General features: G+C 43.8%; 51 protein-coding genes and 1 tRNA gene (2 of these 52 cut by a window edge). 20 read left to right on the top strand and 32 right to left on the bottom strand.

Going from position 1 to position 57,671, the window contains the following annotated elements:
- The 12 genes from cimA to WC958_03025 all read right to left on the bottom strand — a co-directional run.
- Nucleotides 1–798 carry the 5' portion of a citramalate synthase gene (gene cimA / locus WC958_03080; protein ID MFA5629226.1) on the bottom strand. The gene continues 780 nt to the left of window position 1, outside the view, so 798 of the gene's 1,578 nt are visible here — the first part of the coding sequence; its start codon is at nt 796–798; the stop codon falls past the left edge of the window.
- Nucleotides 799–809: 11 nt separating this feature from the next.
- Nucleotides 810–1,898: a 3-isopropylmalate dehydrogenase gene (gene leuB / locus WC958_03075; protein ID MFA5629225.1), complete on the bottom strand. Its 1,089-nt coding sequence runs from the start codon at nt 1,896–1,898 to the stop codon at nt 810–812.
- Nucleotides 1,899–2,393, bottom strand: coding sequence for a 3-isopropylmalate dehydratase small subunit (gene leuD, locus WC958_03070; GenBank protein MFA5629224.1), 495 nt, complete (start codon nt 2,391–2,393; stop codon nt 1,899–1,901).
- 65 nt (nt 2,394–2,458) lie between these two features.
- Complete coding sequence (locus WC958_03065) at nt 2,459–3,055, bottom strand: class I SAM-dependent methyltransferase (protein ID MFA5629223.1); 597 nt, start codon at nt 3,053–3,055, stop codon at nt 2,459–2,461.
- A 2-nt stretch (nt 3,056–3,057) separates the two neighbouring features.
- Complete coding sequence (gene leuC / locus WC958_03060) at nt 3,058–4,311, bottom strand: 3-isopropylmalate dehydratase large subunit (protein ID MFA5629222.1); 1,254 nt, start codon at nt 4,309–4,311, stop codon at nt 3,058–3,060.
- A 159-nt stretch (nt 4,312–4,470) separates the two neighbouring features.
- Entirely contained in the window at nt 4,471–5,985 is a 1,515-nt protein-coding gene (locus WC958_03055; protein ID MFA5629221.1) for a 2-isopropylmalate synthase, read from the bottom strand.
- Nucleotides 5,986–6,132: 147 nt separating this feature from the next.
- A complete protein-coding gene (gene ilvC, locus WC958_03050) occupies nt 6,133–7,134 on the bottom strand; it encodes a ketol-acid reductoisomerase (protein ID MFA5629220.1) in 1,002 nt (333 codons plus the stop codon).
- A 43-nt stretch (nt 7,135–7,177) separates the two neighbouring features.
- Complete coding sequence (gene ilvN / locus WC958_03045; protein MFA5629219.1) at nt 7,178–7,708, bottom strand: acetolactate synthase small subunit; 531 nt, start codon at nt 7,706–7,708, stop codon at nt 7,178–7,180.
- A gap of 1 nt (nt 7,709) precedes the next feature.
- On the bottom strand, nt 7,710–9,404 hold the full coding sequence (gene ilvB / locus WC958_03040) for a biosynthetic-type acetolactate synthase large subunit (GenBank protein ID MFA5629218.1): 1,695 nt from the start codon (nt 9,402–9,404) through the stop codon (nt 7,710–7,712).
- 12 nt (nt 9,405–9,416) lie between these two features.
- Nucleotides 9,417–11,084, bottom strand: coding sequence for a dihydroxy-acid dehydratase (gene ilvD / locus WC958_03035; protein ID MFA5629217.1), 1,668 nt, complete (start codon nt 11,082–11,084; stop codon nt 9,417–9,419).
- Nucleotides 11,085–11,232: 148 nt separating this feature from the next.
- Entirely contained in the window at nt 11,233–11,697 is a 465-nt protein-coding gene (rpiB, locus tag WC958_03030; protein MFA5629216.1) for a ribose 5-phosphate isomerase B, read from the bottom strand.
- Nucleotides 11,697–12,326, bottom strand: coding sequence for an L-threonylcarbamoyladenylate synthase (locus tag WC958_03025; protein ID MFA5629215.1), 630 nt, complete (start codon nt 12,324–12,326; stop codon nt 11,697–11,699). Before WC958_03025 ends, rpiB begins: the two co-directional genes overlap by 1 nt.
- 88 nt (nt 12,327–12,414) lie before the next feature.
- On the opposite strand from WC958_03025, the gene guaA reads away from it, so the two are divergent.
- The 3 genes from guaA to WC958_03010 all read left to right on the top strand — a co-directional run bounded on the left by guaA (nt 12,415) and on the right by WC958_03010 (nt 16,798).
- A complete protein-coding gene (gene guaA, locus WC958_03020) occupies nt 12,415–14,079 on the top strand; it encodes a glutamine-hydrolyzing GMP synthase (GenBank protein MFA5629214.1) in 1,665 nt (554 codons plus the stop codon).
- A gap of 390 nt (nt 14,080–14,469) precedes the next feature.
- Nucleotides 14,470–16,512, top strand: a complete 2,043-nt coding sequence (locus tag WC958_03015; protein ID MFA5629213.1) for a hypothetical protein — start codon at nt 14,470–14,472, stop codon at nt 16,510–16,512.
- Nucleotides 16,493–16,798: a hypothetical protein gene (locus tag WC958_03010; protein ID MFA5629212.1), complete on the top strand. Its 306-nt coding sequence runs from the start codon at nt 16,493–16,495 to the stop codon at nt 16,796–16,798. The genes WC958_03015 and WC958_03010 overlap by 20 nt, the downstream gene beginning before the upstream one ends.
- Nucleotides 16,799–17,019: 221 nt before the next feature.
- On the opposite strand, the gene WC958_03005 is transcribed toward WC958_03010, so the two are convergent.
- Together WC958_03005 and WC958_03000 are read right to left on the bottom strand one after the other, a co-directional pair.
- Complete coding sequence (locus tag WC958_03005; protein ID MFA5629211.1) at nt 17,020–17,286, bottom strand: type II toxin-antitoxin system RelE/ParE family toxin; 267 nt, start codon at nt 17,284–17,286, stop codon at nt 17,020–17,022.
- 1 nt (nt 17,287) lies between these two features.
- Entirely contained in the window at nt 17,288–17,512 is a 225-nt protein-coding gene (locus WC958_03000) for a DUF6290 family protein (GenBank protein MFA5629210.1), read from the bottom strand.
- A 263-nt stretch (nt 17,513–17,775) separates the two neighbouring features.
- Here WC958_03000 and WC958_02995 point away from each other — a divergent pair, with 263 nt between their 5' ends.
- The 6 genes from WC958_02995 to WC958_02970 are packed head-to-tail and all read left to right on the top strand — an operon-like array spanning nt 17,776 to nt 22,774.
- Nucleotides 17,776–18,315 (top strand): hypothetical protein, encoded by a 540-nt coding sequence (locus WC958_02995; GenBank protein MFA5629209.1) that lies wholly within the window; start codon nt 17,776–17,778, stop codon nt 18,313–18,315.
- A gap of 16 nt (nt 18,316–18,331) precedes the next feature.
- Nucleotides 18,332–18,745 carry a hypothetical protein gene (locus WC958_02990; protein ID MFA5629208.1) on the top strand — a complete coding sequence of 138 codons (414 nt, stop codon included), beginning with the start codon at nt 18,332–18,334 and terminating at the stop codon, nt 18,743–18,745.
- Nucleotides 18,742–20,016, top strand: a complete 1,275-nt coding sequence (gene purD, locus WC958_02985; GenBank protein MFA5629207.1) for a phosphoribosylamine--glycine ligase — start codon at nt 18,742–18,744, stop codon at nt 20,014–20,016. Before WC958_02990 ends, purD begins: the two co-directional genes overlap by 4 nt.
- 12 nt (nt 20,017–20,028) lie before the next feature.
- Nucleotides 20,029–20,505 (top strand): 5-(carboxyamino)imidazole ribonucleotide mutase, encoded by a 477-nt coding sequence (gene purE, locus WC958_02980; protein MFA5629206.1) that lies wholly within the window; start codon nt 20,029–20,031, stop codon nt 20,503–20,505.
- The gene (gene purB, locus WC958_02975) at nt 20,502–21,857 is read left to right on the top strand and encodes an adenylosuccinate lyase (protein ID MFA5629205.1); all 1,356 of its coding nucleotides are present in this window, start codon (nt 20,502–20,504) and stop codon (nt 21,855–21,857) included. Before purE ends, purB begins: the two co-directional genes overlap by 4 nt.
- On the top strand, nt 21,854–22,774 hold the full coding sequence (locus WC958_02970) for a phosphoribosylaminoimidazolesuccinocarboxamide synthase (GenBank protein ID MFA5629204.1): 921 nt from the start codon (nt 21,854–21,856) through the stop codon (nt 22,772–22,774). Before purB ends, WC958_02970 begins: the two co-directional genes overlap by 4 nt.
- Nucleotides 22,775–23,102: 328 nt before the next feature.
- Here the strand turns inward: WC958_02970 and hisB are convergent, their stop codons facing one another.
- Genes hisB through WC958_02945 form a run of 5 tightly spaced genes read right to left on the bottom strand, consistent with a single transcriptional unit; the run spans nt 23,103 to nt 28,781 of the window.
- Nucleotides 23,103–23,681, bottom strand: a complete 579-nt coding sequence (hisB, locus tag WC958_02965) for an imidazoleglycerol-phosphate dehydratase HisB (GenBank protein ID MFA5629203.1) — start codon at nt 23,679–23,681, stop codon at nt 23,103–23,105.
- A gap of 4 nt (nt 23,682–23,685) precedes the next feature.
- Nucleotides 23,686–24,786, bottom strand: a complete 1,101-nt coding sequence (gene hisC / locus WC958_02960; GenBank protein ID MFA5629202.1) for a histidinol-phosphate transaminase — start codon at nt 24,784–24,786, stop codon at nt 23,686–23,688.
- An 18-nt stretch (nt 24,787–24,804) separates the two neighbouring features.
- Nucleotides 24,805–26,127 (bottom strand): histidinol dehydrogenase, encoded by a 1,323-nt coding sequence (gene hisD / locus WC958_02955; protein MFA5629201.1) that lies wholly within the window; start codon nt 26,125–26,127, stop codon nt 24,805–24,807.
- Between the two features lies 1 nt (nt 26,128).
- Entirely contained in the window at nt 26,129–27,547 is a 1,419-nt protein-coding gene (gene hisG, locus WC958_02950) for an ATP phosphoribosyltransferase (protein MFA5629200.1), read from the bottom strand.
- Entirely contained in the window at nt 27,537–28,781 is a 1,245-nt protein-coding gene (locus WC958_02945; protein ID MFA5629199.1) for an ATP phosphoribosyltransferase regulatory subunit, read from the bottom strand. Before WC958_02945 ends, hisG begins: the two co-directional genes overlap by 11 nt.
- Nucleotides 28,782–28,950: 169 nt before the next feature.
- Here WC958_02945 and WC958_02940 point away from each other — a divergent pair, with 169 nt between their 5' ends.
- Nucleotides 28,951–29,253, top strand: coding sequence for an NfeD family protein (locus WC958_02940; protein MFA5629198.1), 303 nt, complete (start codon nt 28,951–28,953; stop codon nt 29,251–29,253).
- Complete coding sequence (locus WC958_02935; GenBank protein MFA5629197.1) at nt 29,250–30,005, top strand: slipin family protein; 756 nt, start codon at nt 29,250–29,252, stop codon at nt 30,003–30,005. Before WC958_02940 ends, WC958_02935 begins: the two co-directional genes overlap by 4 nt.
- Before the next feature lie 26 nt (nt 30,006–30,031).
- On the opposite strand, the gene WC958_02930 is transcribed toward WC958_02935, so the two are convergent.
- On the bottom strand, nt 30,032–30,817 hold the full coding sequence (locus tag WC958_02930) for a biotin--[acetyl-CoA-carboxylase] ligase (protein ID MFA5629196.1): 786 nt from the start codon (nt 30,815–30,817) through the stop codon (nt 30,032–30,034).
- A 221-nt stretch (nt 30,818–31,038) separates the two neighbouring features.
- On the opposite strand from WC958_02930, the gene WC958_02925 reads away from it, so the two are divergent.
- Genes WC958_02925 through WC958_02910 form a run of 4 tightly spaced genes read left to right on the top strand, consistent with a single transcriptional unit; the run spans nt 31,039 to nt 34,079 of the window.
- Nucleotides 31,039–32,247: a homocysteine biosynthesis protein gene (locus tag WC958_02925; GenBank protein MFA5629195.1), complete on the top strand. Its 1,209-nt coding sequence runs from the start codon at nt 31,039–31,041 to the stop codon at nt 32,245–32,247.
- Nucleotides 32,248–32,267: 20 nt separating this feature from the next.
- Nucleotides 32,268–32,678 (top strand): 4Fe-4S binding protein, encoded by a 411-nt coding sequence (locus WC958_02920; GenBank protein ID MFA5629194.1) that lies wholly within the window; start codon nt 32,268–32,270, stop codon nt 32,676–32,678.
- A gap of 4 nt (nt 32,679–32,682) precedes the next feature.
- Nucleotides 32,683–33,417 (top strand): UPF0280 family protein, encoded by a 735-nt coding sequence (locus WC958_02915; GenBank protein ID MFA5629193.1) that lies wholly within the window; start codon nt 32,683–32,685, stop codon nt 33,415–33,417.
- A 17-nt stretch (nt 33,418–33,434) separates the two neighbouring features.
- A complete protein-coding gene (locus WC958_02910; GenBank protein ID MFA5629192.1) occupies nt 33,435–34,079 on the top strand; it encodes a ribulose-phosphate 3-epimerase in 645 nt (214 codons plus the stop codon).
- Between the two features lie 7 nt (nt 34,080–34,086).
- Here WC958_02910 and tkt read toward each other — a convergent pair whose 3' ends face one another.
- The 3 genes from tkt to WC958_02895 all read right to left on the bottom strand — a co-directional run bounded on the left by tkt (nt 34,087) and on the right by WC958_02895 (nt 39,551).
- The gene (tkt, locus tag WC958_02905; protein MFA5629191.1) at nt 34,087–36,087 is read right to left on the bottom strand and encodes a transketolase; all 2,001 of its coding nucleotides are present in this window, start codon (nt 36,085–36,087) and stop codon (nt 34,087–34,089) included.
- Nucleotides 36,088–36,190: 103 nt separating this feature from the next.
- On the bottom strand, nt 36,191–38,761 hold the full coding sequence (locus WC958_02900) for a diguanylate cyclase (GenBank protein ID MFA5629190.1): 2,571 nt from the start codon (nt 38,759–38,761) through the stop codon (nt 36,191–36,193).
- 118 nt (nt 38,762–38,879) lie between these two features.
- Nucleotides 38,880–39,551 carry a response regulator transcription factor gene (locus tag WC958_02895; protein ID MFA5629189.1) on the bottom strand — a complete coding sequence of 224 codons (672 nt, stop codon included), beginning with the start codon at nt 39,549–39,551 and terminating at the stop codon, nt 38,880–38,882.
- Nucleotides 39,552–39,777: 226 nt separating this feature from the next.
- Here WC958_02895 and WC958_02890 point away from each other — a divergent pair, with 226 nt between their 5' ends.
- Complete coding sequence (locus tag WC958_02890) at nt 39,778–40,320, top strand: sigma-70 family RNA polymerase sigma factor (protein MFA5629188.1); 543 nt, start codon at nt 39,778–39,780, stop codon at nt 40,318–40,320.
- Nucleotides 40,313–41,212 (top strand): DUF5667 domain-containing protein, encoded by a 900-nt coding sequence (locus tag WC958_02885; GenBank protein MFA5629187.1) that lies wholly within the window; start codon nt 40,313–40,315, stop codon nt 41,210–41,212. Before WC958_02890 ends, WC958_02885 begins: the two co-directional genes overlap by 8 nt.
- Nucleotides 41,213–41,274: 62 nt before the next feature.
- On the opposite strand, the gene WC958_02880 is transcribed toward WC958_02885, so the two are convergent.
- The 7 genes from WC958_02880 to WC958_02850 all read right to left on the bottom strand — a co-directional run bounded on the left by WC958_02880 (nt 41,275) and on the right by WC958_02850 (nt 48,532).
- On the bottom strand, nt 41,275–41,508 hold the full coding sequence (locus tag WC958_02880) for a DUF3820 family protein (GenBank protein MFA5629186.1): 234 nt from the start codon (nt 41,506–41,508) through the stop codon (nt 41,275–41,277).
- Between the two features lie 8 nt (nt 41,509–41,516).
- Nucleotides 41,517–42,986, bottom strand: coding sequence for a DUF2779 domain-containing protein (locus tag WC958_02875; protein ID MFA5629185.1), 1,470 nt, complete (start codon nt 42,984–42,986; stop codon nt 41,517–41,519).
- A 9-nt stretch (nt 42,987–42,995) separates the two neighbouring features.
- The gene (locus WC958_02870; GenBank protein MFA5629184.1) at nt 42,996–43,493 is read right to left on the bottom strand and encodes a ribonuclease H-like domain-containing protein; all 498 of its coding nucleotides are present in this window, start codon (nt 43,491–43,493) and stop codon (nt 42,996–42,998) included.
- A gap of 91 nt (nt 43,494–43,584) precedes the next feature.
- A tRNA-Gly gene (locus tag WC958_02865) sits at nt 43,585–43,659 on the bottom strand.
- A 318-nt stretch (nt 43,660–43,977) separates the two neighbouring features.
- Complete coding sequence (gene ftsZ, locus WC958_02860; GenBank protein MFA5629183.1) at nt 43,978–45,060, bottom strand: cell division protein FtsZ; 1,083 nt, start codon at nt 45,058–45,060, stop codon at nt 43,978–43,980.
- A gap of 22 nt (nt 45,061–45,082) precedes the next feature.
- Nucleotides 45,083–46,267 (bottom strand): cell division protein FtsA, encoded by a 1,185-nt coding sequence (gene ftsA / locus WC958_02855; protein MFA5629182.1) that lies wholly within the window; start codon nt 46,265–46,267, stop codon nt 45,083–45,085.
- Nucleotides 46,268–46,453: 186 nt separating this feature from the next.
- Nucleotides 46,454–48,532, bottom strand: coding sequence for a hypothetical protein (locus WC958_02850; protein ID MFA5629181.1), 2,079 nt, complete (start codon nt 48,530–48,532; stop codon nt 46,454–46,456).
- Nucleotides 48,533–48,847: 315 nt separating this feature from the next.
- Between WC958_02850 and WC958_02845 the strand changes: the two genes are divergently transcribed.
- The 3 genes from WC958_02845 to WC958_02835 all read left to right on the top strand — a co-directional run bounded on the left by WC958_02845 (nt 48,848) and on the right by WC958_02835 (nt 54,159).
- The gene (locus tag WC958_02845) at nt 48,848–51,256 is read left to right on the top strand and encodes a hypothetical protein (protein ID MFA5629180.1); all 2,409 of its coding nucleotides are present in this window, start codon (nt 48,848–48,850) and stop codon (nt 51,254–51,256) included.
- 209 nt (nt 51,257–51,465) lie between these two features.
- Nucleotides 51,466–52,884, top strand: coding sequence for an acetyl-CoA carboxylase biotin carboxylase subunit (locus tag WC958_02840; protein ID MFA5629179.1), 1,419 nt, complete (start codon nt 51,466–51,468; stop codon nt 52,882–52,884).
- A 102-nt stretch (nt 52,885–52,986) separates the two neighbouring features.
- Nucleotides 52,987–54,159 (top strand): tubulin/FtsZ family protein, encoded by a 1,173-nt coding sequence (locus tag WC958_02835; GenBank protein ID MFA5629178.1) that lies wholly within the window; start codon nt 52,987–52,989, stop codon nt 54,157–54,159.
- 118 nt (nt 54,160–54,277) lie between these two features.
- On the opposite strand, the gene WC958_02830 is transcribed toward WC958_02835, so the two are convergent.
- Nucleotides 54,278–57,196, bottom strand: coding sequence for a DEAD/DEAH box helicase family protein (locus tag WC958_02830; GenBank protein MFA5629177.1), 2,919 nt, complete (start codon nt 57,194–57,196; stop codon nt 54,278–54,280).
- Nucleotides 57,183–57,671, bottom strand: the end of a protein-coding gene (locus WC958_02825) for an Eco57I restriction-modification methylase domain-containing protein (protein ID MFA5629176.1). Its footprint extends 1,065 nt past the window's final position; only the last 489 of its 1,554 coding nucleotides appear in the window; the start codon falls outside the window, past its right edge; it ends in the stop codon at nt 57,183–57,185. The genes WC958_02830 and WC958_02825 overlap by 14 nt, the downstream gene beginning before the upstream one ends.

The following is a 57,671-nucleotide window of genomic DNA, read 5'->3' as shown; positions in this document are numbered from 1 at the left end:
TTTAGACAGGTTTTCGTCGCTGATGCAATCAATCCCCATTTTCAGTTTCAGATTGGGAATAATAGAGCACAAATTGGCGTTACCGCATCTTTCGCCGTAACCGTTAATTGTACCTTGGATATTTACTGCCCCCGCCTTAACCGCAGCCAGGGTGATTGCCACCGCAAGCTCGCTGTCGTTGTGGGCATGGATTCCGAGCGGAATCGAGGTTACTTCTTTAACCTTTGTTACCACATCAAATACCTCATCGGGGAGAGCCCCGCCGTTGGTATCGCAAAGCACCAAGCAATCCGCTCCCGCTTTTTCGGCGGCAATCAGAACATCCAAAGCATATTGGGGATTATCTTTATAACCGTCAAAAAAGTGTTCGGCATCAATAAAAACGGAAATCCCTTTGCTTTTTAGATAGCGCGTGGAATCGACAACCATATTGATATTTTCTTCAAGCGTCGTTTCCAATACCTGTGTTACCTGACGAGCCGAACTTTTTGAAACCAAAGTTACTATACTTGTTCCGGCTTCAACAAGGGATGCCAAAGTCGGATCGGATTCCGCTTTGCCATTAGCCCTTCTGGTACTGCCGAAAGCAACAAGTTGGGCATTTTTAAGGTTTAAATCCTTAGCCTTTTCGAAAAACTCAATGTCTTTGGGGTTGGCACCAGGCCAACCGCCCTCTATGTAATGCACACCCAGTTCATCAAGTTTAACGGCAATATTCAGCTTATCGATTACAGAAAAAGAAATCCCTTCTTTCTGCGCCCCATCTCTGAGTGTTGTATCGTAAAGCTGTATAGACATTAAACTGTACCTTAAACCCTTTCTGCGATTAAATCGCCCATTTGGCTGGTGGAAACTTTAGTAGAGCCTTCACCTATTATATCATAAGTTCCGTATTTTTCTTCGAGTACCTTTGCAACGGCGTTTTCAACAGCCGCGGCTTCCTCAGAAAGACCAAACGAATAATTAAGCATCATTGCCATACTTAAAATAGTGGCAATCGGATTGGCATCGTTAAGGCCCTTGTGTCGCGGTGCGCTGCCGTGGCTGGGCTCGTACATTCCGAGTGTTCTTTCACCGGCCTTGGGTACCCCTGCCAAACTGGCGGATGCCAGCATTCCCAGTGAACCGCCGAGCATCGAGGCTTCATCGGTTAAGATATCTCCGAATGTGTTTTCGGTAACCAGAACATCCAGATATTTGGGGTTCTGAATAATTCTCATCGCACAGGCATCAACCAGCATATGTTCCAGTTCAACATCAGGATATTCACTTGAAATTTCGATTGCAATTTGACGCCAGAGCCTTGAAGATTGCAAAACGTTCGCTTTATCAACGGAAATCAGTTTCTTCTTGCGAGTACGGGCAATTTCAAAACCGACCCTTACGATACGCGCGATTTCATGTTCTGAATAGACCATTGAATCGACCGCCCATCTGCCGTCGGCTTCCTCCCAGCGTTTTTTGGGCTGCCCAAAATATAAACCGCCGGTAAGTTCACGGACAAAAACAAAATCAACGCCGTCCAAAACACCGGGCTTAAAGTTGGTATGCCCCACAAGCGAGGGATAAGCAAGTACCGGTCTGATGTTGGCAAACAGCCCCAGTTCTTTGCGAAGCGCCAGTAACCCATCTTCAGGGTGTACCGGTTCCTGCGGGTCATCGTATCTGGGATCGCCAACGGCACCAAGTAAAACCGCATCGCTGTTTTTACATTTGTTAATCGTCTCTTGTGAGACGGCAACACCCTCTTCTTCGATTGCCACACCGCCGATAAGCGCATAATCATAATTAAATTCATGACCGTATTTTTTACCGATGGCATCCATTACCTTTACGGATTCAGCAATAATTTCGGGACCAATCCCGTCACCGGGCAAAACAACAACGTTATACTTCATTTAATTTTTCTCCAATCTTTTTTTGGTATATTCGATTAGCCCGCCCGCCGAAATCAATTTGCTCATAAAATCAGGGTACGGTTGAGCAACAAACTCTTTTCCGGTAGTCGTATTTTTTATAATCCCGTTTTCCAAATCCACTTCAAGGATATCGCCGGCGTTGATATTATCCACGGCCTCTTCGCATTCCAATACCGGTAAACCGATATTAATCGAGTTTCTAAAGAAAATACGCGCAAAACTTTTAGCAATAACACAAGAAACGCCGGAAGCCTTAATAGCTATCGGAGCATGCTCTCTGGAGGACCCACAGCCAAAATTAGTGGCGGCAACAATGATATCCCCACAATTCACCTTATTAACAAAATCAAGGTCTATATCTTCCATACAATGCTTCGCAAGCTCGCAAGGTTCCGAAACGTTAAGATAACGCGCCGGTATTATGGCATCGGTATCAACATTTGCCCCGTATTTAAAAACTGTTCCTTTTAACATTAAGAAGCTAACTCCTTTATAAAAATTCTAAACTCTAACATCAAAACCGTCTACCCGGCGGAAATTTAAACCGCTTTTTGGTAAACCGCCTCGTAATTTTGGCAAACCAATAAATTATTGGCTGCCGAATAAATCTCGGTAAAATTATTATCCGTAAAAAAGCCTTCTATTTCATCGATATCGACTGATTCCAGCCCAAAACTGTAAGAAGATTCCTTATCCATGCTTGAAATAGCTTCCGGATAAATAACTTCGGCGCCGATAAAATAGCCGCCGGGCCTTAAAACGCGGTTAACCTCGGCAAGCGCTTTTTGCCATCCGTCGATATGATGTAAGACACCAAACGACAAAACAACATCAAAACTGTTGTCTTCAAAAGGCAGTTCCAAAGCATCGGCAACAATAAATTTTAAATTAGGCCTGTTTTTAATCTTTTTCAAATTCTCTTGAATTTGTTTATCGTCAATATCCAGCCCGATTATATTTCCGTCGTATGTCTCGGCAATATATTTGCTGACCGCCCCCGTCCCACAGCCGATTTCGAGCAAATCGGACTTATCGGCAATTTGAACAAGTTTTAATAATTCTTTTGCCAACTTTAAGACTCTTTTTCTGCTCCACGGGCTGTTATTAAGGAGCTTTTCCAAACCGAGCATTTTCATTTTTACTTAACTTCCTCGGGGCTTGTTATGTAACCGGTAACGGCACTGGCTGCCGCAACCGCCGGATTGGCCAAATAAACCTCTGATTTAGGGCTGCCCATTCTGCCGACAAAGTTACGGTTTGTGGTAGAAATACATTTTTCACCGGCCGCAAGTATCCCCATATGCCCGCCCAAACAGGGCCCGCAGGTGGGGGTGCTGACAATCGCACCGGCATTAATAAACGTTTCCACCAGCCCTTCTTTAACCGCTTGCAAATAAATCTTTTGCGAACCGGGGATAACAATACAACGTACGTGCGGATTAACCTCTTTACCTTTCAAAACCTCCGCCGCCAACCTGAGATCATCGAGTCTGCCGTTGGTACAGCTTCCGATTACCGCCTGATCGATTTTAATATCGCCCAATTGGCTGACCGGTTTGGTGTTGGAAGGAAGATGCGGACAGGCAACTTGCGGTTCAATTTCGGCTACATCGTATTCAATAACTTTAGCGTATTCGGCATCCGCATCGGGTTCATAAACCGTATATTCGCGCTTCGCCTTTGGTTTTATGTAATCTAATGTTTTTCCATCAACTTTAAATATACCGGCTTTGCCTCCCGCTTCAATCGCCATATTGGCCATTGTAAACCTGCCATCCATATCCAAATCATCGACGGCCTCTCCGTGAAATTCCATTGCCGAATAAAGTGCACCGTCAACGCCGATATTACCGATGGTATAAAGAATTAAATCTTTACCGCCGACCCATTTGCCGAGTTTACCTTTGTAGATGAATTTAATTGTCGGCGGGACCTTCATCCAAATTTCACCGGTAGCCATCGCCGAAGCAATATCGGTTGAACCCATACCGGTTGAAAAAGCCCCCAAGGCTCCATAAGTACAGGTATGCGAATCGGCACCGATAACCACATCACCGGGCAGTACCAGCCCAGATTCAGGCAAAATAACATGTTCGATGCCCATTTTACCGATTTCGAAATAGTTAATTTTTTGTTCGCGGGCAAATTCACGCACAATTTTAGCCTGCTCGGCAGCGGCAATATCTTTATTGGGGGTAAAATGGTCCGGAACCATTACAACTTTAGAAGGGTCAAAGACTTTACTTACCCCGATTTTTTTAAATTCCCGAATCGCAATCGGTGCGGTAATATCATTGGATAAAACCATATCCACTTTGACACTAATAAATTGCCCCGGAATAAGTTTTTCTTCGCCGCAATGCGCCGCCAATATTTTTTCAATTAAAGTCAATTCAATTCTCCTCAAACAAGATTACAAAAGGTTATTCGCTTTTATTCAAATTATGGGGTAAACTCAAAATTATAAACACCAACGCAGTAGTGGTAACGGCCGGTATGTACAAACCGGAACCAACCGGCATAATTATCCCCTGTTAAGTTTAACCCGATTTTAACGAGAACTTAAAAGTTTGTTTAACGCATTCAAATAAGCCTTGGCACTGGCAACTATGATATCGGTATCCGCCCCACGACCGGTGTAAGTTACGGCATCGCTCTCGATTCTAATCAAAACCTCACCGATAGCATCAATACCGCCGGTAACAGATTTTACCGTAAATTCGGTTAATTTATTCGGCACTTTCACCAAGCGGTTAATCGCTTCGTAAACGGCATCAACAGGGCCTGTCCCCAATGCGGCATCGGCAATAGTATTGCCGTCGCCGGCCACCAGCCGAACAGCTGCCGTGGGAACACCTTTGTCGCCGCAGGTAACCTGAAGCCTATCCAATCTGTATGCTTCGGTCGTAATCCCCTCGCGTTTCTCTTGCGCTACCAAGGACTCGATATCCCTGTCGGTTACTTCCTTTTTCTTATCCGCCAGTTCTTTAAAGGCAATAAAGAGGCGGTTAATGTCTTCGTCGGTCGGATTATAACCCAATTCGGATAACCTTTCTTTAAAGGCATGCCTGCCGCTCGATTTCCCCATTACCAAACTGGAACTGGGAACACCGATTGATTTGGGATCCATAATCTCGTAAGTGCTCGACATTTTCATCATACCGTCTTGGTGAATACCCGATTGATGACGGAAAGCATTCCCGCCGACAACGGCTTTATTCGGCTGAACCGGAAAACCGGTTAACTCGCTAACCAAACGGCTTGTCTTATAAATTTCTTCGGTATTGATATTTGTTGTAACATCAAATAAATCGTTACGGGTTTTTAAAATCATAACGATTTCTTCCAAAGCGGCGTTACCGGCTCTTTCTCCGATTCCGTTGACGGTGCATTCTATTTGCCTTGCCCCGTTATTGATTGCCGCCAGCGAGTTGGCAACAGCCAACCCCAAATCGTTATGACAATGAACACTTATTTTCGCTTTACCGATATTGGGAACATTTTTAAAAATACCGGCAATCAGTTTACCGAATTCATCGGGAACGGCATAACCAACCGTATCGGGAATATTTAAGGTCGTGGCGCCGGCATCAATTACCGCCTCCAACATATTGTAAATATATTCGGGGCTTGAGCGGCTGGCATCCATCGGCGAGAACTCGACATCTTCAACATAGCCTCTGGCGCGTTTGACCATATTAAAAGCCATCTCGAGCACTTCTTCTTTGCTTTTTTTCAACTGATGCATAATATGAACATCGGATGAAGAAACAAAGACATGAATGCGCGGGTGTCTGGCTTGTTTTAAGGCCTCGGCGGCTTTGTCGATATCCGACGCAATTGCGCGCGCCAAACCGCAAATAATGGGTTTGCGGATTTCGCGGGATATTAATTCAACGGCTTCAAAATCGCCCGCTGAAGAAGCAGGAAAGCCTGCCTCTAAAGCGTCAACCCCTAATTTTTCCAGTTGACGGGCGATTTCAATCTTTTCATTGATATTCAGAGAGGCACCGGCGGCTTGCTCGCCGTCTCTCAGGGTGGTATCGAAAATAACTACTTTATCCATTTTGTCCTTCCTTTTAGAAAATATTAATCCTTACTTCCGTAAACTCCCCTCTCCAATGACAGAGAGGGGCCAATAAGGATGAGCTTATTTCCCATTGAAAGAACGGCGCTATCGAGTTTATTTAATAAAGAGTTATTCAATTTACAATCACTTATCTTTGTTATTTAACCAGGTCATCATGCTTCTGAGTTCTTCACCGACTTCTTCGATTAATTCCTCGGATTCCATTCTCTTGATGGCCTTAAAAGAAGGGCAACCGGCTTGGTTTTCAAGAATCCATTCGGTGGCAAAACTGCCGTCCTGGATTTCGGCCAAAATTTCTTCCATTTCATCAATCGATTGATTATTGATTACACGCGGGCCGCGGGTGTATCCGCCGTATTCGGCGGTATCGCTAACGGAATAGTTCATTAGATTTAACCCGCCTCTGTACATTAGGTCAACAATAAGTTTTAACTCATGGAAACATTCAAAATAGGCAATTTCGGGCTGATATCCGGCTTCAACCAATGTTTGGAAACCGGCTTTAACCATTGAAGCAACGCCGCCGCAAAGAACAGCCTGCTCTCCGAAAAGATCGGTTTCGGTTTCTTCGGCAAAGGTTGTTTCCAAAATACCGGAACGGCTGCAACCGATACCTTTAGCATAGGCTAAGGCTAAATCTTTGGCATTCCCCGAAGCATCCTGATAAACGGCAATTAAAGCCGGAGGGCCGGACTGTTCCGTAAAGGTTTGGCGTAACATATGCCCCGGACATTTCGGTGCAATCATGGTTACATCAATATCTTCCGGAGGGACAATTTGCCCGTAATGAATATTAAACCCGTGCGCAAACATTAACATCTTGCCCGGTTTTAATTCGTCTTTAATGGATTGATTATAAATTTTTGCCTGTGCGGTATCGGGGGCAAGAATCATAATAATATCGGCTTTACGAGCCACTACATCGGAGGTAAATACCTCAAAGCCGGCTTCCTTGGCTTTTTTCCAGCCGTTTCCGCCTTCGATCGCTCCGATAATAACATTCATTCCGCTGTCACGCAGGTTCAATGCATGTGCATGTCCCTGACTTCCGTAACCGATAACCCCAATTACTTTCCCTTCCAAGAGATTTAAATCACAATCGTTATCATAATAAATAGTAGCCATGTTAACTCCTTCTCCGATATAGGTTTTTAAATTTGGTATTCTATTATTTTATATCTTTTAGCGATTCTTTATCAATAGCGGCGGATTTTGACCCGCCGCGAATCATCGCCAGACAGCCCGTTTTAGCCAATTCTTTAATACCGAAACTGCGCAGCATGTTATAAAGAGAAGACAGTTTATCTTCGTCGCCGGTAGCTTCAATTACCAACGAATCGGCAGAAACATCGATAATTTTTGCCCTAAAGATACTGACAATTTGCATAATTTCGCTGCGTGTTGCCGGAGGGGCGTTGACTTTAATCAGCGCCAGTTCACGCATAATTGTTCCGGTACCGGTAACATCGGCCACTTTAATAACATCAACCAGTTTTTCGAGTTGTTTCCTTACCTGTTCCACCATAGCGGTAGTACCGATAACAACAATCGTCATGCGGGATATATGCGGCAGTTCGCTGTGACCGACGGTGATACTGTCAATATTGAATCCACGTCTTCTAAAAAGGCTTGCCGCTCTGTTTAGGACACCGGGTTTATCGGTAACCATGGCTACCAGTGTGTGCTTAGTCGTTACCATTTTATTTGCACCTCACTTTTTTAATCGGTTCTTCTAAAAATTCGGACAGCGAAGCTCCGGCAGGTACCATCGGGTAAACATTTTCTTCCGGATCGACAACAAAATTAAGAAGGAAAGGTCCTTCGGTTTCAATTGCTTTTTGAATCGAGGGGATAACATCTGATTTGTTTCTGACGGTAATCCCCGGAATATTATATGCTTCGGCAATCTTTACAAAATCAGGGCAGCAAAGCGGTGTAGCAACGTACCTTTTTTCATAAAAGAACTCTTGCCATTGCCTTACCATGCCCAAAAAGCCGTTATTTAAAATAACTATTTTAACCCCGATGTTTTCTCTGGCGATGGTTCCCAACTCTTGGATATTCATCTGGAAACTGCCGTCGCCATCGATACACCATACGTTTTCATCAGGGCAAGCAACTTTGGCTCCCATCGCAGCCGGTAACCCGAAGCCCATTGTCCCCAACCCCCCCGATGTAATCAGGCTGTTGGGTTTATCGAACCAAAAGTGCTGTGCCGTCCACATTTGATGTTGTCCGACACCGGTTGTAACAATGGCATCGCCTTTGGTAATCTCATATATTTGCCTGATGACATACTGAGGTATGATTTTAGATGTATCTTTAATATCCAACGAGGGATACTCTTTGCGAAGTTCATCTATTCGAGCCACCCAATCGGGATGCCCTTGCTCTTCAAGACCTTTATTTAAAGATTTTAAGACCGGTTTGATATCTCCGACTATCGGAACGTCAACAGGGACATTTTTCCCGATTTCGGCCGGGTCAATATCAATATGAATAATTTTGGCTTTGGGTGCAAAGCCGGTGATTTTACCGGTAACCCTGTCATCAAAGCGCATTCCGATGGCAATCATCAAATCGCATTCCTGAAGCGCCAAGTTAGCATAGGTCATACCGTGCATTCCGATCCATCCGTATGACAGCGAATGCGATTCAGGAAATGAGCTGATTCCCAACAAAGTGGTCACGACCGGAATTTGCGAAGTTTCCGCCAGTTGTTTTAATTCATCGTAGGCTTTCGAGATAATAACGCCATGACCGGCAACAATCAGCGGTTTATTGGCATCGTTTATCAATTTAATCGCCCGGTTAATTTGGGAAGGATGGCCGCCCTGCCCTTTGGGTTTATATCCGGGCATCGAAACCTTAGTCGGCGGATTGTACTCGACCGAATTGGTTAACACATCTTTAGGGATATCAATCAGTACCGGCCCGGGACGCCCAGATTGTGCCAAATAAAAGGCTTCTTTTACAACCTGCGCCAACGAAGCGGTATCGGTAACCAAATAATTATGTTTTGTTATCGGAAGGGTGATACCCGTAATATCAATTTCTTGAAAAGCATCTTTTCCGATTAAAGAACTCGCAACCTGACCGGTAATTGCTACCATAGGGATGGAATCCATATAGGCATCGGCAATCCCCGTTACAAGATTGGTAGCGCCGGGGCCGGATGTAGCAACACAGACACCTACTTTGCCCGTGGCACGCGCATAACCCTCGGCGGCATGGGCCCCGCCCTGCTCGTGAGCAACCAAAATATGCCTTAACTGAGGATATTGCGGTAAGGTATCATAAAAAGGAATGATAACCCCTCCAAGAATACCGAACATCGTATCAACACCCTCATTAATCAGGCTTTCACACAATATTTGCGATCCGGTTTTCTTCATAATCAACCTCCGTTATTTAGTAAAAACAGCGCCGGTGCTGGCCGATGTAACACTTTCGGCATATCTTGCCAGATAACCCGTCTTGAATTTTGATTCAAAGGGCTTTAACACCGCAATTTTTTTATTAATCTCCTCATCGGAAATATTAACTTCAAGTTTATTGTTGGGAATATCGATACTGATAATATCCCCTTCTTTTACTGCTGCAATCGGACCGCCGGCAGCAGCCTCCGGTGAAACATGGCCGATTGCCGCTCCTCTTGTAGCGCCCGAAAAACGACCGTCGGTTATTAAGGCCACGGTCTTATCGAGCCCCATTCCGCCAAGCAATGAAGTCGGCGTAAGCATTTCCCGCATTCCCGGGCCGCCTTTAGGGCCCTCATAGCGGATAACCAAAACATCGCCGTCTTTGATTTTACCGTCCATAATTGCCTTGGTGGCATCGCCCTCGGAATCAAAAACGCGCGCCGGCCCCTGATGGACCATCATTTCAGGCGCCACCGCCGACCGTTTAACAACACCCCCCTGAGGCGCCAGGTTACCGAAAAGAATCGTTAAGCCGCCTTTATCGGAGTAGGCTGTCTCTTTAGAACGGATTACGTCGGAATCTTTGACAACCGCAGCGCCGGCAATTTGACCGATTGTTAACCCCGAAACGGTATTTAAATCCGAATTCAGTAAATATTTAAGCTCTTTCATAACCGCCGGAATCCCGCCGGCCCTGTCTAAATCTTCAATATGATAATTGCCCGCAGGCCTTAATTTACAAAGACAAGGCGTTTTTTCGCTAACGGCATTGATTCTGTCCAACGGAAAACTAACCCCCGCCTCGTGCGCGATTGCCATCAGATGCAAAACCGAATTGGTACTGCCACCCAGCGCCATATCAACGTAAAAGGCGTTTTCCAAAGATTGGGGATTGATAATATCCCTCGGGCAAACATTGGCGGCAAGCAAATCGATAATTCTTCTGCCGGCTTCTTTGGCAAGTTCAATTCTGCGCGGGTCAATCGCGGGTATAGTCCCGTTACCGGGAAGACCCATTCCGATTGCCTCGGTAATGCAGTTCATTGTATTAGCGGTAAACATCCCCGAACAACTTCCGCAACCGGGGCACGCCACTTCTTCCAATTTTTGTAATTCCTCTTCTGTCATTTGTTGCGTTACAACTTTCCCGACGCCTTCAAAAACAGAGTTTAAATCAACCTTTTGGCAACCTTTATCGGTTTCATATTTCCCTGCCATCATCGGGCCGCCGCTAACAAAGACAGACGGAATATTTAGCCTTAGAGCGGCCATTAACATCCCGGGAACAACTTTATCGCAGTTGGGGATAAACACCAGCGCATCAAAAGCGTGCGCTTGCGCTACAATTTCAATTGAATCGGCAATCAGTTCACGGCTGGATAAACTGTAATTCATACCGGCGTGATTCATAGCAATACCGTCGCAAACGGCGATAGTATTAAATTCGAAGGGAACACCGCCGGCAGCACGAATATTTTCCTTGACCGCATCGGCAATGCCTCTTAAATGAATATGGCCGGGAACAACCTCGGTGAAGCTGTTTACCACCCCGACAAACGGTTTTTTTATGTCCGGAGCAGAAACACCGAGTGCATGAATCAGCGAACGGTGCGGTGCTCTTTCAATCCCTTTTTTAACTGCATCGCTTCTCATATAAAATCCCCTTAAACGGCTAAAATTAAAAAATCCATCCCAATGGGGACGGATCTAAATCAGTTTAAACGAGCCCATCTCCGCGATTTTAATCCTAAAGTATCACAATGTCGTGTTAAGTGTCAAATCTATTTATAGCTGACACAGGTTAACAATCCTGTTTGTTGGCAAGTTCAATCGCTTTAATTTTATCAATGCGGCGTTGGTGTCTGTCCCCTTCAAAAACACCTTCCAAAAAATTGGTAACAATATCGCTAAGCACGTCGGTATTAACCGAGGAGGCAAGGCACAAAACATTGGCATCGTTATGCTCGCGGGCGCGCCGTGCCAAAAAACTGTCAAAACAAAGTACGGCACGGATTCCGTTAAACTTATTGGCGGCAATGCACATTCCGGCTCCCGTAGAACAGATAAGTATACCTTTATCGGCAATGCCTGCGGTAACATTATTGCAAACAAGCCCGGCAATATCGGGATAATCAATCGACTCCTCGGTATAAGTACCGAAGTCACGGCAATTATACCCTTTCGCTGCCAGAATTGTTTTAACCCTTTCTTTTAACTCCAACCCTCTGTGGTCGCAGCCTATGGCGATATTATTATTGTTAGTCATTATTTTATCCCTTCGTAAAATATTTGCAGTTCCTTGCGGCTGATTGCCCCTTCTCTGAGAATAACCGGAATTTCTCCGGTAACATCAACAATGGTGGATACTGTACCGAGCGGGCACTCTCCGCTATCCAAAACAAAATCGACTTTATCACCGATTTGTTTAATTACTTGTTCGGCATCGGCGTTATTGGGCATGCCGCTGATATTGGCGCTGGTAGCTACCAAGGGCACCCCGACGCCTTTAATTAAATCCAGCGTTAAATCGTGCTTGGGGATACGCACCGCCACCGTATCTTTATTATCGGTAATCAAACTGTTTACGGAATCAGCTTTCGGCATTATAAGCGTAATCGGCCCCGGCATATATTTAGCAATAAAGGGCTGCGCCGAATCCGGGATATATTTTACTATTTTATTAATCTGTGCTTTATCGGCGACCATAATCGGTAAAGCCAAATTGTGCGCCCTTTGCTTTATTTCGTATACTCTGTTTACGGCTTTGATATTATCGTACCTGCAAGCCAAACAATAGACGGTATCGGTGGGAAAAACAATCACACCGTCCCTCTTTAAAAAATTTATTCCGATATTTTTTTGAGAGCTTGTATTTGCGGGCGTTTGAAAAGACATGGCTTTAAGTCCTATACTTAACTTGACGATAATTATAGCAGAATGTTAACCTGAGTGCTATAAAATTTTTTAAAATACAGGAAAGAAAATGCAGTCAAAAGACGAAAGTTACCGTGTAGCCGCCAGCGGAGACGCAGAAGTTTCCACCTACCTCGAAATTGCCAAAGAGATCGCCGGTGAAAAACCGATCGCAACCGGAGAAGCCGTTTCCGGTGTGGAGCAAGAATCGATTATTGTAATTGACTTTGGTTCCGAATACAGCCTTCTTATCGCACGCCATATCAGGGAACTCAATGTTTATTGCGAACTGGTCCCTCACGATACACCCTGGGAGAAGCTTGTCCAGTTAAATCCCAAAGGTATTATTCTTTCCGGCGGCCCGTCGAGCGTCTATGACGAAAATGCGCCTAAAATTCCGGCTTATGTCTTTGAAAAAGCGCTGCCCGTCCTCGGGATTTGTTACGGAATGCAGGCAATGGCCTATCAATTGGGCGGAGTGGTCAAAGGAAATTCGGGCCAGGAGTCCGACCACGCCGTTTTACACATCAGTAACCAGGATTCCCCGTTATTTAACAATTTACCCGATGCCATTACGGTTTGGATGGACGATTCAAACATTATTGAAAAACTGCCTCCGGGCTTTGAATCTCTGGCGTACACCGAAAACACCCCTATCGCCGTTATAAATAAAGACAATATGTACGGTATCCAGTTCCATCCGGATGTTGTTCATACCCCGCACGGCAAACAAATTCTGGAAAATTTTGTTTATAAAATCTGTGAATGCCACGCAACGTGGACCATGGATAACTTTATTGTCAACAGTATCAAGAATATCAAAAGACAGGTCGGCGACGGAAAGGTTATTAACGCTATTTCGGGCGGTGTCGATTCTTCGGTTGTGGCAACGCTGCTGCACAAGGCCATCGGCAAACAACTTACCTGTATTTTTGTTAACCACGGTTTATTACGCCGCGAAGAGGCCGAAAGAACACTTGAGGTATTCCGCCAGAACTTAGGCATGAATGTTATTTACGTTGATGCTTCGGAGCGCTTTTTGGAGCGTTTAAAGGGCGTTACCGACCCCGAACAAAAACGTAAAATCATCGGCGCGGAGTTTATTAAGGTTTTTGAAGAAGAAGCCAATAAATTGGGCGAAGTCGGCTTTTTGGGGCAGGGAACCCTCTACCCCGATGTTATCGAAAGCGCCACATCCACCGGCAGCGCTACCGTTAAAATCAAAACGCATCATAACGTGGGCGGACTGCCCTCGGATATGACCTTTGAGCTTTTGGAACCGCTTAAATATCTGTTTAAAGATGAAGCACGCAAGGTCGGGCTTGAGCTTGGCTTACCGGAAGAAATGGTTTGGCGACAGCCTTTCCCCGGCCCCGGTTTAGCAATTCGTATTATCGGTGAAGTTACCAAAGAAAAATTGGAAACATTGCGATCCGCGGATTGGATTGTAATGGACGAAATCAAGAAAGCCAAGTTATACCGCCAATTATGGCAGAGCTTTGCTATCCTCACAAATGTTAAGAGCGTCGGCGTCGCCGATGATTCCCGCACCTACAATTATCTGATTGCCCTGCGTGCCGTTACCAGTAACGACGCTATGACAGCGGAATGGGCGCGTTTACCCTACGACTTACTGGCACGTATTTCGAACCGCATTGTTTCTGAAATCGGTTCGGTTAACCGTGTTGTTTATGATATAACCTCCAAACCGCCGTCAACTATTGAGTGGGAATAAAAATAAAGCCATAAACGCTGTAAATCATCAAGGCAGCGTTTCGGTAGCACTGATTGTATGGATAAAGGCTATCTGATTTGAAAGGGTCGGATAGCCTTTTTTGTTAGTTATATCATTCCAAAATGGCGGAATGCATCTCTGATTGATGAAGTAACGCAGAATGAAAGTATCCAACTTCTACACCTAACAAAATAGTTCAAAAGCCCTACATTGTTAAGCTTTTGAATAACTCAATAATATAGAATATATTGACATGTTTGATTCTCGCGTTATAATTGGAATAATGTTTATGAATTTGCGGACACTAATTGGTTGAGTAAACAGAAATGCCACGGCGGGATGGATTTATTAGATGTTTAACCAAAAGGGACTAGTCAAAGGGGAATAGTTTTGAAAAAACTCGATTTCCATATTCATACGAAGGCTACTAATCTTGATTCTGACTTCACGTTTTCAATTGAAGCAATGAAAGGGTATGTCGATAAATTAGGAATAGATGCTATTGCAATCACAAATCACAACTGCTTTGATAGACAACAGTTTGAATTTATTAGTGCAAAGTTGGGAGGGGTAGTTGTGTTCCCTGGAATAGAAATAAATATTGAAAATGGACACATCATAATAATTTCTCCAATAGATATGCTTGGAAAATTTGATACAGAATGCAAACAAGTTCAAGATAAATTTGTCAGTGACACGGAATCAATTGACTATAATGCATTTACAAACATATTTACAAATCTGAACCAATACTTACTCATTCCCCATTATGATAAAGAGCCTCAAGTCAGCGATACTATTCTAAAAAATCTTGAGGGGTTTGTTGATGCTGGAGAGGTTCAGAGTCCGAAAAAATTCGAACGATATAAAAAAGAAGACGGGCTAACTCCATTGCTTTTCAGTGACTGGCGAGCGGCACAAGTAGTGGAGAAAATGGATAGTCATCAGTTTCCGACACGACAAACGTATATAAATTGCGATGAGATTTCTATTCCAAAAATTAAATATGCACTCAAAGACAAGAAGAATGTTAGCTTAACAGACAGTGACCAAGAACAAGTTTTTCAGATATTAGAAGATGGCACTGTTGCATCTACAGGTTTAAATATTGTTTTAGGGAAACGTTCTTCTGGGAAAACATATACATTGAATACTATCGCGAAAAGCTATCCAATTGATAGTATTAAATATATTCGTCAATTTGATCTAGTGAGTAGAAGTGAGGATGAGAAGTTTGAACAAATAATTGAACGCGAAAACGATCATTTTACGGCCGATTATTTTAAAGAGCTAAAGCAATTGCTTGAATGTATTTCAACGCTTGATTGGGATGAAAGTATTATCAAGATAGGAACATATATTAAAACGCTGAAAAACTTTGCTACCAATACCCAAAAAGAAGATATATATTCACGGGTTAGGCTTTTTACAGAATCAACCTTGGATACACAAGACTTAACAGATTTAAAGAAGATTATTGAATCCTTAATTACAATTATTGATGATATAAAGTACGAGAGTGAAGTTTCAAAATGGGTTTCGAAACAAAAAATGGTCAAGCTCTGTTTAGAACTAATAAAGCATTATAATAAAATAAAAGTAGAAAACTTTTTAATTGAAGCAACCAATCACTTGGTAAGGACTATTAAAAGCAGCCTTGGGAAAAAGTCATCTCTAAACCCAATTGAAGATGTAAATTTGAAGAATCATTTTAGGCTATTGGTTATTGAGGATAAGTTTAACGATTTAATTCAAACCGGAGGAGAAGAAAGGGTTGTTAAAACTGAACAAATATTCGGGTTTGCAGTTGAGGCAAAAGTAAGCAGGATTACCACTGCTACAGAAATAAATAAAGCTTGTGCAGCAAAAAATACAACTTCACTTATGAAGATTCCATGTTCTCCATTCGAATTTTACAGAAAACTTAGGAAAGAAAGAGATAACTATAATATTCAATATGAAAACATTTACAAAGCGTTTTGGAAGTTATCCTATACAGTAAAAAACCTTTTCGATAGTGAGTTATCAGGAGGAGAAAAAGCCGAATACAATCTTTTGGCAGAATTAAAGGATGCCTATAAATATGAAATGGTTCTAATTGATGAACCAGAGTCTTCGTTTGACAACATATTTATCAAAGACAATGTAATTGTATCCATTAAGGAGCTATCACTTAAATCCACTGTTTTCGTCGTGACACATAATAATTCCATAGGAATTTTGTTGAAACCAGATTTTATAATACTTACAGAAAAAGAAATGACTGATAATGGGCCGCAATATTATGTTTATACGGGGCAATTAACATCAAAGAACTTAAAAAGCATATGCGGCAAAGAGAAAGCTAATTACTTATCACTAATGGAAACAATGGAAGCTGGTGAAGACGCTTACACACAGAGGAGGGAAATATATGAAGCTGTTAAAGATTGAGAATCAAGAAGGGTATTATCTTAATGGGAGTGAATACAAAAATATAGATTCAATAACCAAGGAAGACATTTTAAGGTTATTGAAAACTATTTATGAGGAAGAAAATATTGAATTAGATGAAATCGATGATGCCAGCAATCGAATAACTATGCCTTCACAAAAATTAGTATACGAGAAACTTTATGAAAAGCTCGCTGAATTGAAAGCTGCAAAAGAAGAGATTATTGCATCTGTTAGTATGGATTTTAAGGAAGCGAAAGAAAGATATTGTCAAGGTTTAGAGTAACTAAAAATCAATTCTAATAATATGTGAAATGGCGCGTTTACTTACTGATTAAACTCAAGCTGACATCATGCTTTTGATACCACTTTGATAACAAAATACTAGTTAATGCCATAGAAGATAGATAGTTAGTATCAAACTGAATAAAAGAATTTATGTTACCTAAAACAAATTTGTTTAATGTCTAGTTTACACTTTGGAGAACAACAAAAGGAGACCCCCCATCAATCGTTGTAAATACTCTTTCTGTTACCCCTTTCAATTGTAATCAGATAAATCCCCATCCCTTTAATATCGGCAATAACCCTGTAATCCCCGATTTTATATCGCCAATATTCTTTTTTGCCTTTTAAGGCTGTGCCATGCACACGCGGATTTTCGGCATTCCCCAAGTTTTCGGATATCCAATTGATTATTATCCTTTGTTGAGTGATACCCAATTCGCTTAGCTGCTTTTCGGCATTTTTCTCAAAAACAATCGAATATTTCATTTTACATCTTTAATCTTTTTTTAATTTCGCCGAAAGAAACATATCCGACCTGCCCGTTCTTTAACGCTTCCTCGTATGCCAAAATGGCTTTTAAATCAATCTCATTTTCAATTTTCTCGGTCAGCGCTTCCTTCATCAGCGTCGATAAAGGGATATTTTTATATTCGGCATACTCTTTGTAGATTCTTTCTTCATCTTTGTTTAGCCTTACTGTAATCGTGGCCATATTAACACCTCCCCATTACAAATATATCGTAACACAATGTAGCACACAAAGCAAGCGAGGGCTTTTCTCTCCCAAAAGCTGAAAATATGTTGACATGCTTTTCTCAGGCGGTATAATTGGGGTAATATTTATCGATTTATGATTAACCGGCTAAAACAAACAGGTGGCATAAAGTCGGATAAAAGAGTATCATATAAAGCAAAATATCGAGATCAGCCTCGAATTTGCCGGTGAGAACAAAAAGCGGGAGAAGGTGACTTCATATGGATCTTGTTACTAAGATTGTGCTTATAATTGCTACGGTGCTTATTATCGGAGGCACGTGCTTTGTATTAATATTTTACCGCGACGATATATTCGGCCCCCGATTTATCACTACCACCACGACAGAAGTCAGCACCCCTACACAGAGCGGTGAGGCGGAATATGCTGTGGCGGTAACCGCATTGGATTCGGAAGTCGTTGATGCCATCCTAAGCCTTAATAGCTTGATGTCAAATCCGCAAATCTCCAGCCAAGCATGGAGCGACAGTGTTTCAAAGGTTCACGGTAAGGTTGCGCAGTTACATTCCAATGCGACTTTAATGAAAGTACCCGATGCGGCGGCCGCTCAGTTACAAACCTATTACATTAACAATGTTACCCGTAACCTTGTGCAGGCAATTCAATGGATTGCTTCAGCCATAGAACAGGGTAAGGGCGAGTTATTAAACAATGCTATCGCCCATATGGAAGCGGTCGGACCCGCCAGGGCTAATTTTATAAACGAACTGAATAATTATATTGTTAATTCGACTAACTGATTAGCCGGAAGATGCAATGAAAAATACAGAAAAGCAGGATACTATAACCTGGCTCACGGCGGTTGTGCCTTTGTATAGGCAAGCCGAAGAAATTACGGTTCCCTTTACAAATATAGGCCCCGACGGATTTCCTACCGATTTAGACGGGCTGGCAAACGTTTTGGTCGCTCTGCCACCGATTTTAGCGACCGTAAAAAAACTGCCCAAGCCCGAATACAGTAAACTCCGACTATTACAAAAAGATTTTAAATTAACGCTGGATGCCTGTATTAAATCGGCTAAAAATCGCTTGAAATTCGAACAAAAAAGGGGCCGATTTGCTTTTTCGGCGGCTGTCTTTTGGACTGATTTAGCGATAAGTTTCAAAACGTCATTCAGTAAAAAAATGGATAAAATGATACTAGATTACGATAAAGGAGGAATCCTCTGAAAGTACTTGTTGTTGGCAGTGGCGGCCGGGAGCATACCCTTGTTTGGAAACTTGCTCAAAGCCCAAAAGTGGATGCGATATTTGCGGCCCCGGGTAATGCGGGGACTGCACTGGCTGCAAAAAACATTGATATTAAGGCAAACGATATTCCGGCGCTGGTCGAGTTTGCATTAGCAAATAATATCGGATTAACCGTTATCGGCCCCGAGGGACCGCTGGCGGCGGGAATTGTCGATGCCTTTCAATCCAAAGGGCTTAAGGTTTTCGGCCCTAACAAAGCGGCTGCCCAAATCGAAGCCAGTAAGGTTTTTTCCAAAAATCTTCTCCAGAAATATAACATCCCCTGCGCTAAAAGCGTTAACTTTTCTTCTTACGCCGAAGCACAAGAATATATTAACAGTATATCAATGCCGATTGTTGTTAAAGCCGACGGGCTTGCGGCCGGTAAAGGGGTTGTTGTTGCCGAAACGAGGGAAGAGGCCTTGCAGGCCCTTGCGGATATAATGGATTCAAAAATACACGGTGACGCCGGTAACAGTGTTGTTATCGAAGAAAAAATGATTGGCAGGGAGATGAGCGCTTTTTATTTTGCCGATGCCTCCGCTTCCCTCCCAATGGTTTTTGCCTGTGACCATAAGGCCGTTTTTGATGGAAATAAGGGCCCGAATACCGGCGGAATGGGTTGTTACAGCCCCCCTTTCTTTTTAACCCCCGAATTGTCAAAAGAGGTCTCTGAGAGGATTATGGAGCCCACTATCCGGGCCATGATTACCGAAGGCACCCCCTACCACGGGGTATTATACGGCGGTTTAATGATTACGGAAGAAGGACCGAAAGTGATGGAGTTTAATGCCCGTTTCGGAGACCCCGAAACGCAGGTAATCTTACCGCGCCTAAAATCAGACCTTTTTGAAATAATGCTTGCCGTTGCCGAAAACAGGCTAAGCGAAATTGAAATGGAATGGACGGAAGACGCCTGTGTCGGCGTTGTAATGACTTCGGCGGGGTATCCCGGAAATTACCCCAAGGGTTTACCGATTAGCGGACTCTCCGACGTCGATAGTGATATAATGGTCTTTCATGCCGGAACCAGGGCTGACTCTTGCGGCAATATCTTAACCGACGGCGGCAGGGTTTTAACCGTGGTGGGGTTGGGTAAAAACCTCGCGGAAGCACGGCAAAAAGTTTATAATAATGTTTCAAGAATTCATTTCGAGGGATGCCATTATAGGCGCGATATCGCCCTCTCGGATAATGAAAGCGATTTCTAAATAGGAGTTGTGATGCCAAAAGTTGCTATTGTAATGGGTTCCGAATCAGATAGTGAAACCGTTCAACCGGCAATCGATGCCTTACAGATGCTGGGTATCGATTACGAGGTTAAAGTTATGTCGGCTCATCGCAAGCCGGAAAAGGTTAGACAGTTCGGGTTATCGGCAAGAGAAAACGGCTTTGAAGTTATTATCGCCGCCGCCGGTGGGGCAGCCCATTTACCGGGCGTAATTGCAAGCTGGACAACCCTTCCGGTAATCGGAGTGCCGGTTGCCGGCAGTGATTTAAAAGGGGTTGATTCGCTCTATTCCATTGTTCAAATGCCCGGGGGGATTCCGGTTGCAACCGTTGCTATTGGCAAAGCGGGCGCCAAAAACGCCGCCTTTCTTGCTGCCCAAATTTTAGGATTAAAATATGAAAATATACGCAAAAGCTATGAGGATTACCGAAAAGAGCTTGCCAAAGACAAAGAGGAGGAGTCTAAATGATCGAGCGTTATAGCCGTCCGCAAATGAAAAAGGTGTGGTCGGATGAGAATAAATTCACCAAATGGCTTGATGTTGAAATCGCAGTTTGCGAATCGTGGGCCGAGCTGGGGAAAATCCCCCGCAATGCCGTTCCCAAAATTAAAATGGCACGCCTGAACATGAAGCGCATGGAAGAAATTTTAGTGGAAACTCATCATGATATGACCGCCTTTATCGGCTCGGTTGCCGAGAGTTTGGGTCCCGAGGCCAGATTTATTCACTTGGGAATGACTTCTTCGGATGTAATGGATACCGCACTCAGTCTGCAATTGGTTGAGGCGTCCGAAATCTTAAACGAGGATATTAAAGGGCTGCTTTCCGTTTTAGTGGAAAAAGCAATTAAATATAAATATACCGTAATGATCGGCAGAACCCATGGTATTCACGCCGAACCAACTTCTTTCGGATTGAAGCTGGCTTTATGGATTGAAGAGATGCAACGCAACCGACAGAGGTTGGCCGAAGCAACCAAAATGATTGCCGTAGGGAAAATATCGGGGGCCGTCGGCACTTATGCCACTTTATCCCCCGAGGTTGAAGAAAAGGCTTGCGCCAAGTTAATGTTAAGCCCCGCTTCAATATCCAATCAAGTGCTGCAACGCGACAGGCACGCTCAATTTGTAACCACCCTGGCAATTATTGCCGGTTCATTGGAAAAATTTGCAACCGAAATTCGCGGACTGCAAAAGACCGATACCCGTGAAGTTGAAGAGCCGTTTAGTGAAGGACAAACCGGTTCGTCCGCTATGCCGCACAAAAGAAATCCGGAGCTTTGTGAACGAATTTGCGGATTGGCAAGGCTAATCAGAGGTTATTCGCTTACTTCTATGGAAAATATCGCCCTCTGGCATGAAAGAGATATCAGCCACTCTTCGACCGAAAGGGTAATTATGCCGGATGCCTGCCTGGTATTGGATTACATGCTCCATATCTTTACCAATGTTATGGACGGGCTCTTGGTTTATCCGGATGCAATGGAAAAGAATCTTAATAAAACCAAAGGGCTTGTTTACTCGCAAAGGGTGATGCTGGCGCTTATCGATAAGGGTTTAAGCCGCCAACAAGCCTATAAAATGGTACAGCGTAATGCCATGAAATCGTGGAAAGGCAGTAAAGACTTCTTGAAATTGTTAAAAGCCGACGTTGAGGTGGTAGAGAAACTGCCTGTTGAGGAATTGGATGATATCTTTGATTACAAATATTACTTGCGCTACGTCGATGAGATATTTAAGAGATTGGGTTTAACCGATACCAAATGGAAAAAGAAATATATGGCTTTGGAGCCTAAACAATTGGGGCCAAGGGCGTTATGAGCGCAGGACCCGAAGTATTATTAAAAACAGATTTGCCTTTGCCGTTGTTTATTCGCGGCAAGGTACGCGACACCTATGATATGGGTGATTACATACTGATTGTCGTTACCGACCGGGTTTCCGCTTTCGATGTGGTTCTTCCTTGCGGAATCCCCAATAAGGGCAAGGTCTTAAACCGTATATCCGCATTTTGGTTTGATAAAACTAAAGATGTAATCGGCAATCATGTGGTTGCCGTTATTGAGGACGCAAATATTCTTAATGACTATTTACCCGAAGATAAAAAGGTTCAATTCCCCGCCTATCTTAACGGGCGGTCAATGCTGGTTAAAAAGGCTGACCGTTTAGCGGTAGAGTGTATTGTGCGCGGTTATATTTCCGGCTCGGCTTGGAGCGAGTACACTAAAAGCGGAACCGTATCGGGGATTGAAATGCCTGCGGGGCTACTTGAAAGCCAAGCATTTGATACCCCCATTTTTACCCCGACCACCAAAGCCGATGAAGGGCATGATTTACCGATAACAATGTCGGAAATGGAAGAGATGGTCGGCAAATCTCTGGCACATGAAATAAAAGAGGCCAGCATCAATATTTACAACAACGCCGCCGAATACGCCAAAACGCGCGGTTTTATTATTGCCGATACCAAGTTTGAATTTGGGATTGATAACGGCAAACTGATTGTTATCGATGAAATGCTGACACCCGATTCCAGCCGTTTTTGGGAAGCGGATAAATACAAGGTCGGGCAAGCACAGGATAGCTTTGATAAGCAAATTGTTCGGGATTGGTTAAATGAATCCGGTTGGAACAAAGAACCCCCAGGGCCTGTTCTCCCCGATGACGTAATCTCAAAGACGGCCCGCCGTTATATTGAGGCCTACAAAAAACTGACGGGCAAAAACTTTAACGCCTAAAATTTCGGTAAAATAACCGATGCTTTGTAAAACAGAAAAGGGTTATCTTGTAAATTCAGGATAACCCTTTTTTTAATGCTTGCTTTTTGATTCGGCAAAGTACATTTTTTAACGCGGTATTGGGATGAAATGAACTTTTTTGATGCGGAAGTTTAGCTTATCAAATCCCAATTTCGGTTGCTGATATGGGCTATCAGATATATTATGACGGATTCGCATCTTATAACTTTGATTGGATTCAACAATAAGAACTGTCAATGCACAGGCACACAAAGACAATAAATAAACTAACTGTCTAGCCTAATTTGCAATTTTAAAGGTAATCTAACTAGAGCTTACCTTTAGTACTCGGTAACTCATCTGCCATCCGAGGGTCGATTCTAACAGCGTACCCAAGGGCCTTGCCGAGTGCCTTAAAGATTGACTCCGCCTTATGGTGGTCATTGGTGCCGTAAATAACGCGCGCATGCAAATTCATTCTGGCTTCAATTGCGAAAGCCTCCAAGAAATGACGCACTAAATCCGTTGGGAATCCAAACATATCGTTGTCGTTAAACTGCATATCAATTACTGAATATCCCCTGCCGCTCAAATCAAGGGCAACAAACGAGAGCGCTTCATCCATTGGAACAGTGACATCGGCCATGCGGGTAATCCCGCGCTTTTCTCCCAAAGCGTCCGCTAAGGCGGTCCCTAAAGCAATGCCTATATCTTCAACCAAGTGATGGACATCATCACCGGTTGCCGAGATAGTTATGTCAACTAGGCTGTGCTTTGAAAGCTGGGATAATAAGTGATCAAAAATGCGGTTACCCGTGCAGATTTCGTAATCACCGCACCCATCCAAGTTAATCTCAAGATTGATATTGGTTTCTTTGGTATCTCTTTTAATAACGGCAGTTCTCATTGGCTTACAATTCCTCCCCTATTTTATTGAGGGCATCAATAAGCGCCCGGTTTTCTTCCGGTTTCCCGACACTTGTTCTTAAACAATCTTTAAGCAGCGGGGTATCGAAATAGCGAATCAGAATCCCCATCTCTTCAAGTTGTTGCTGGATATCTTTGGCCTTTCCTTTTAATACCTCACAAAGGATAAAATTAGCTTTCGACGGGTACGGTTTTAACCAACCGGTCTCTTCCAATAATCCAAAGAGTTTATCCCGTTCGGAAGAAATAATTTCAACCTTCTCAAGCATATAATCTTTATCTTTAACCGATTCGATAGCCGCCAGCTGAGCAAGAACGTTTACCGAATAAGGCTCTTTAATACGCATTAAATAGTCTGCAATCTGAAGGGGGAACATTCCGTAACCGATTCTTAAACCGGCAAGGCCCGCCCACTTACTGAAAGTTCTTAGAACCATCAGGTTTTTGTATTTTCCGACCAGCGGTGCCATAGTTTCACCGGTAAATTCAAAATAGGCTTCATCAACAAGCGTCGGTAACCCGATATCCAATACCTCAAGGATATCCTCTCGCGGCATAATGGTGCCGGTGGGGTTATTGGGGGTTGCCAGAAGAATCATTTTAGTTTTGGGGGTTACCGCTTTTTTGAGGGCGTTAACATCAACCATAAAATTTTCGTCCCTCATAACATTAACCGCGGTCCCGCCAACCAGGTTGATAAAGAACTGGAACATTGCAAAAGTCGGAACACAATTAATAACTTCATCGCCTTTTGAAACAAATAAGCGCATCAACAAATCAATAAGCTGGTCACTTCCGGCACTGGCAACGATATGATCCATATGCACGCCGGTGTAATCCTGCAAATATCGCCTTAATTCCTGCTGTCCGGAATCGGGGTAGATTTGAATCTTGGAAAAGTTCGCTATCGCTTCCAAAACCTTGGGTGAGCAACCGTAAGGGTTTTCGTTGGCGTCCAGTTTAATTATTTGATCAACCGGAACGGCTGTTTTACCCTTTAACGTTTCGGGGGCTTTACTGGCGGCATAGCCTCCAAAAACCCTTAACTCGGGCATTACAAACTTCTCAATTCCCTCTTCTTGCATTGAAGTTCCTCTTTTCTATTAGTTATCCGCTAAACGCATTTCAATCGTTTTTGAATGTGCCGTTAGCCCTTCCGCTTCGGCAATAGTCATCGCAACTGGACCGTATTTTTTTAAATTATTACGGGTAATTTTGACCCTGTTGGTATATTTTATAAAATCCGAAATATTAAGCGGCGATGAAAAACGCGCCGTACCGCCGGTCGGTAAGGCATGGCTCGGTCCGACAACATAATCACCCATCGCAACAGTCGGGGCATAGCCGTAAAAGACACAGCCGGCATTGGTTATTTTATCAAGATAGTCTTCCGCATCAACCATATCCAAACAAAGATGCTCGGGGGCATAGAGATTGGATAATTCGATTGCTTCCTGCATATTGTCAACAACAATAATCATACCGTTGGTTTTTAAGGATTCCGAAGCGATTTTACCCCTGTTTAAGGCTTGGAGCTGTAATTCAACCTCATTTTGAATTGCAGTCGCAAGCGATAATGAATCGGTTATCAGTATTGACGAAGCTAAGGTATCGTGCTCGGCTTGTGCCAAAACCTCGGCGGCAAGCAGTTTTGCTTTGGCTTTAATATCAGCAATAATTAAAACCTCGCTGGGGCCCTGAAGCCCATCAATATCAACGGTGCCGTAAACATGTTTTTTGGCAAGCATTACAAATATGTTACCGGGCCCGCATATTTTATCAACGGCGGGAACCGATTTTGTGCCGTAAGCAAGGGCAGCAATTGCTTGAGCCCCGCCCATACAAAAAACACGGTCAACCTTGGCAATATAGGCAGCCGCCAAAGTAACCGCAGGGATTTTACCGTCCTTAGCGGGCGGGGTTGCTAAAATTACTTCTTTTACCCCCGCAACCTTTGCCGGAATGGCAGTCATTAAAACCGTAGACGGGTAGCTTGCCGTACCGCCCGGGGCATATACCGCAACCTTTTCAAGCGGTCGGGCAACGGTTGCATTACCCATATTGGCAATCCCGCCAAACAGTGCGTCCCTCTGGGCAATATGAAAATCTCTGACTTGCTGCGCGGCAACCTCCAAAGCCTTATAAAGTTTAGGGTCAATTTTGTAACGCGCCTCATTTATTTCAGCTTCGGAAACTTCAATTTTTGCGAGCTTAATGTTATCGATTTTGGCGGTGTATTCAATAATTGCCTTATCGCCGCCTGTGCGTACGTCACCGATTATTCGGTTAACAACCTGTTCGGGGTCGCCCGTTCCGTACATTTCAATCAGTTTATTTTTAAAAGCCGGTGAAACGGTAATCTCGCCTGATACAACATTTCTTTCAAGCAATTTTTTCGCTTTCTCAAAACCGACAACGATTTCCATTTTAAGGCATCTCCATCGCGTTCTTTAACGCGCTAATTAAATACTCCATCCTTGCTTTCTTTTGGGGGTTTTCAACCTCTCGCGTAGAGCCGATTAAACAAGCGGTGGATTCAAACAGTTTGTCAATAATTTTAAGGTTATGACGCGCAATTGTTCCGCCGGTTTCGGTATTTTCAATCAGGATATCGGCATCTTCGGGAATAAAACCTTCGGTTGCTCCCCATGTCGGTATAATTCGATATTTATCGATTCGCTTTTCACGAACGTAACGATCGGCAATATTAATATATTCCGTGGCAACACGGCATGTGATTTGCTGTTCTTTACAGTATTGCCACCACGATTCGATATCTTCAAAAGGCAAGTTTCCGTCTATAACGGCTACAATCTTGACCCAGCCGTACTTCAAGTCCACCAGTTCGTGAATCGGGCTGTTGGGGAATTGATATTTATGGTCAATCAACCAATCCCTGCCGGTAATCGCCAAGTCGATATTGCCGTTGGCAATTTGCAAGGGCATATCCTGAGGTCTGATGACTTTTATAAAATAGCCGTCAAGGTTACTTGTCGGACGGCGATTCCCCGTTTGCGAGGGGTAATCATCGATTTTAATCCCCATTTTATCCAATATCTTGCAAACGTGAACTTGTTGATGTCCGTCCGGTAAGGCAAGCCTGACCATATCATCATCTACTTTTGTAAAAGACTTAGTGACGGGTTTTTCCGTTGTTTTAATAATACTGAATGTTTTGGGAGCCTCTCCACCGGATTGAATTAAAGCGGTTATCGAGGAGAGAACCTCAGCCATATCCTTGTTCTTCAAACTGTTGCTGTTGGCAATAAGATAGGCCTTAAAATCAACAACTTTGAGTATTGGCATAAGGCCGGCATCCAATATTTCTTTTTCGGATTTACGCGGCAGTAATACCAGCTCGGCATCTTCAGGCGGATAGACCTCCGCCCCGCCCCACAGCGGATAAATACTAAACCGTTTAAGGTGCAATTTCCCCGCCAATGTTTCGGCAAGGTTGGGGTACTCACCGGCAATGCGAGTGATTGTTTCTCTGGATGCCAGCTTTTCAATATCGATTAAATCACCGGGGAGAGCCGCGGCAAACAAAGCCCCGTCTCCGTATCCTAAATCGGCAATTTTAATCACCGAGCTGTTGGGATATTTAACAAGCAGTTCTTCGGTCCAATCCAATCCGCAAATACCGAGGTCGTAATTACCGACCGCAATCTGGATGGGAATGTCTTTTTCCTGTAAAACCTTAATTTTAATATCCGGGAATTTTTCGGATTTTAAACGATAATACCTTAATTTATCATTGTATCCGTCCAACTTCCAACCGGCATTTTCCAACATTGCCGCGGTGTTATTTAATAAACGCCCTTTGGGCAATGCAATATTAAGCGACATCTTCAGTACATCCCAGCATTTTCAGAACTTCGGCAACATCGTCGGTTTCAACCACGTTTTTATTTTCGGAATCGGTTAAAACGTATTTAAGGCCTTCAGCGGAAACTTCCAAGAGCCACCCGCAATCCTCTTTTTGCTCATCGGCAAGCTGCAATATAACCGTATAACCGAAATCCCGCAATATCTCCGCCAGATTAAAACCTTCGTCAATTACGGCGCTCGGATTTTTGATTAGGATTCTGTTGGTATCGAGTTCAATCGTAAACTCGGGTTCAATAACTTCAACCAGCTGGTCTACGTATAGCGCAAAACCGGCAGCCGGGGTTGCCTCACCGCCCATTTGGGGAATTAGGGCATCGTACCTGCCGCCGCCGCCAACAACCTTTTGGTTAATCAGTAAGCGGAAAATCAGGCCGGTATAATACTCAAACCCTTTGCCGGAAGCCAAATCAACGGTATAATCGAGGCCGAGTTCATCCAGTTTTTCCAGAACAAATATGAAATTATCAAGCGCCTCTGCAATATTGGGGGTGTGTTTTGTGGACAAGGCCTTAATATTTTTCAAAAACCCCGATGAATCGCCTTTGAGTTCCAAAAGAAGATTCAGGATTTCAACAGTTTCAGGGTTATCTTTTTTAAGTAACTCGATAGCTGCCGAATCACCTTCTAAGATACGGGTAAAGAGATGCGTTTTTTCATCCGCGCTAAGCTCAAGATTATCAAGCAAAGCCTTAATTAAACCGGCATGCGATAACTCAAGCGAAATATCCGTAAGCCCAAGCTGTCTTAAGACATCAACCGAAAGCGAAATAAGCTCAATATCGGCTAACGAACTGTTTAAGCCAATCAGTTCGGCACCGCATTGCCACGTTTCGCGCGATTTTTGACCGGTTCCGTCAAACATAAAGAGGTTGGTTACATAGAAAAGCCTTGCCAACCCGCTTAAATTGTTATTGATATAGTATCTGGCCGCGGGAATAGTGCCATCGGGCTTAAGGACAACCCTTTCACCGCTCCAACCGTCCCAATCCAAAAAGGAATAAACCTTACTTAGCATGTCGGGGGTTAAAGTGCCGGCAGATGTAAATAGATGCAGATATTCAATAGTGGGAGTGCGAATTTCATCGTAACCCCAGCCTAAACAACAATCACGGAAAGTATCTTCCACCAAACGAAAAGCCCGCATATCATCGGGCGTAAGGTCATTAAAACCTTTGCATTTTTCTGCTTTCATAATCATTTCCCTCATATTATTAGTGAGTAAATTCTACAATAAAACAGCTTTGTATACAAATAAAAATGCTTTTTGAAAGTTGCAGTTCGGTGGTAATACGTTTATACTTTAATCGTGCCGGTTCTCATCCGCTCTTTTATTACCAACAAAGGGAGGAGTTGAATTCTAAATGGATGTTTGGCTCATTGTTTTAATCGTTACAATTTCTGTTTTTCTGATTGTTTTTGTGGTTGAACGCGTTGCAGCTGCCCATAAAAACCGGATTTCAGCCGGGAGAGAAGAATTAGTCGGCAGAACCGCGATTGTCAAAAGAACACTCAACCCTCAGGGAACTGTTTTCCTGGAGGGCGAGATATGGAATGCCGAAATTGATTGCGGCTCCGCCGAAACCGGTGAATATGTTATTATCAAACAAACAGACGGACTGAAGCTGTTTGTCAGTAAAAATCTAAATGATGGAGGAGACAATTGATAGATCTTTACGGTTATATTGCTGTTGCGGTTGCTGTTCTTTTTTTGCTGTCCCTGGCGATTAGGGTTGTTGCGGAATACGAAAGAGGTGTCATTTTTAGGCTCGGAAGACTTATCGGCGCTAAAGGGCCGGGTCTTTTCTTTATTATCCCCTTTGTTGACCGAATGACCAAGGTTGATTTACGTGTTGTGACAATGGATGTTCCTTCTCAGGAAGTTATTACCAAGGATAACGTTACGGTAAGGGTTAATGCCGTTGTTTATTTCAGGGTAGTTGACCCCGAGGCCTCGGTTGTTAAAGTCCTTGACCATATCAAAGCGACTTCTCAAATATCGCAAACAACTTTAAGAAACGTACTCGGGCAATCCGAACTTGATGAGCTGCTCGCCAAGAGGGAAAAGTTAAATCAAACACTGCAATCGATAATTGATGAACACACCGATCCGTGGGGCATAAAAGTCAGCGTTGTTGAAATTAAAGAAGTTGAACTCCCCGAAACAATGCGAAGATCAATGGCAGCACAGGCCCAAGCTGAAAGAGAGCGCCGTGCCAAGATTATCCATGCCGAAGGTGAATTCCAGGCATCTGAAAAACTGGCAGAGGCGGCAACGGTAATCGCCAAAGAGCCGGTAACGTTACAACTGAGATACTTGCAAACGTTAACTGAAATTGCATCGGAAAAAAACAGTACGCTGGTATTCCCGATTCCGATTGATATGTTATCAATGTTTATGAAAAAAGAAGATAAGTAAAATAACAAATTATCGGGGGGTGTTATCTATTCGATTAAGATAACATCCCCTGCGGTAAAATTAATTGTTTCCCCGTCCGATGTTTCAATAACCAGCCGCCCGTCTTCGGTAACGCCCTTAACTTTGCCTTTGTAAGAAGTATTCCCCGATTTTGCCGATACTTTTTTGCCGATAGTATCCATATTATCGCGCCATTCTTTGTAAACCAAATCGCTTTGTGCGGCTAAACTATACAATTTTTCAAACTCGGTAAGAAACTCACGAATAAGCCCGACACGCTCAATGTATCGGCCCTTTTCTTCGGATAAGGATGTTGCAATTGCTTCAATTTCGGGATAATCTTTGGGGTTAAGGTTGGCATTAAGCCCCACTCCGATTACCACGTAACTAACGTTAACATGCTGTATTGCACCCTCAATTAGTATCCCGGCAACCTTTTTTCTTTTTATTAAAATATCGTTCGGCCATTTAATAACCGCATTTAATCCGGTTAATTTATTAATGGTGCGCATTAAAGCAACCGAGGCCACCATTATTAAAGACGGCAGGCGCTTAATATCCGGGTAAAGTATTAACGACAGTGATATACAACCCTGCGGAGAAACCCACTCCCTGTCAAGACGGCCTTTACCGGCAGATTGTTCCTCGGCAATAATCAGCGTCCCCTCAGGAACTTTTTTGGAAGCGGCAATTTTAGCGATTTCCATAGTTGAAGCCAATTTCGGATAAACCGTAACTCTTTTACCGATAAAATTCGTTTCAAGTTTATTGGAAATACTGTAAGCGGATAAAATATCTTCTTCGGCAGGCATGATTGTCACCTCGGTTAATTTGATTGTAATATCATTATATCATCAATGAGCGGTAAATGGTGGATTTATTTACGATAAATCAGTGTTTAACAGCAAATGCCGGTTTTAAACCTCCGTAAAATCGTTTTCAATTGACAAGCATTCGTTTACGGTTTATGATTTACTTATTTATTTCCAAATTAAAAGCCGTCAAAAACTATCGGTTATTTTAGGAGCCCAAAGTGCCAAAAACAATCGAAGAAATCAACGCTAAAATCAAAAAAGGCGAAGCCGTTGTTGTTAATGCCGAAGAAATAATTAAAATTGCCAAAGAAAAGGGCATCAAACAAGCCGCCCGCGATGTGGATGTGGTAACAACCGGGACCTTCGGTGCAATGTGTTCATCAAGCGCCTATCTTAATATCGGACACTCTTATCCGCGGATTAAACTGGGCGGAGGAAAGGCCTATCTTAACGAAGTTCTGGCTTATACCGGTCTTGCGGCAACCGATATATTAATCGGCGCTAATGCCCTGCCCGACGATGACCCCCGAAACAGAAATTATCCGGGTGAGTTCAATTATGGCGGCGGGCATGTAATTGAGGAATTGGTAGCGGGTAAAGATGTACGTTTATCGGTAACGGCATACGGAACCGATTGTTACCCGCGTAAAAAACTGGAAACATTAATTAACATTAAAGATATTAACGAAGCGATTTTATTCAATCCGAGAAACGCTTACCAAAACTACAATGCGGCGATAAATCTGTCTTCAAAGGTTATTTACACCTATATGGGGATGCTTAAAGCTAATATGGGTAATATTAATTACTCCACCTCGGGGCAGTTATCGCCTTTATTAAACGACCCTTATTACAAGACTATCGGAATCGGTACCAAAATCTTTTTGGGGGGCGGGGTTGGTTTTGTAGCCTACCACGGCACTCAGCATAACCCGGGCGCTCCGCGTAACGAAAAAGGAATACCGACACGCGGTGCGGGGACTCTGGCCCTTATCGGCGACTTAAAACAAATGGATTCGCGCTGGTTACGCGGTACCAGTATGCTTGGCTACGGCTCCACCCTTAGTATCGGGGTCGGTATCCCCATCCCCATCCTTTCGGAGGAAATCCTTGAGCATGTCGCAATAACCGATGCCGATATTGTTGCGCCGATTATCGATTATTCTTCGGATTACCCGAATATGATTGCAAACGTTATTAAAGAAACCACCTATGCCGAGTTAAAAAGCGGAAAGGTTGAAGTGAGCGGGAAGCAAGTTCCCACCGCTTCTCTTTCAAGTTATTCACAGGCATTGGTGATTGCCAATACGTTAAAAGATTGGATTAAAGACGGACGTTTCCTTTTAACGAACCCGGTCGAACCGATTCCGGGGCCTCTTTCCGGTTTAAATACCAAACCCTTAAAAGAACGCCCGATTCCGGAATAGTTCCGTTAAGTGAGGACTAAATGGTTGTTTCAAAGAAAATAGTGTTACAGTTTCCTGCCCGTTTGGTGGACAGGGCTATCGTATATCACCTAATTAAAGATTACGACCTTGAATTAAACATTATGAAGGCCTCAATTATCCCCGATGAGCAAGGCTTAATGGTTATCGAACTGCGCGGCGAGCGTGCCAATTACGATAAAGGGGTCAAATACCTGACCGGAACCGGCGTCAGTATTCAACCTCTTTCGGAAAACGTTGTTCGCAACGATGAAAAATGTACCCACTGCGGTGCCTGTGTTACCGTTTGCCCCACCAAGGCTTTTAAACTCGATTTTGATACACGTTTGATATCGTTTGATGCTTCAAAATGTATCGCTTGCGGGTTATGTTTGAAAACTTGTCCGCTAAGGGCAATGGAATCACACTTCTAGTGTTATGTATCAACCAAAAACTTATCGTGATTGGGTGCAAGATAAGGATCTGTTCTCTTACAATATAGTTATCAAAGAGACCGATTTGTATATCCGCTCGTCCGCCGATTTAAAAGCAAAAGCGCTTAATATCACCGCAAAATTCAGGAAAGAACTGGAAAACCATATTAAATTGTGCCCTGAGTTTGCCAATTCCTTAAAACCTTTAAAATCAAACGACAGCTATCCGCAAATCGTCCGCGATATGATTGAAGCTTCAGCAAAGTTTGATGTCGGACCGATGGCGGCGGTTGCCGGTGCAATTAGCGATTATGTCGGAAAAGAGTTGCTTCAACTGACGGAAGAAGTTATTATCGAAAACGGCGGCGATATATTTTTAAGCAGCCAAAAAAAGAGAGCCGTTGGCATCTATGCCGGAGATTCCCCTCTTAGCGGGGTTTACGGAATCGAAATAATGCCTCAAAATACCCCGCTCGGAATTTGCACATCTTCGGGTACGGTTGGGCATGCGTTTAGTTTCGGCAAAGCCGATGCGGCGGTAATTGTAGCGGATTCGGCAACAATAGCCGATGCCGCCGCAACCGCAGTTTGCAATATGGTTAAAACAATAGGCGATATTAACAAAGCATTGGAGTATGCTAAAAGCAGCGGGCTGTTGAAAGGCGCCGTGATTATCAAGGATAATGAGATGGGTGTTTGGGGGGATTTAGAGTTGTGTGAAATTCCTGCTAAGCAATAAAATTAAAGGGTGTTAAAATGGAAAACTTAATTCAAATTGTACCTGCGGTACTAACCGACAATCGAGCGGAATTGGACAAAATGCTTGCCGTTTCGGCAACGTTTACCGATTTTGTCCAGATTGATATTATGGACGGTTTATTTGTTCCCTCTCAAAGTATTACCTTTAAAGACATCATTGATACAAAAACAAAACTAAAATGGGAAGCCCACTTAATGGTAAATAACCCAGAAACGTATATTGCCGATTTTGCCGAAGCCGGCGCCGAGCAGATTATTTTTCACTACGAATCTACAAATTTGCACTCAAAAATAATCGATATGATTCATAATGCCGGTCTAAAAGCAGGCATTGCAATCAATCCCGATACAAGTATTGAAGCAATCGAACCACTAACGGATAAATTGGATTCCGTGTTATTTATGTCGGTTATCCCCGGCTTTTACGGCAGTAAATTTATCCCCGAAGTGCTTAATAAAATCAGGGAATTTTGCCAAAAATATCCGAACGTATCGGCAAGTATTGACGGCGGAATCAAAGAGGATAACATCAAAACCGTTGCCTCCACCGGCGTAAGCTCAATTTGCGTCGGAAGTGCAGTCTTCCGCCAAGAGGACCCGGCGGCAAGTTTCAAACACCTGGTTAATATCTGTAACAGTTAGGCTTTAATTACTTCCCCAGCAGTTTAAGCGCGTCCGCTACAACCCTTTCCGCGGTAAACCCAAGTTGTTTGTATAAAACACCGAACGGAGCCGAAGCGCCAAAAGTATTAATTCCGATTGCCAATCCTTCTGTTCCGACATAGCGTTCCCATCCGAAGGTTACACCGGCCTCAATCGAAATCCTGGCTTTAATATTCTTTGGCAGCACCGATTCCCTATATTCCTCCGATTGAGCCTCAAAAAGCTCCCAAGAGGGCAGAGAGACAACGCGGACATGTACGCCTTGCCCTGCCAGCAGCTCTCCTGCTTCAAGGGCAACATGCACCTCGGAACCGGTAGCAATTAAAATTATCTCAAAAGCGGGAGATGATTCCCACAGCACATAACCGCCAAACTTAAGATTTGATGCTGCGGATGTCTTATCTCTATCAATAACGGGCAGCTTTTGGCGGGTAAAAACAAGAGCCGTCGGATTGTTTCGACTGCTAACAGCGATTTTCCAAGCTTCGACAACTTCATTGGCATCGGCCGGTCTGATTGTTACTAATTCGGGAACAGTTCTTAGCCCCGCTAACTGCTCAATGGGTTGGTGCGTCGGCCCGTCTTCGCCCACGGCAACCGAATCGTGTGTATAAACATAAATAACACCCTGTTTCATTAGTGCCGAAAGCCTGACCGCCGCGCGCATATAGTCGTAAAAAACCAAGAATGTGGAGACAAACGGAATTACCCCTCCGTGCAGTGTCATACCGTTGGCAATTCCCCCCATCGCATGCTCACGAATACCAAAATGGAAATTGCGTCCGCTGTAACACTCCGCTGAAAAGGATTTGGCATTTTTAATTGTTGTTTTGGTCGAAGGCGCCAAATCGGCAGAACCGCCAACCAATGCGTTAATTCGAGGCGCAATTGTGTTAATCACTTGTTCCGAAGCCTCTCTGGTAGCAAACTTTTGGGTAAAGTCGGTAAAAAGTCCGTCAAGCCCGCTGTCCCAATTTTGCGGTAACTCTGCATTTAAATCAGCCATAAGCTGTTTGTAATCATCGGGGTAGGAATCCCGATAAGAATTTATTAAATTGTTCCAATTTTGTTCTTCGGCTTTCCCTCTATCCAAGGCCTTGCGGAAATAGGCTAAGGCTTGTTCGGGCACATAAAAAGGGTCGGAGAATTGCCAATTTAAGTTTTTCTTACTGAGCACAACCTCTTCAGCTCCCAACGGTTCCCCGTGAGCGGAGTTCTTGCCCTGTTTATTCGGGCTGCCATAACCTATTACGGTTTTACAAATTATCAGGCTCGGAAGGCACGTTTCATTTTTGGCTTCTTCAATAGCATCGGATAGCGCGTTTATATCGTTCCCGTCAATCGGCCCGATAACCTGCCATCCGAAAGACTTAAAGCGCAAAGCGACATCCTCTTTAAAAGTGATATCCGTACTGCCTTCAATCGATATGTCGTTATCATCGTAAAGATAAATCAGTTTTCCGAGTTGCAAGGTTCCGGCAAGTGATGCCGCCTCGGATGATATCCCTTCCATTAAATCCCCGTCGGAAACAAAGGCATAGGTGTAATGGTCGATAATATCGAATCCGGGTCGGTTATAGAGTTCGGCCAGTCGCCTTTCGGCAATAGCCATCCCGACGCCGTTGGCAAAGCCCTGCCCGAGGGGGCCTGTTGTTACTTCAACCCCCGCGGTCATCCCAAATTCGGGGTGTCCGGGTGTTTTACTGCCCCACTGTCTGAAATTTTTTAAATCATCCAACGATAAATCATAGCCGGTAAGATACAAAAGGGAATAGAGGAGCGCAGACGCATGCCCCGGAGATAATATAAACCGATCACGGTTAATCCATTGCGGATTTTGCGGGTTATGCTTTAAGAATTTATTCCACAGGGTATGGGCCATTGCCGCCATCCCCATCGGTGCACCGGGGTGCCCTGAACTTGCTTTTTGGACCGCATCCATTGAAAGGGTGCGGATGGTATTAATACATAATTCGTCAACAGTCATCTTCACTTCCGCTAAAATATTTTATAAAAAGTACCTATGATTCTATAATACCAAACGGTTTGTTTCAAATTATTTTGGGGAAGTTAATTTAAGGGCAGACGAATTAACCGGCATCGGTATCATACGGCAGGGAACGCGTCTGTTTTTCAACACCGTCCGGACGAAAATTTACACCCTGTTTTCGAACAACTTCAATAAGGGTTTCGACAATAAACGGGTCCAACTTGGTACCGGCCTTCTTTTTAAGTTCGTTAATTAGATTATCGACTGTAAATTGCTTATCGGATTCCAACGCAGAGCGTATCGTTTCGTAGGTATTGGCAACCGATAAAATACGCGCTCCAAGCGGGATTTCCTCACCCTTTAGCCCCGTATGATATCCCGAACCGTCATAATTTTCATGATGGTGCAGTACCGAGGGGATGCAATTTATTAAATCGACAACATGTTTTAAAATTTCAGCCCCGACTTTAGGGTGTTTTTGAACCATTTCCGCTTCAGAGTCGGTTAAAATCGTATCTCTGTTTAAAACATTGCCCGGTAAGCCTACCTTTCCGATATCGTGCAGTAAACCGGCGGAACGAATGCTTTCTATTTTTTCGGCAGGTAAATTCATACTTTTAGCAATCGCAACCGCATAATCGCTGACATTTCTGGAATGGTGATGACTGTGCTCCGTTTTTCGATCAATTGATGCCGCCATCGCATAAATTGTGGTTAGCGTTCGGGGCTCCGGAGAGATATTTAAGGGAAGATCCTTTTCGGCGGTATCACTGACATCGGGAGATAAAACAAAAGTGGTATTTCTGCCAAGTTGTTTTGCCATATAAAGGGCTTTATCCGCGGCGCGCATAATCTGGGCTTCGGTAATACCGTTATCGGGCCAATTGGCAATTCCTAAACTGGCGGTGATGGGAACCGTTTCTTCTTTGGATTTTAATTCGATTGTTTTACGGATGCGTTCGGCAACCTTGTAAGCATTTTCGGCGCCGGTATCGGGTAAAATGACAATAAACTCATCTCCTCCGTAGCGGAAAGAGGAATCCATATCACGAATGGAAATATCAATATATTCGCCTACTTTCCTGAGGACGCCGTCACCAACCAAATGCCCGTACGTATCGTTACAGTTTTTAAAAAAATCGATATCCATCATAATAATCGAAAAAGTTCCGTCTAAACGGGCGTTTCGGGCAATTTCTTGATAAAGTCTGTCGTTAAAGTGGCGATGATTATAGAGCCCGGTTAATTCATCCGTATTGGCTTGGGTTATAAAATGCGCATAAAGCTGTGCGTTTTCAATAACCACACCGGCAATTTGAGTAATACTGTTCAAAAAATCGATTTCTTGCAGTGTAAGCGTTTTTTTATTGTTAACCTTACCGAGGGCAAGCATTCCGATTAATCTGCTCCTGCTTTTTAAAGGGAACAGATACGCCGCGCCCGCTCTTTCCAGCATTTCTTTTTCCGCCCCAAGCGGCTGTGCCGATTCGTCGGCGGCTTTTAAAAGCCGAACAAAAAGAGGGTAATCGGTTTTAGTCGCCAGTTTCACAACCGGACTGCTAAGATTAAATGTTATTTTTTTAAACTCGGTTTCTAAAGAATTCGGGTTTTCTTTGGAGTAGAAAAAAAGGTTGTCGTATTTTCTGGTTTGCTTATCGTACAGAATCAACCCGGCAAAATCGATATTCGTTACGCCGGTAACAGCCCAAAATATCTCCTGGGTTACCTCATCAAGGTCAAGCAAATGGCGCATTTTGGTGTGAAAACCGGCACTTGCGCGGGTATAAACCGCATGTTTTTTGTATACAAAATTATCCAATACGTAATCAATTATGCGCAAAAGTTTAAATGCCAGTAAAAATACGATTACATAGGTAAGAAGTAACATCAACAAAGCAACCCAAAGCGGTATTGCCGCAAAAAAGGCCTGATATACTTCAAATAATCCTACCGTTAAACCTAAAAATAACACACTGAAAATAAAGGCGGTCAGTATCTTGCGGAAAAGTAAGCGAACATCGGGTAAATCAATTTTAATAACGGCATAGGTTACTACCAGCGCATTAACAACAATTGCCACCGTTATGGGTAAAAGTTTTAGGGGCGGCGCAAAAATTGCAATACCGCCGATAAGAAACAAAACGACCAACCCAAAAATTAGGGTTAGTGTGCGGTTTTTATAAGCGGGATCAATAGAACGTAAATACCTTTTGGATAACAACAGCAGTGCCGCCACCAAAAAGGGAGCGGTAACAACGGCAACGGCAGGCCCCCAATAGCTTGTATCGGTATAAAGGGTATTACCGGTAAAATAGGCATCCTTGACAACATTACCGGTAAGGGCTGCAATTAGAACAATCAAAGACCCCAAATAACAAACCCAAGCCTCCTTGCCCGCCTTTTTAGTTAAAAACACGCGAACAAATTGGTAATACAGCCCAACCGTTAACGGTAACAAAGCCAAAAACAGCCCGTAGATTAAAGACAGGAAGTCGGCGGAAGCCGAATTACTAAAAAGAAGCAGTGTCACCAACAGACAACAGATAACAGATGAAAAAACATAAAAACTTAAAAACTTATTAACAGCCTGTTGGCGTTTGGGAGTCAATAACGCCAGGATAACCGTTAAAAAGGCAAAACCAATCAGAGGTATAAGAGCCCATAAATTCACTAACTTGCTCTCTTTCCATAACCGGGGCAGGTTACAACTTGTACTCGTAAGCCATTATCACCCCGTTAAAACACTTTGTCAATATACTGAAAGTACTATACAAAGCTAAAAGAGCAGGTTAAATTTGAATTATCCCGTTTTTAATCGCCAGTACCACCGCATGCGCCCGGTCATTGGCATTGAGTTTGCGAAGTATCGCACTGACATGATTTTTAATCGTTTGTTCGCTGATATTAAAACTTTCGGCGATTTGTTTATTGTTGTTTCCGCCGGCTATGTATTGCAATATTTGTTGTTCCCTGTTGGTTAAACTTGCCATTAAATGTTCTGCTTGTTCACCGATTGCGGAAATATCTTCAAATTGTCTTAGTACTTGCATAGCGATATTGGGTCTGGTTAAAAATGTTTCATTAATCAGGTATTCGCCTTTAGAGGCCCTGTTAATTGTATTAATTAATTCATCTGCAGAAGTGTTTTTGTTTAAGAAAGCAACCGCCGCACTTTTGATAACATTAAACAACTCTTCGTCATCGGGGTCGGAACTGAGGATAATAACTTTAGTACTGGGAAAGTTTCTGGTAATTTTTTTGCCAAGCTCCAACCCGCTGTTAGAAGCAAGATCCGAACCAAGCAAAACGACATCCGGGGTTTGTTCTTCGATTTCATGCAAAAGCTCGTCGTTGGGAGAACCCTCCGAAATTTCAAAATCACCTTTACTATCTAAAGCCTGACGCACACCGGCCTTAAAAAAAGGCTGTTCGTCTACAATCATTACTTTAATCTTTTCCACTGCAAACCTCTCCTAAAAGAACTACCTCAAAATTATAACATCTTCTCTTTTATGACCCAATTTATTCTACACTATAACGGCTTACAATTAATAATTATTTTAAATTAAAAACTATCCTTTTTAAAAATCCTTCGTTATAATTATTGCACATGGTAACGCCAAAAATATCGGTTTACTATCCTTTATGCAGTATTCCGGTCGTGGTAATTCGGTAAGGAGTTGTCGAGTGCAAGAAGAGCAAAGCCTGGTGCTTCTGGCGCAGAAGCACGATAAAGAGGCCTTTGCCAAGCTTTACGAACAAAATTTCGATAAAATTTATCGCTTTGTTTATCTTAAAGTTGGCAATAGTGCGGAAGCCGAAGATATGACGCAACAGGTCTTTATTAAGGCTCTAAAATCGATTGCGTCCTATAAATGGAAGGATGTTCCTTTCTCGGCTTGGCTTTTTAGGATTGCCCATAACCACGTTATCGATTATTATCGCAGGCAGTCCAAGCGGCAAACCGCACCGTTGGAAGATTATATGGCAATTGATAGTTCGAATACGCAAAAAGAGGTAGAGGACAAAGAAGAGGTTGCAAAACTGATAAGCGCCTCAAAAAAATTAACAAAGTTACAACAGCAGGTTATAGCAATGCGCTTTATCGGGGAGCTTCCGATTGCTGAGGTTGCACGGATTATGGGTAAAACCCAAGGGGCGATTAAGGCTTTGCAGCATAGCGCGGTTGCTAATTTAAGAAAGATATTAACGGAAGAATCAAATGTTTAGAAAAAATAAAGATAATTTAGATGAAATATTCGAAAAATGCCTCGATAGCATTTTAACGGAAGAAAAAACCGTAGATGAATGTATCGCCGAATATCCTCAGCACGATCAAGAGCTTAAATCGCTTTTAGCGGTCTCCCTAAAAACACAAAAGGCGATGAACTCGGTTAAAGCAAACCCTGATTTTAAGGCCAGGTTAAAATATATCTTGGAATCGGAACTTGAAAACGCCGCCACCCAAAAACGATTCTCGCTAAAACTGGGAAGGGGCTGGGCAACCGCAACGTTTGCCGTTGCCCTTGCGGTACTGTTATCGGGCGGCGGAACCGTAGCGGCGGCAAGCGGCAGTATGCCGACAAGCCCGCTGTATAATGTAAAACTGGCGACCGAAGAAGTTCAACTCTTTTTGACCGCCGATAAGAACAACAAAGCCGATTTGTACTCAAAATTCGTTACAAAACGCGTTGGCGAAATAGTTACAATGGCATCAAAAAATAATACCGAGGGGATTACCAAATCATCGCAAAGAATGCAAAACCAACTTACGGCAATAAACAGCCTTTCGGCGGATGTCAGTGCTTATACCAAAGAAATTTCCGGCCACGAGTTAACGAATGAAACGCTAACCCCCACCGTAACGCAAACAATGGGCGGAACGGTTACTGCTGCTACTACAACTACCACAGTAGTTACCGATTCATGGCAATTTGCGCGCACCTTGCCGGCACACGTAACCAATCGCAGCAATCAATTACTGATAGATGATTTATATGAGAATATTTTGGCTCTCTATGCGGCTGCAGGCGGTAATTCGGGGTCCACTTTAGATGCGATAATCGCGGCAATCGATATATTGGAAAAAAGTTATAACGAGATAATCGGCGGAGCTAATTAGTTGTTTATTAAGAATCTCGCGGCGTACCGGTAAATCAAAGGCGGATTAGACGGCAGCCAACGTTACTTTAACGGTTTTAAAAGATACTCAAGTCCGTTTACTTTTATTTCGTAAATCGCGGCAAGGTACTCACCCAGCTTTCCTTCTGGGAAACCGTTTTGACGAAACCAAACCAAATAAGGCTCGGGTAAATCACAGAGCAAACGCCCCTGATATTTACCGAAAGGCATCTTCGTATTTACCAATTTCAGTAAAAAGTCGCGGTTATAGGCAGGTGTGTTTTCTTCGGATTCCATACGTAACGTTACTCCGCAAGCCGATACAATTTAGCGATTATCTCCGCCATTGCCTCTGTATCCCGCTCGCAATATTTAAGGAGGTTTTCGCGGATCCCGTCTTTTTCCGCATCGGTTAAATCGCCAAAAAGAATTTGTAAAAAGGCCAGGCTGGCATCGTCGCCCTGGGCTATTTCCATCCCGTCGTAGCTAATATCGGTAATTGAAGGCAGAACCTTTTTAAGCGAGGTACTCCCCCGTTGCTCCGGATGATAATAGTAAAAACTTCTAAACGGCCCCCAAAGATCAATAAACCTTGGTAACAGCAAATCTACCCATTCCTGATATTTCGGGAAAGCCTCGCCCAAACTTTTTAAAATTTTTTCTTCAAAGCATTTGTTATAGGCAACAACTGTTCCGTTATTTCCGATAAGTTCGTATAACGCCGTTATAAACCCCAACCGAGGGTCTTCATTACCTTCCGCCAGATACCAATAATGCTTAAGTTCAGTATTAGGGCTTTCTTGAACATGCAACGAAAACTGGAAGGGAATTTGTTGGTACGGGCGGGTGCCATCGTAAATCGGAACGGCGGTATTAAAGGTTTCAAAGTCCAAATAATACAAAGGATATTCAAGTAAATTCAGGAAATCTTTGATTTCATCTTTTTGGATATGCACGTTGTTATTAACAACAGAATCCTTTTGAATCAATTGCTTGTCGCTTAGGGTAAAACCATCGGGGATATCGCCTATTTCCATAATACCGCTATCGTAAAGTGCAGCGGATTTTTTACCGCCGTAATACAAGGTAAAAACGTTATCTTCGGGCATCTCTCCCCAACAATTGTCAATCAGGGCGCACGGGTAAGGGTCATTACAATGCGAGCCGAGATAGATTTCGGGGGATTCGGATAGGTTCATAATTTGCAGCATCTTGACAATTTTTTCTTCGGTACATCCGTAAATTTCTTGAACGGCATCCGAAACGTCTTCAAGCGTAAACAATTCTTCGGGGATAATCTCTCCGTTTTTGATATACTCATTGTTTATGTAAACCAAAATTGTTTTTCTGATTTTTAACCCGCTTATCTCCCAGCAAAATTTCTGGAACGCAAGGTCATGGATATTGATGTCCTTTACGGAGGTGGAGCTTTTGACTTCAATAATATCCCATTCATAATCGTTTGCAGGATAAAGTATATCGGAGCGCGCGTAAAGCCTTTTGAACATTACGGCAGCTTCAAAAAGAGGCTTACCGAGATTAAGCATTTTTTTGGTTTCTTGGATATTACCGATAAAACTTTCTTGCGGAACATCAATTCCTTCGGGGAAAAGTTTTTTGGCAAGCTCTCCCACCAAATGGCCTTGGTCAAAAATATGCTGCGTGGCGGCATCGGGTTCCGGCATATCGGAAGGGCAATTAACCGAAAACCACAGTAAGCGCGGGCATTGAATACCGTTCAGATATTTACTTTTTGAAAGCAGTTTGGATGCCATAATATCCCCCTAATCGGAAATTGAAAAATAATTCAATTTTTCCCGCAGAATTTTCAAATTGATAACGTCTTCCCTGTTATATTCCAAAAGTTTTTTAAGCGCCGCCAAATCGTTAAGGCGTTTGTACCTCTCCCACAAAAGGACGGCATCAAGCCCCGACATGCCGACGGACTTTCTGTAAATTCCGAGTTTTTGTTCGACTATTTTAAGCCCGCCTTTTAAATTGCAATCCCAACAATCAAACATTAAATCACGGTGCGCCGCCATTGTTTCCAAATTCACCCCGATTTTATTATCAATAAAGGGGAGGTCGAAGCGTTTGCCGTTATAGGTATACAGATTTTCCACGCCGCTAAACGATTCGATAAGACCCGCGGCGGTAATATTTTCACCCACCAGCTGAATGAGTTTACTATTGTGACTGTTAACAAGGTAGAGCCCGATAACGGTAATATCCGATGTTTGGGAAGATAAACCGGTTGTTTCAATATCCAGATAAGCGTCCAAATCAAATCCTTTGCAAATTCTATTTTAATATTATAAACGGGAAAGAAGCTAAATGAAACAGTTAGGGGAAAACGGGCTGAGAAAATACGTTTGGAGCGGGTGACGGGATTCGAACCCGCGACGTCTTGCTTGGGAAGCAAGCACTCTACCGCTGAGTTACACCCGCTCTGTTTGCGACGTCCTTATTTTACCCTTTATGAAGTTGGTCTGTAAAGAAAGCATTAGAACAATTCAGGTTCCTTGGCAAAATTGTTTTTTAAATAAAAAAACGGGAATCACTTATTAGATGACGTCCCGTTTTTACAAGGAAATAACTCCTTTAATTATATCAACTATTTCTTTTTTGCAGGCTTTGCAGGAGCAGGCGATGATTTACTACCCACTTTTGCCGGAGCTTTGTGACCCATTCTTACCTCCCAATAATATTTTCAGAATAAGATTTCTCATCTTATTTTATATTATACAAAAAAATAATTAAAAAATTCTATTTTTTCTTGCGCAAATTCCTAAAAATGGACGGAATATCCAATTCTTCCGGATTTTCGCTCTTAAGCAGGCGTCTGACATCTTCTTGTTTTGCGGCATCCAGTTGTTTCTCTTGTTCTTCCGATTCCTCTTTGGTTGCAAAACCGGTGGCGATTAATGTCAGGCGAACCTTGCTTTCCAATGCGGGATCGACCATTACACCAAAGATAACTTTTGCATCCGGGGCAACCGCCTTTTTGATTGTTTCGGCAGCATCGTTTACTTCAAAGAGGGTCAAATCGCCCCCGCCGACAACATTAAACATAACTTTTTTGGCGCCGTAAACCGATGTATCCAGAAGAGGACTGGTCAAGGCCTGCTTGGCGGCGTCAACGGCACGATTCGGCCCGTCCCCCCAGCCAATAGACATCCAGGCATGTCCGGCATCCTGCATGATTGCCCTGACATCGGCAAAGTCAAGATTAATAAAACCGGGAACGGTAATTACCTCGGCAATCGATTGCACACCTTGGTGCAATACTTCATCGGCCATTCTAAAGGCGTTGGCAATACTTGTTCTTTTATCGCAGAGGTCAAGCACTTTTTCATTGGGGACGATAATAAGGGTATCGACATGCGGAACAAGATTGCGGATACCTTCATCTGCCACTTTGGCACGATGCAGCCCTTCAAATTTAAAGGGAGTGGTAACAACCGCAATGGTTAATGCCCCCGTTTTCTTGGCGATTTGAGCAATAACCGGTGCCGAACCTGTTCCCGTACCGCCACCCATACCGGCGGTAACAAATACCATATCCGAGCCGTTTATAACGTTTTGTATTTCATCAATACATTCTTCGGCAGCTTTGCGCCCTCTGGAATGGTCGCCGCCGGCCCCCAGCCCGCGTACTGTTTTAGTTCCCAACTGAATTTTAACGGATGCTTCCGTTAATTCAAGGTGCTGGGCATCGGTATTCATGGCAATAAACTCTACGCCCTGAATCCCTTCTTGGACCATTCTGGTAACCGCATTGCAACCCGAACCGCCCATGCCGACAACCTTGATTTTTGCCGGGCTGGGAACATTAATCGACTTTGTCATAAATAATCTCCTGCATCAGTATCTAAATATTTTTACCCATTATTCTTGAGATATAATTGGCATTCCTGGATTGTTTTTCGTCGTTAATCAACTTCCAAAGCAATAATCCCACGCCGGAGGCATGCATCGGGTTACCCAAAACATCCGAGACCCCGGGTAATCTGATCGGATAGCCGATTCTTGAAGGCAATCCGGTTGTGCTGACGGCAAGTTCCGCAAGCCCGTGCATATTGGCGGTTCCGCCGCAAATTACAACATTTAAGGAAGATACATTCGGAAATTCAATCTCCGAGAGTTCCAGCATAACCAATTTCAAAAGCTCTTCAAGGCGTGAAGCGATAATTTGAGTTAGTACACTTTGGGGAATGGATATGCCGCCGACAACTATATCTTTGGTATCGGGGGTGGTGTTAAAGGGAATCACAGTCCCGTATTTGGTTTTGATTTGCTCGGCCGCTTCAAAAGAAATACCGGTTGCAAGCGCAATATCCCTTGTAACATGGAAACCGGCTACCGGTAAAACAAAGGCATAATAGGCGCTCCCATTTTGGAAGACAACAACATCGGTTGTCCCGCCGCCGATATCAATCAGAATCGCTCCGTCTTGTTTTTCTTCTTCCGTTAAGACCGCTTCGGCGCTGGCTAAAGGTTCAAGAATAACGTCTTCGACTTTAACCCCGCAACTTTTAATGCATTTAACCAGGTTTTGAACGGAAGTAGAAGCGGCAGTTACGATTGTGGTTTCCGCATCAAGACGGTTGGCATACATTCCGACCGGGCTGTTAATTCCCGATTGACCGTCCAATGCGTAAGAACGAGGGATCATATGTAATATCTCCCGCCCCTGCGGCAGTTCGACATCTTTGGCAATTTTAAGAACACGTTCCAAATCACCGGGAGAAACGATTTTACGAGGACCTCTTACGGAAACAACCCCTTTATTGTTTATGGAACTGATATGTTTACCGGTGATGCCGACACAAGCGGATTCCAGCTTGTATCCGGCGGCTTGTTCGGCCTTTTTGATTGACAAGCGGATTGATTCCTCGGCTTCTTTAACATCAACAACCATTCCCTTATGCAAACCGTCGGAGGAAACAACCCCCACCCCCAAAACAGTGGGGTAAGAGGATTCCCCTACTTCCGCCATTACGGTGCATATCTTGGTTGTACCAACGTCAATTGCGGCAATTTTGTTATTTTTCATATGCTCTTTTTACCATCCCTCTTTAATCATTCCGGTGATTTAAAAAAATTCTTGCGTAAAATAAATTGAATAATATACTATATTAATCTTTGCCAATCGTCAATAAAAAATCTTTTCCTATAACATTATGACAAATAAAAATGCCCCGTTGAAACGAGGCATTTTTGGGTACGCCTATAATCATTGTTAACTTAACATCATTAAACCCAAACTGATTGTAACCGCCGCAAAAATCGAACCGAGTACGGCAAGGACAATAATGGTAGTCAGTTCGCTGGAGGATAAAACCTTTTTCACTAAGGTTCTTAAAAGGGCCTCTTGGGCTTTTTCCAACGCTTCTTCGGCCTTAATACTTGCCTGATTGGCAATTTCCTCTGCCGATGCTTTAACATCGGTTGCCGCCTTTTCCGCTCGCGCACTGGCTGCCAAGGCAGCGCTTTTAGCTTCTTCCGCCGCCTTCCTTGCTTCTTCGGCAGCCTTTTTGGCTTCTTCGATTTTAGCCGTAGCTTCCTTACTGGTAGCTTTCATGGCCGCTTCAGCGGCTTCTTTGGCATCGGTTGCCGATTTATTGGCACCCGATAACGCCGCCTCCGCCGCTTGCTTGGCCTCTTCGGCAGCCCTTTTAGCCTCTTCAATTTTAGCGGTGGCTTCCTTGCCGGTGGCTTTGATGGCCGCCTCTGCCGCTTCTTTGGCGTCGGTTGCCGATTTATTGGCACCCGATAGCGCCGCTTCCGCCGCTTGCTTGGCTTCCTCGGCGGCTTTTTTAGCCTCGGCCATTTTCGTTTGCGCTTCTTCACCGGTCAGCCGCATTGCATTTTCGGCTGCAGTTTGAACGTTAACGGATGCCTGATTGGCTAAAAAGGCGGCTTCTCCGGCATCTTTTGCCGCTTTTTCCGCCATCATCACTAAAGTATGCAAGGCCTTTGCCGCCGCTTCAACCGCATTATCCCCCGAAAGCTCTGCCTGTTCGGCTTTCTCTCTGGTTTTTTCGGCAGCTTTAAAAGCTAGCAAAGCCGACTGCTTGGCATCTTGCCCCGCTTTTTCAACACTTTCGGCAAGCGGCCCGGAAACCTTAACCGCCGCCGCAAGCGCCTCTTCTCCTGCAATATCGGCCAGCTCGGCTTTTCTTTCAATTTCTTCCGCCAATCTGAATCCGGCATGGGCAATTCGTTTCGCTTTCTTACCCGATTCATCGGTTTTGGAAGCGGTTTCGGCCGATAAATTCTTTTCTAATTCCTCTTGTGCAACCTGAACCTGTTTGATACTGCTGTCAAGCTGCTTATTGATTTGTTTTGACTGTTCAACGGCGGAATCAACGGCGCCCTTTGCCATAATCGATGCGGCTTCCGCTCTGGCAGCCGCATCTTGAGCCCTGTTTAATGTTTCGGCTGCAGCCTCCCTTGCGGCTAAATCCAACTCTTCCGCTTTTCTGACGGCTTCTTCAGCCGCATACCGGGCGCTTTTAGCGGTTTCTTCCGCTTTTTCGGCTGCCTCTTCGGCTCTGGCAATTGCCTCGGCCGCCGCCTGAATAGCCGCCTCCGAAGCCTCTCTCGCCATAATAGCAGCCTCTTCCGCCCTTCTGACGGCCTCATCGGCCTTTTGTGCCGCATCACCCGCGGCAAGCGATGCTACTTTAGTAGCTTCCTCCTGGGCTTCCTTAGCCTTTTTAACCGCTTCTTCGGCCTTTTGTGCCGCCTGAACAGCCGCAAGTTCCGAGACCCGCGCCGCTTCTTCCTGGGATTCTTTAGCGATTTTGGCAGCCTCCTCCGCTTTTTGGGAGGCTTCGGCAGCCGCTTCCTGAGCCATTTTGGCCGCGGCTATGGAATCGTTTTTGGCTAAAGCACCGGCTTCTTCCGCTCTTTTAGCGGCATCGGTAGCCGCAATTATTGCCGATTGTGCCGCTTGTTTGGAACTTTTATCGGCTTCTTCGGACCTGGCAGCTGCCCTTTCGGCAGCCGCTATCGCATCTTTGGCTGTTTTTTCAGCCTTTGCGGCCGCTTCCGCCGCTGCTTTGGTGGCATCACCGGCCGCCTTTTCGCCGGCCTTACGTGCTTCCTCCGCTCTTTTACCGGCTTCGAAGGACGCCTGCGTGGCTGCTGTTGCCGCTTCTCTGGACGAACGGGCAGCCTCTTCGGCCCTTCTGGCTGCCGCCGCTGCCGCCCGGATATTTTCATCCATTTCATCCAAGATTTGCGGAAGCGGTTTCATCATTATTTTAGGCGCTTCTTGACGCTCTGCACCTTCTTCTTTATCTTTCTCTACCACGCTTGTTCCCTCCTTTCTTCAATTTTTAAACCCCGGTATATTTTTATGCCTGATACGGACAAAATTAATTTCCGAAAAAACGGCAATCTGGAAATAGAGTTAGTATTGCAGCTACTAAGAATATGATATGTTGTTTTAGCGGCCTTGTAAATACCATAAAGGTCTTTATTAACGCTATTTTCGATAATTTTAAAAAAGTTCCTTTTTAATTTAAAACGGATCGATTTAGTGGCAATTTTATATCGTGTGCTAGTATAATTATAGTACCGTTTTTATTACGTGTGTTTAAAGACTTTGAAATTAGCGGGGATATCAATGTTTAGAAAAGTAAAAAATGCCTTTAAAATTGCTTGCCTGACGGTATTAACCGTTACATCATTTCTTTTTGTGCTGCCGCCCGTATCCGCCTCGGCCGCCGGTGAACTGCCTCTTTCCAAGTATTCGGGAGCCCCGGGAGATACCGTTCAAATATCGTACACTTTCGGAACCGTTACAAACGGGCTGGCCGTAATTAATTTTAACGGCATTTATTTGGGAACCGCCCCAATCACAAACCACTCTTTTGCGTTCGATTTTAAAGTTCCGGTATTACCCCGCGGGACATACACCGTTTCGGTTACCGTTGAGGGAAGCGGCGCCGGTTTTTCGGACGATTTTACCATCAAACCTAAAATCTATATCAATGACAAAGATACAACCGTTGAGGGGGTGGAAGCATCGGTTGGGGATGGAATAGTAGTCAAGGGGAACGGCTTTAGCCCCGGTAAAATTTCTTTTTACATTGATAATTCAACAACCGCTATTGCGACTTCAACCGCCGACGGAAACGGGGTTTTGGAACCTATAAGTATTGAGATACCGCCCGCCAATAAAGCCGTACATCTTTTAAAGGCGGTTGACAGTGCCGGCAGCGCCGGCTCGGTTTACGCACAATTTTCAGTGGCTCCGAGCTTAAAATTATCAAGTGAAACCTGCGGTGCCGGGGAACAAATTACTATAACCGGAAACGGGTTTGCCGGTTCATCAATAATTGACCTTAAAATCGCCACAAAAACACTTTCAAACTCAACCATTGTTACCGACGTTAACGGAACGTTTTCGGTTACGGTCAATCTGCCTCTTACGCTTACCAAAGGAAGCTATGTTATCAGCGCAACCGATAATGCGGGGAATAAAAAAACAACCAACCTTGTAATTAAACAAAGTCTTGCGACCACAAAATCATTCGGAATGGTGGGTGATACAATTACAGTTCGCGGCGCCAGTTTTGACCCCGGCGTGAAGGTAACCGTTTCTTTAAACAATCTGGGGCTGGTTTCAACCCAAACCGATAATTACGGCGCTTTTACAATGGATTTATGTGTTCCCGAGCTTGCTCAGGGGCAATATCAAATCAAAGCGGTTGATGCCAACCAAAACGAAGCCGTAATCAACTTTACCGTTAATTCCAACATCAAAATTGTTACCGATTCCGGTAAAGTCGGTGCGGTAATAAGCGTGGGCGGCAATGGTTTTGCCGACCGTTCGGATATCGTTATTTATTTTAATGACGAGAATGTGGGAACCGCCAAAACAAACAGTGTGGGGACTTTTAGCACGGAAATAACAATTCCGAGAGCGCCGTTTGGAGAGTATTTGCTTAAAACCTCCGATGAAAGCGGCAATAAAAGCGAAGTTACTTTTAATATTATCCCCGCAATTGCAGTTGATAACGCAACGGTTCTTGTCGGTGATAGCGTGGTAATTTCGGGAAACGGATTTGCCGCAAGCAGTTCGGGTAAAACAAATAAAATAACCCTTAGCATTGACGGTATTAACATAGCCGCAACCGAAAATGAAATTTTTACCGATAGCCTCGGCAGTTTTACCGCCATTTTGAATATGCCCGCAAAAACGGGAGGCGCTCATACCGTTAAAGCTGTTGATAGTTTTGATAACGCGGGCAGCGTGTCAATAACGATAGCACCGTCTGTGGCAAGCGATATTGAAACCGGAATTGCCGGAGAAACCGTGCAAATATCCGGTTACGGGTTCGGTATCAATAAAGATATAACCGTTAAATACAATAACGCCGTTATCAAAACGGCCGCAAACAAGGTAACAACCGATATTAACGGCAGTTTCCAAGCCGCTTTTACGCTCCCCGATATAACCGCCGGGGTTTACAACATTGAAGTCAGCGACGGGATAAGCAGCGCCGTCACCCCCTTTAACCATGCTTACGAAACCGTTCCGCCGCCCGCGGTTGGGCTGATTGCTCCTATCGAAAAGAATAAAGCCCCTCAGCCGATAGTCTTCAGTTGGAGCGCCTCAAGCGACCCGAGCGGGGTTTTCTATAAACTGCAAATCGCGACCGATTCGAATTTTACCAAGATTATTTTTAACCAAGACAACCTGGATAGCAATAATTATATGATGAGCGCAGAAAACAAACTGGATCCCGTCAGTGTTAATAATCCTTATTATTGGCGGGTTAAGGCAGTTGACGGAGTCGGGAACGAAAGCGCTTGGGTTAGCGATGCATTTGTTGTCGGTTCCGGTTGGCCGCTGTGGCTCACTTATTTACTTGTTGGCATCGGCGGCTTTATTGTCCTTGTTATTTTAGGAATTTGGGTCGGCAAAAGAACAGCCATGCTCAAAGATGACAGCTCCTACAACTACAGCATGGATGCCGATATTGAATATCGCTACCGCAAACAATATCCTAGCGACGATTTGGGTTAAAAAATAAAGTCGTAACTTTGACTAAAAAAACCGTATCGTATCAGACTAGCGAGACGGATGTTTTTCAATTTCTTAACAAAAAGTTCCGCAAACAACAACTTTAAATTCGATATTTTCTTTATATCCGACCAAAATACCTTTATAATGACATTACAAAAACACAATTTTAACAAATCACTTATTTTAGTCTTTTGCAAGAGGTGCCAGTTATGCTTAGTAAAATATTAGTAGCCAACCGCGGTGAGATTGCGATCCGCATTATGCGTGCCTGCAAGGAACTCGGAATAAAATCGGTTGCCGTTTATTCCGAAGCCGACCAGGGCGCTCTTTTTGCCAAATATGCCGATGAAGCGTATCTTTTGGGGGCCGCGCCGGCCTCACAAAGCTACCTCGATATCGAAAAAATAATATCGGTTGCCAGGGACTGCAACGCCGACGGGATTCACCCCGGTTACGGGTTCCTTTCCGAGAACCCAAATTTTGCCGAAGCCTGCGAAAAAGCCGGCATTACATTTATCGGTCCTTCGAGTTCGGTTCTGAAAATCACGGGAAACAAAGTAGCAGCCCGTAAGGAAGCCATTAAAGCAAAAATTCCGGTTATTGCCGGCAGCGAAGAACCCACCGCCGACCTTGAAAACATCCAAAAAATTATCCGTAAAATCGGCTACCCCGTTATTATCAAACCGGCAAACGGCGGCGGCGGTATCGGCATGACAATTATTAACTCGGAAGAAGAACTTGAAAATGCGATTGCAACGTCTGTTTCGATTGCGCAATCCAGCTTCGGAAACGTTGATCTTTATATCGAAAAATATCTTGAACATCCGCGCCACATAGAGTTTCAGATTCTGGCCGATAAATTCGGTAACGTTGTGCATCTCGGTGAGCGTGAGTGTAGTATTCAAAGAAACTACGGCAAAATTATTGAAGAATCCCCGTCGATGGCGATTAGCGAGTCGATGCGCGAAAAAATCGGTAAACAGGCGGTCAAACTCGCCCGCAAAATCAAATATGTCGGCGCCGGAACCGTTGAGTTCATCTTTTCCGAAGGTAATTATTATTTCTTGGAAGTAAACGCCCGCATACAAGTCGAGCACGGTGTAACGGAAATGGTAACCGGAATTGACCTTGTAAAAGAACAAATCAGAATCGCTTCGGACTTGCCGCTATCGGTAAAGCAGCAGGATATCAAACTTACGGGATGGGCGATTGAATGCCGTATCAACGCGGAAGATCCGATAATGAATTTTTTGCCTTCGCCCGGTAAGTTAAGGGGCTACCGTTCTCCGGGCGGTATAGGCATTCGTGTCGATTCCGGGGTTCATAACGGCTATACAATCCCCGATTGTTACCACCCGATGATATCCAAGCTTATTGTTCACGGCAGAGACCGCAAGGAAACCATTTTACGTATGCAGCGCGCATTATACGAATACATTATTGTCGGCGTTGATACGAATATAATTTTGCATAAAGCGATTATGGAAAACCCGCGTTTTATTGACGGGAATATCGATACCGATTTTATTAAGAAGGAAACCGGGTTGCAGGTTAACATGAAACGCATTGCGGAAAGGGATTACCCGCTAATCGAACGCCTGTCCGACATCTTCAATTTCAAAGAATAATAAATCCGTTTTAGCTAAAGGCAGGTCGGTTTATATTGACAATACGGAACAGGTATAGGTAAAATAGCTACGGTTTAAATGTAATTTTTTGGAGGGGGAGTCATGAAATTAGTAGTCATCGGTTTCGGGCAAGCAGGTGGGCGTATTGCCGATGAGTTTGCTCGTTTGAACAGAAGGGCAATCAGCACCAGGGGCATAGAAATCACGCCGGGCGTTTTTGCCGTTAACACCGACGCTGCCGATTTAAGCGGCTTAACAACGGTCAAAGCGGATTACCAGCACCGAATCTTAATCGGCGGACGTAAAACCGGAGGCCACGGAGTCGGTAAAATCAATGAACTTGGCGCCGAAGTCGCCCGCGAAGATGCCGATAAAATCGTTGACGCATTAAGAACAACCAAACGTTTCTACGATGCCGACGGGTTCCTTTTAATTGCCAGTGCCGCAGGCGGTACCGGTTCCGGTTCAATCCCCATTATCGCACAGCACATCAAAGAACGTTATATGGATAAGCCCTTATATTCTCTGATTGTCCTGCCTTTCGAACACGAAGAACAAAACGAAGAGAGAACCGTTTACAATACCGCGGTTTGTCTTAAATCGGTTTATTCGGTTGCCGATGCCGTTATTTTGGTGGATAACCAGCGCTACGTACGCAAAGATTTCTCCCTTAAACATAACCTCGATAAAATTAACTCCCTGATTGCCGCCCCGTTCTACAACCTGCTTTGTGCCGGTGAAGAAAAGAAGGCGGTTAATATTGGAGCGAAGACACTTGATGCCGGTGATATTATCCAGACCCTTTTGGGATGGACCGTTATCGGTTACGGGGAATCAAAGCCCGACCGCTTCAGCCTTTTCGGCTCTAAGGGCAGTTTCCGCGATAAGAGCAGTCAGACACATAAAGCGGTTCAAGCAATGGATGCCGCTTTTAGTGATATTTCCACCCGATGCAATCCCAAAGACGCCTCAAGGGCAATGTATTTGATAACGGCCCCCGCCCGCGAAATCAATATGGATATGATTAAAGAAATGGGCGATTGGATGAGGGATACGGCTCCCAATGCCATTATCCGCAACGGTGATTATCCAAGGGATGGAAGCAACTTAAATGTTACCGTTATTCTTTCGGAATTAAGCGATGTTGAGAAAGTTAGAAATTACTACAACGCCTCAACCGACCTTGTTCCCATTATTAAACAGCGACAACAGGAAGTTGCCGCCAAACTGCAAACTATTGACGAACTCAGTAAGGATATCCCAACCCTGCTGTAAGGGTTTTAAACAAAGACTTAAAAATAAAGGCTGCGCCAAAGGGTAAAACCAGCGGTGCAGTCTTTTTTTGTTTGGGAAAGCAACAGGCCAATTCAGCTGGTGATAAATCGAATTGATGTTACAGACTTAGATACCCCTGTTTGAAAGCATCCGGAAAAACGAATGTTTTTTCTCCGACATTGAATTTAACACGGATATGTTTTGCGGCTTTATCAATTCTGGTAACCGTTCCGTCACCGAAGCTTTTATGTTTAACGACATCACCTTCGGCAACCGACGGCACAACAAATTCTTCTTTCTCTTTCTCGGGCTTTGCAGCAATACCGTAAACATTGTGGGGTTCAGCCGTTTTTGCCGACGGGGGCTTAATATTGAATTGTCCGGTAACATAATCCTGAGCAGTCGATTTAGGTTCAGTCTTAGAGGCAATACGAGTAACATCCTTTTTGGGTATCTCATCAGAAACCGAAACTGCAATCCCCATGGTTGCCTGCTGATTAAAGAGCAGTTTATTATATTCTTCGCGTTTAATAATGGTATCCCAGCCACCGACATCTTTGCCTTCATGTTTATCAATACCGGTATAAGAAAGGCTGTTATCTTCGTAGCGTTTAAACTTAAAAATGGCATCGTTCATTAGGCTTGCATTAAATACACCGATACTGCAAAGAAGGTCAAAATCCTTGACATCAAGCCCCGTAACTTTTTTAAACAATTCCGTTTCAAGTTGAGTGATAACATCTTGGAGTGTCCGCTCACGATAATCGGTAAGATACATAAAAATCGGGATGCGGGTAGCAAATTTGATAAGTTTGCCTTGAATCTGTTTGCGCAGTGTTTTAAATTCTTTTTCCTCTTTCGAGAGCTCTTTTTTCTCTTTAGGCGTCATCTCTTCAATACCTTTTTTAGCTTGCTTTACCGATTCTGATTTGTTGATAATAGTTTGAATATCCTGATTTAACCTACGGAATCCTTCAATTTTCATAAGCGCATTAATAGCTTCTTTATTTGCCATCAGGCGTTTGAGGGTGTCGTTATCAACATTAACCAACAATGCGGATTCCCAGCGCTTTGCAAGCAGTGTTGCGGAAGTTCCGGCTAACGCAAGATCAAGAACATCTTGCGCATCAATATGCCGCATTGTGCTACCGTCATAAGCCAGTACCGGCAAGAATTTTATGAACTCGCCCACCTTCTTTTCAGGGTTATTCTCACCTACATTTAAACGGCAAGAATAATCAGCTATTTGACGCAGAGCCCGATCTAATGCAAAATCAAAGAGGTAGCACTCCTCTTTGATAATCGTATCTTTACCTTCTTCGTCTTTAACCACCCACGGAGATTGAACTCGAAAAGCGGCCTGAAAATATGTTTCGGGGCTTTTTAGGTTGCGTAGCATAAATATCCCCGTCCACGGTTTTACGGTAACACCCATGGTTAGCTTTCCGCAAGTAAGCGTGATGGTATGTGTTTCCAATGGGTTTCCCATCGCATGCCGCACCGGATTAAGGGCATCGAGCCCAATACCGGCTTCGCGTCCGGCACAAACAAGAATTTTATATTTTTGGTTATAATAGCTATTTTGTTTCTGCATCATCAGGTTATACATGGCCTGACAAGCTGCCACATTCGGCAAAAACCAGATGGTATGATTCAATACACTCAAAAGGCGGGTATCGGAAAAAGGCATGGGGGGACGTTCATCACGTTCAAGTTTCATATCATCAATATTGGAAGGAAGATAAGAACCGCGAATAAGGTCAAGCCATTTCTGAACCTCGTTTTCATAATTAAACTTTGCCTTTTCTCGCTTGCCTTGAGCAGAAAAGAAAATGTTTAAATCAAACTCATCGAATTCACCCTGCAAAGCTATTTGACGAATACTGTCCGGAACACGATAAGTAAGCATAACCATTCTTGGCAACGGTAAATAGGGGTTTCCGGGGCCGGACCAATCGTTTTTCTCGCGCTGTTCATCGGAATAGGTCCAATTAAAAATTTGGTCTTCGATAAACTCTCCGCTGTTTATGGCGCGGAAAGGAGTACCGGAAAGGAAGAGGTAATGCCCGGTTGTAATCGGCAGAAACGTTTCGTTATAAGCGTTATCCGCCTCATCCAGCTTATACTTTTCTATATCAAAATCGGCATCTTTTTCTTCGTCAGGCTTTTCAAAAAGGTTTTTGGCATTCTCACGCCAAGCGCCGAAATGATATTCGTCAAAAATCACCAAATCCCAATTATCGGAATGGATAAATTTATTTTTGGTTTTTATGCCGCCGTTTTCGTTAGTGCCTAATAAGTCCTGGAAAGAGCCGAAAACAACTATGGGTTTCTTTTTGTCGCACATTGTGTAAGCATGGTCAAGGTTAACGTTGTTATTATTTGCGTCCTTATTGGAAACAAACTGCCAACCCTCAAAATCAACGTGGGAAAATAAATCATCGCGCCATGCGGATTCAACAGCAGGCTTAAAGGTAAGCACCAACACCCGTTTAAAACGCATTTTTTTGGCAAGTTGATAGGAAGCAAAAGTTTTACCAAAACGCATCTTGGCATTCCAAAGGAATTTCGGAGCTCTGTCGGGGTCATCGTATTTCGCTCTGGTAAAATATTCAACGGTACGCTTTACGGCATCCTGTTGTTCGGGGCGCATCCGAAAATTGGCTGTTCGGCCGTTAGCGGAAATTTTGCCTGTTTTTAGCTCGATAATGGCCGCTTTGACGTCATCCAAAGTGCAATTATACCACTCGTTATCGCTCTCGGTTGCGTTAAGCTGTTGGAACCCGCGCCGCTCTAAAATGCGGTGAATGTCCTTATCGGAAAAAACCGAACCATCCTCACGCATAGCGCTCTCTTGGTGGAGAATAGTAAAAGGGATTGCGGAGGTGCGCAATTGTTCCCTGATGCGAGTAAGTGCATCGCGTTCGGTATACCCGATTTTTATATAGCCCTTGTGTGTAGTTACACCCGTGAGTTCATACACATAAATGGTGGGGATAACCGGAGGGCGTTCGGGGAAAAATTTAGCTTCCGCCATCGTCATCACCGTCCAAATCCATTGGTTTAATCATTGATTCGATAAAACCAATTTCCTCATCGGTTAAATTATATTTTTTATAAAGCTCTTCATCTGTCCACGGTTTAGAAAAGTCTTGGACAGGGACAAATCTGAACTTATCCTTCGATATATTTATCGAAGACAAAGTTTGTAAAAGCAAAAACCTTGCCATTTTGGAGCTCAAATATTTTTTGCAGTTATATGCTTCTTCTTTACTATCAAACACAGCTCCTATAAAATAAGAGAAAGTACAAACAGCTCCTGGTTCTAAAACATCAAGTGTAGCTATTACTTTTCTCAATCCATCCTTGTCCGCTGTTGCTGCACCTGCAGATGTTGCTTTTCCAATAATAACCTTCCACTTATTTATATATTGAGAACCGGTGGTAATTTTTGAACGTTCAATATAACTCCTACCGGCGCTGGAAAGCAAAATGCGGGTCGTTTTTGATGG

Source organism: Dehalococcoidales bacterium (assembly GCA_041656115.1).
GTDB lineage: Bacteria > Chloroflexota > Dehalococcoidia > Dehalococcoidales > UBA5627 > UBA5627.
The sequence above is the reverse complement of the archived record's forward strand: the minus strand, read 5'-3'. Positions and strand labels throughout refer to the sequence as shown.

Excerpts from the sequence above, each read along its gene's own strand:
- leuB (MFA5629225.1), bottom strand. The coding sequence starts at position 1,898 with ATGAAGTATAACGTTGTTGTTTTGCCCGGTGACGGGATTGGTCCCGAA.
- leuD (MFA5629224.1), bottom strand. The coding sequence starts at position 2,393 with ATGTTAAAAGGAACAGTTTTTAAATACGGGGCAAATGTTGATACCGAT.
- WC958_03065 (MFA5629223.1), bottom strand. The coding sequence starts at position 3,055 with ATGAAAATGCTCGGTTTGGAAAAGCTCCTTAATAACAGCCCGTGGAGC.
- WC958_03055 (MFA5629221.1), bottom strand. The coding sequence starts at position 5,985 with ATGGATAAAGTAGTTATTTTCGATACCACCCTGAGAGACGGCGAGCAA.
- ilvC (MFA5629220.1), bottom strand. The coding sequence starts at position 7,134 with ATGGCTACTATTTATTATGATAACGATTGTGATTTAAATCTCTTGGAA.
- ilvN (MFA5629219.1), bottom strand. The coding sequence starts at position 7,708 with ATGGTAACGACTAAGCACACACTGGTAGCCATGGTTACCGATAAACCC.
- ilvB (MFA5629218.1), bottom strand. The coding sequence starts at position 9,404 with ATGAAGAAAACCGGATCGCAAATATTGTGTGAAAGCCTGATTAATGAG.
- ilvD (MFA5629217.1), bottom strand. The coding sequence starts at position 11,084 with ATGAGAAGCGATGCAGTTAAAAAAGGGATTGAAAGAGCACCGCACCGT.
- rpiB (MFA5629216.1), bottom strand. The coding sequence starts at position 11,697 with ATGACTAACAATAATAATATCGCCATAGGCTGCGACCACAGAGGGTTG.
- WC958_03025 (MFA5629215.1), bottom strand. The coding sequence starts at position 12,326 with ATGTCTTTTCAAACGCCCGCAAATACAAGCTCTCAAAAAAATATCGGA.
- guaA (MFA5629214.1), top strand. The coding sequence starts at position 12,415 with ATGCAGTCAAAAGACGAAAGTTACCGTGTAGCCGCCAGCGGAGACGCA.
- WC958_03010 (MFA5629212.1), top strand. The coding sequence starts at position 16,493 with ATGAAGCTGTTAAAGATTGAGAATCAAGAAGGGTATTATCTTAATGGG.
- WC958_03005 (MFA5629211.1), bottom strand. The coding sequence starts at position 17,286 with ATGAAATATTCGATTGTTTTTGAGAAAAATGCCGAAAAGCAGCTAAGC.
- WC958_03000 (MFA5629210.1), bottom strand. The coding sequence starts at position 17,512 with ATGGCCACGATTACAGTAAGGCTAAACAAAGATGAAGAAAGAATCTAC.
- WC958_02995 (MFA5629209.1), top strand. The coding sequence starts at position 17,776 with ATGGATCTTGTTACTAAGATTGTGCTTATAATTGCTACGGTGCTTATT.
- WC958_02990 (MFA5629208.1), top strand. The coding sequence starts at position 18,332 with ATGAAAAATACAGAAAAGCAGGATACTATAACCTGGCTCACGGCGGTT.
- purE (MFA5629206.1), top strand. The coding sequence starts at position 20,029 with ATGCCAAAAGTTGCTATTGTAATGGGTTCCGAATCAGATAGTGAAACC.
- purB (MFA5629205.1), top strand. The coding sequence starts at position 20,502 with ATGATCGAGCGTTATAGCCGTCCGCAAATGAAAAAGGTGTGGTCGGAT.
- WC958_02970 (MFA5629204.1), top strand. The coding sequence starts at position 21,854 with ATGAGCGCAGGACCCGAAGTATTATTAAAAACAGATTTGCCTTTGCCG.
- hisB (MFA5629203.1), bottom strand. The coding sequence starts at position 23,681 with ATGAGAACTGCCGTTATTAAAAGAGATACCAAAGAAACCAATATCAAT.
- hisC (MFA5629202.1), bottom strand. The coding sequence starts at position 24,786 with ATGCAAGAAGAGGGAATTGAGAAGTTTGTAATGCCCGAGTTAAGGGTT.
- hisD (MFA5629201.1), bottom strand. The coding sequence starts at position 26,127 with ATGGAAATCGTTGTCGGTTTTGAGAAAGCGAAAAAATTGCTTGAAAGA.
- hisG (MFA5629200.1), bottom strand. The coding sequence starts at position 27,547 with ATGTCGCTTAATATTGCATTGCCCAAAGGGCGTTTATTAAATAACACC.
- WC958_02945 (MFA5629199.1), bottom strand. The coding sequence starts at position 28,781 with ATGAAAGCAGAAAAATGCAAAGGTTTTAATGACCTTACGCCCGATGAT.
- WC958_02940 (MFA5629198.1), top strand. The coding sequence starts at position 28,951 with ATGGATGTTTGGCTCATTGTTTTAATCGTTACAATTTCTGTTTTTCTG.
- WC958_02930 (MFA5629196.1), bottom strand. The coding sequence starts at position 30,817 with ATGCCTGCCGAAGAAGATATTTTATCCGCTTACAGTATTTCCAATAAA.
- WC958_02920 (MFA5629194.1), top strand. The coding sequence starts at position 32,268 with ATGGTTGTTTCAAAGAAAATAGTGTTACAGTTTCCTGCCCGTTTGGTG.
- WC958_02915 (MFA5629193.1), top strand. The coding sequence starts at position 32,683 with ATGTATCAACCAAAAACTTATCGTGATTGGGTGCAAGATAAGGATCTG.
- WC958_02910 (MFA5629192.1), top strand. The coding sequence starts at position 33,435 with ATGGAAAACTTAATTCAAATTGTACCTGCGGTACTAACCGACAATCGA.
- tkt (MFA5629191.1), bottom strand. The coding sequence starts at position 36,087 with ATGACTGTTGACGAATTATGTATTAATACCATCCGCACCCTTTCAATG.
- WC958_02885 (MFA5629187.1), top strand. The coding sequence starts at position 40,313 with ATGTTTAGAAAAAATAAAGATAATTTAGATGAAATATTCGAAAAATGC.
- WC958_02880 (MFA5629186.1), bottom strand. The coding sequence starts at position 41,508 with ATGGAATCCGAAGAAAACACACCTGCCTATAACCGCGACTTTTTACTG.
- WC958_02875 (MFA5629185.1), bottom strand. The coding sequence starts at position 42,986 with ATGGCATCCAAACTGCTTTCAAAAAGTAAATATCTGAACGGTATTCAA.
- ftsZ (MFA5629183.1), bottom strand. The coding sequence starts at position 45,060 with ATGACAAAGTCGATTAATGTTCCCAGCCCGGCAAAAATCAAGGTTGTC.
- ftsA (MFA5629182.1), bottom strand. The coding sequence starts at position 46,267 with ATGAAAAATAACAAAATTGCCGCAATTGACGTTGGTACAACCAAGATA.
- WC958_02845 (MFA5629180.1), top strand. The coding sequence starts at position 48,848 with ATGTTTAGAAAAGTAAAAAATGCCTTTAAAATTGCTTGCCTGACGGTA.
- WC958_02840 (MFA5629179.1), top strand. The coding sequence starts at position 51,466 with ATGCTTAGTAAAATATTAGTAGCCAACCGCGGTGAGATTGCGATCCGC.
- WC958_02835 (MFA5629178.1), top strand. The coding sequence starts at position 52,987 with ATGAAATTAGTAGTCATCGGTTTCGGGCAAGCAGGTGGGCGTATTGCC.
- WC958_02830 (MFA5629177.1), bottom strand. The coding sequence starts at position 57,196 with ATGGCGGAAGCTAAATTTTTCCCCGAACGCCCTCCGGTTATCCCCACC.